The organism is Paenibacillus sp. FSL W7-1287, assembly GCF_038004245.1.
Classification (GTDB): domain Bacteria; phylum Bacillota; class Bacilli; order Paenibacillales; family Paenibacillaceae; genus Pristimantibacillus; species Pristimantibacillus camelliae.
The window spans coordinates 1,834,662-1,892,332 of sequence record NZ_JBBORD010000001.1 but is presented as its reverse complement, the minus strand read 5'-3'; the positions used below and the strand labels follow the sequence as shown (position 1 = coordinate 1,892,332).

The following is a 57,671-nucleotide window of genomic DNA, read 5'->3' as shown; positions in this document are numbered from 1 at the left end:
CCACCAAACGTTGGCATTCCTGTTTGTTTTTTGTTACCGGAGAAGTTCCCCATAAACTTAAACAAAAAGAAAAGCACGACAACAACGACGTAAATATTGTCAAAAATAAGATCAAAGATACCCATTAGGCTCACCTCCTATCAGTATAGGATCATTGATCGATGATCATATCCGATATCGAGGTTATTTATTTGGATTTTGATCGTTTGGATCTCCGATTGATTCACGCATGGAAGTATCAGCTTCAATATTCTTCATGTTCAAGTAATCTAGTACTCCAATTTTACCACTACGCAGTGCATCTGCCATAGCAAGTGGAACCTTAGATTCCGCTTCAACAACGAGCGCTTCCATCTCAACGACTTTCGCTTTATTTTCCTGCTCCTTAGCTACAGCCATCGCACGACGCTCTTCCGCTTTCGCTTGAGCGATGTTTTTATCTGCTTCTGCCTGCTCAGTTTGTAGATGTGCACCAATATTTTTACCAACATCAACGTCTGCAATATCGATTGACAGAATCTCGAATGCTGTACCAGCATCCAATCCTTTTTCTAGTACTGTACGTGAAATATTATCTGGGTTCTCAAGAACATCCTTATGGGAAGTTGAGCTACCAACTGTTGATACAATCCCTTCCCCGATACGGGCAATGATCGTATCCTCACCGGCACCACCGACTAGACGATCCAAATTCGCACGTACAGTTACGCGTGCCATAACTTTTACTTCGATACCATCTTTTGCAACAGCAGAGACTGATGTTGTTTCAATAACTCGTGGGTTAACACTCATTTGCACCGCTTGTAGAACATCGCGTCCTGCAAGATCGATCGCAGCTGCACGTTCAAAAATCAATGGGATGTTCGCACGTTGAGCTGCAATAAGTGCGTTAACTACTCGGTCTACATTACCACCTGCTAAGTAGTGCGTTTCCAGCTGATTAATCGATACGCCAAGACCAGCTTTTGTTGCTTTAATCAACGGATTAACAATTCGACTAGGTGTTACACGACGAAGCTTCATCGCAAACAGTGTAATAATTCCGATCTTTACCCCCGATGCTAATGCAGAAATCCACAGCATAACTGGGAAAAAGCTCAACAAAACAAAAAATACAATTACAGCTAGTATGATTACGGCAATCGTAACCAATTGAGGATCTAAAGCCATAAAAAAACCTCCCTATTCTTTTTCATTTGATGATAGTTCTCTTACAACAACCCAAGTACCCTCAGCCTTTACAACAATGACAGGACGTTTGTTTTCAATAAATCCACCTTCTGTAACAACGTCAACACGCTGATTGTTAATTAGAGCAGTACCTGCTGGGCGAAGCGGTGTTACCGTAACGCCGTGCTGACCGACAAGCGATGTTTTCTGCTCTGCAGAAATAAAGCCTTCCTCGGTAGTCAGCTTCTCACGCAGCACAAATTTACTCCAGGTAGTTCTTCCTTTTTTCGTGCGTGAAAAAATAATAATGACAACGGTGGCGATAACAAGCGCGATGATAATCGATACTAAGCCTGTTTGCCAAGTTGGAGCAGCAAGTATAATGCCAGTAATAATGGCACCTCCTCCCAATATACCCAGTATACCAAACGCAGGGACAATCAATTCTAAAACAACTAATAAAATTCCGACAATAAATAGTACAGCAGATTCCATACCAGCGAGCCCTCCTATATAGGAACCAAAGAAATATAGACCCATTGCTAGCACACCTAAAATACCAGGCAAACCGAATCCAGGAACGAAAATTTCAATCCCTATTCCAGCAAGGCCGATAATTAGAAGTATGACAGAAACGACAGGATGTAGAATAAATTTAGATAACTGCTCTGCAAAGCTTATCTCCACTTCTATGAGATCTCGTTCACTATAACCAAGCCACGCTTTAACTTCTTCTAAGGTCGATGCTGTATGCTCAGAATAACCAATACGCTCCGCATCTGATGCAGATAGTGCGAGCACATCTCCTACCGCTACAACCTTGCCAAGCGAGCTAGTAAGATCCACTTCAATTCTCGGATCAACCATTGCGATGGCAACGTTAGGATCACGTCCGTTCAGCTTGGCAGCTTCACTCATCTGATCAACCCAGAAGCTAATGATCTTCGGATTTTCAATCAGCTTACCCGAACCATCTACTACGGCCGCGCTTCCCATCGTACTGCCTTCCTGCATTACAATTGTATCTGCATTCAGCGCAATATATGTACCAGCGGATACTGCCTTACCTTCAATAAATGCGGTTACTGGTATGGATGAAGCTCGAAGCAACTCGCCAATATCAGCAGCCGAATCCGTTCTTCCGCCATATGTATTCAATGTCATAATAATATGCTCTGCATGTGCCTCTTCCGCTTCACCCAATGCGCGTGTAAGATACTTTACCATTGCAGGGTCCACATCGCCTTTAAGCGCAATATGCACAACCGCTGGACCATATCCTTTTTGAGCTTCCTTGCTTTCAGCGAAAAGCGTCGTTGGCACTAAGATCATTATTGCGATAAGCAGAAGCAAACTGACAAGCCTTCTCATAACCGTAGTAAAATTCATCCTATCTGTCGATTTCATATTTTTCCGCCTCCTTTCTGCTTTACTATTATACGTATGTGATAACGGGCTGTTTCATTTATTATATCATAACGAATAGTCTACAGGGGGAATGAGATCATTTATTAATGGATGATAGCGCGATTTGAAGTAGATACAAAAAAACACCCCGAAGGGTGTTTTGTGTCCGCACGTATTCTATTGCAGAAATTGCTGTACAATTTGGTTTACTAGTTTACCGTCTGCGCGACCTTTTGTTTTCGGCATCAGGGCGCCCATCACTTTCCCCATGTCGGCTTTGGAAGAAGCACCGAGTTCTTGGATGGTCTGCCTTACTATCTCTTGAATCTCTTCTTCAGTGAGCTGTTCGGGAAGGTATTTACTAATAATATCAATTTCTGCTGCAAGATTTTCGACTAGGTCTTCACGACCAGCCTTTTTAAATTCTTGGAGGGAATCTTTACGTTGTTTGATCTCTCGACTTAATATATCAAGCATCTCATTTTCGTCAAGCGAGCGGCGAAGATCCTTTTCTAAGTTCAGTACTGACGCACGTACCATACGTATGGTAGATAGTCTAAACTTGTCCTTATCCTTCATTGCTTGCTTCATATCGTCGGTCAATCTATCGCTCAGGTTCATTATGGAATTATCCTCCTAAAACTTTCTCTTACGCGCAGCCTCGGACTTTTTCTTACGCTTAACACTAGGCTTTTCGTAGTGCTTACGTTTCTTAACCTCTGCCAAGATACCATCCTTAGCAGTGGAACGCTTAAAGCGGCGAAGCGCAGCATCAATAGTTTCATTTTTACGAACTTTAATTTCAGACACCAGTTTTCCCTCCCTCCGAAACAGACCGTCCAGAGTTATAACACGGTTAATCAACCTTAATTATAAGTCAAATTACGAGTCTGTGTCAACTTGAACAATAACGTTTTATTCAGAGAGTAGAGCACCCAGTTTTTTACCCGCCAGCAAATGAAAATGCAGATGATAAACAACCTGTCCTCCATCCGAATTACAGTTGTTAATTAATCGGTATCCTGCCTCGTCAAACCCTTGTTCTTTGGCAATATGGCGAGCAGCAGCAAAGATTTCTGCAATCGCAGTATCATCCTCACGTGTAACATCATTCATCGTCGCTATATGCTTTTTCGGGATAATCAAAATGTGCGTAGGCGCTGCTGGAGCGATATCCTGGAAAGCTAGCACATGCTCATTCTCATACACCTTTGTAGAAGGAATTGTCCCTTCAATGATCTTACAAAACAAGCAATCCATCTCACAAACCTCCGTATCAACATAATAAGCTTACTTTACTAGTTTACTACATATTGGTTCAGGTTCAAAAAGCAAGGACCAAGAATATCGCACGCTAGTAGAAAACAAGAAGCGCAGCGTACGTTACTGGTACGTGAGCAACGTAGTTTTCGGTTGAACCCCATATTCGCCGCCGACTAAGCCACAAAGCAATACATCGTCATCAAAGCCGAGCTTATTGAACGACCCCTTCCAATGAGGTTCAATAAGTTCGGCTTTCAGGACCAAGAAGATGACACGATACTAGAAACTGAGAAGCGCAGCGTACGTTTTGGGTACGTGAGCATCGAAAGTTTCGGTAGCGTGCCATATTCGCCGCCGAGTAATCTGCAACGCTAAGCATCGTCATCAAAGCCGGACTTATTGAACGACCCCTTGAAGTTGTTCAGCGATGCCTGTCCAATCAAACCCTGCAGCCAACCGTATCATCGCATTTCGATTGCCCTCTAGCTTGAAATTAAATTGCTGTACGATGCTTTGCAGCTGCTGAATGTTCGCTTGCAGTTGCTTCAGCTCTTCAGTCTGTTCTGCGGTTATCGCTTCAGACGTAGATAACAGCTGCAGGAAATCATATTGCTTAGCTGTCCAGCTTGTCCATTCATCCTCCGTCACACCCTCAAAACGCGCAGCATCAATCTCTTTTCCGATGCTAAGCAATGCGGCTAAACTCTCATTAATATCCTCGAGTATATAGCTCGCATGCAGACTAATCTCGGCAGTATCTTCATTCCAGCTGTCTGAACGAGCTATTAAATGGGCTGCGCTTTGATCTGCGTAGGCAAGCTCTTTATCCAAGGCCTTAAAATGCTCGACAATTTCCTTACCTGTCGCTACTTGAATTTCCTGCTGATAGCCAATGCTTTTTGATGCGTACATAATAACAAAAATTAAACTAATTACGAGCAATACGAGTACGACTGCAAGGGCTATCGGTTTTTTTTGCTGCCCGGACTCATGATTGCTTTTTTTCTGCTCTGTCACAACTTCCCCTCCAGCTATGAAATTATTACCATTATAACCGAACAGAGACACCGCCATCAAAGAAAAAGACGTAGATTTCATCAACTTTACGGTGAAGGATCATTTCCAAGCCTCTTGCATACATTTCAAGCTGGAATCGATGCTCCTCCGCTTTCTGCTCCCAGTTGTTTCGATAGATGCGATCAGTCTTATAATCGACGAGTACGAGTCCTTGCGAGTCCTCAAATAAGCAGTCAATAACCCCTTGGATAAATACATCCTCATCCGCACTATAGCCAGCCTTATCACGATACACATCTACAGCTGGCAGCAAAAATGCGAACGGCAGCTCCCGCTTCAGCCATGCAGCAAACTGGATGCGCTGACCGAGCTCTGATTGGAACAGCTGTTCAATCGCCTTAACATGGATCGCCTGCTGCTGCAGCGGTGTAATCATACGTCGTGCAACCATTCCATCAATTGTTTCTTTGATGACAGACTCATTAATAACAATGGCTTGATCGAGCGGAATACACTGCATCACAAGATGGTTCACAGAACCCCGTTCCGTTGGTGTAAGCTGCTTCTGCTCCATGAATGCAGGGCGCTGAAGATGCAGCGTATAGGAAGCATCTGCCTGCTGCGTTTGAACTTCAAAAGCTTCCTGTGCTTCTTCTGCTTCGTGTGCTTCAGATCCCTTCTGTTTATCGCCAGTACCATTGCCTTCAGCTGACGCAAACATATAGTCATCGCTTTCTTCTTCCTCGAACGCTGAGCGCATCCGTTTCATTTCCGTAATAGATGCCTTGGAGCCTAATCTCGTCGCTTCCTCGTACGGATAACGATATTCCAGCTGCATACGTAGCTGTTCATCAGGTTCTATGCCCTCTAGCTGAGCAAGTGCTTGAATTGCGCGAAGTCGATCCTGTCGCTCAAGCTCACTTTCTGCTTTTGCTTCTTCTGCTTCTACCTTGACAACGGACAGCTCAGCTGCAGGTATGGCTTCTACGATCCAGCCGTCAGCCGTATGACACTCCCTGTTTGTAGGTTCAGCCATCATCGATTGCTCCAGGCTTGTACTAATCAGCGGACCAATCCAATCAAGGTAACATGCAGCTGCTGCAACGCTTGCCTCTGTTAATGAACCGTCCTCTTCTGAGGCAAAGCTCCACTTCATTAGCTTCTTGCTAAGCTTAGCGGTTGTGCCAACTAAATACAGCTTCTCTTTCGGCCGCGTCAGTGCAACATACAAGATACGCATTTCCTCAGCGAGCAGCTCCATCTTCATCGCTCGTTTGATTGCGATATGAGTTAATGATGGGTAACTCGTTCTTAACGCGAGGTCTACATACTTGGGACCGAAGCCGAGCTCCTTGTGGTACAGGAAGCTGGAGGTCAAGTCCTGCTCATTAAACTTCTTGCCTAGCCCAGCTGCGAATACGACCGGAAATTCAAGTCCTTTGCTCGCATGCGTCGTCATTATTCGAACGACATCCTCGCCTTCGCCAATCGCAAGCGCAGTACCAAGATCATTGCCGCTAGCACGCATGCGCTCAATAAACTTCAAAAAGCGGAACAAGCCGCGAAACGAAGTCGCCTCATACTGCCTAGCACGATCGTGCAAGGCACGCAGGTTCGCTTGACGCTGTACACCCGCAGGTAACCCACCAACGAAGTCGTAGTAGCCGGTTTCCTCATAGATTAACCATAACAAATCAGCAAGTGCGCCTTCTCGTGCATAATTGCGCCACTGATCCAGCTTCTCAAGAAAATATGAAAGCTTCATTCTTCCTTCGAAGGAGAACTCCTCATTCCCTGCAGCAAGAACGACAGCATCGTAAAAGCTTGCATCCATTGCTAAGATTCGTATAAGCGAAAGCTCTTCTGCGGTAAGCTTGAACAACGGAGAGCGCAGCGCTCCTGCAAGTGGTATATCCTGATAAGGGTTATCAATAATTTGCAGCACGCTTAGCATCGTCTGCACTTCTACCGCTTCAAAATATCCGCTGCCAATGCTGGAGTAAGCCGGAATATCAGCCTTTTGCAGCTCCTCTAGAAACACAGGAGCCCAAGCTGATGTTGCCCTAAGCAGTATCACTGTGTCTCGCCACTGCATTGGGCGATAACGCGCCTGCTTGGCATCATAGACGAGTGCACCGTCCTGTTTAAGCCGCTGTAGCTCGGTCACGATCACCTTCGCTTCGAGCTGCGCTGTGTTCAGCTCCTCACGCAGCTGCTCTGCCTGCTGCTGGTTATCTTCCACTTCCTCTACAGCAACCTCATAATCAGCCTCACGATCCTCTCGGTCGATCACGATGCACTGCACGCGGCACTGTGCCAATGATTCCGGAGGGGGAAAGTACGCTGCACCATGTACCAGCTCTGCCGATTCGTCATAGGTTAGCTCAGCTACCTTCTCCTTCATAATGGCTCTGAATACCTTATTAACGGCGTCCACGACCTCTAGCCTGCTTCGGAAGTTTCGAGCTAGGTCAATTCGCTTACCAGCATAAGGGTCGGGATCTAAAGTTCGTCCATAGCGCTTATATTTATCTAGAAAAAGTCCTGGGTCGGCTAAGCGGAAGCGATAAATGCTTTGCTTAACATCGCCAACCATAAAGCGATTACCGACATCCCTTCTGCTAATTAGTGCAACAATCGTCTCTTGAACTAAGTTCGTATCCTGATATTCATCAAGTAATATCTCTTCAAATTGCCGCTGATAGTCCATTGCTGCCTGCGACGGAATGAGCTCATCCTGAGAGGAGCGCGGATCAAGCAATATCGCTAGGCAATAATGCTCAAGATCACCAAAGTCCAGCAATCCCTTCGCTCGTTTCTGCTGCTCGAACGCATGACTAAAGTCAATAATGAGCGCAACGAGCGCATCCATCAATGGTGCAAGGGACATAAGCTCCTGTGCGTATTGCTCAGGAGTTCTACCGAAATAGTCTGAGGCAATGCTAAGCACAGCTGCTTTCCCTTGTTCACGGTAGTCCTTGGCCAGCTCCTGCAGCTCCTTGTCATGCTCCTTGCCGCGTAATGCGGCCAGCTTCGAGAACTCAATTTGTTCAAAGCATGTACCCCATTCTCGCCAAGGCAGCTGACGCAGCTGAGCGATAAGACGCTTTACAAGCTCAATATCACTTTCAAATGTTGATGCATAGGCATATGGGCCAGCAGGCTTTCGTGTGAGCTCCAGCGCTTGCTGAAAGCTTGCAATAGCTCCCTCCAGCTTTAGCTCCACATCACCAATAAGCTGTGCTACCCATGCTGATTGCTCAAGCTCATCTACACTTCCTATACGAAATGCTTCTGCTGTCTCCTTTAACCACTGCTCAGGCCAAGGATGGGAACGTGAGAACAAATACAACCGTTCCACGAGACCAAATACAGGATCATCGCCACGCTCGCCCCCAAATGCATCTACGAGCATTAAGAAATCACCGTATTGCTCAAGCTTCGCGTATCTTTCCTCAAACAGCTCACTTAGCACATCACTTCGAATGAGCTCAATCTCGGTTTCGTTCGCGATTCGGAAGCCTGGATCAAGCTCGATAAGCGAGTAATATTTGCGAATAACATCCATACAAAAAGAATGGAGTGTCGTAATCGTCGCTTTTCCCATCAATGCAAGCTGCCTGCGGAGGTGATCGGAGTCTGGCTGTTCTTCCAGCTTCCGCTCAAGTGCAATTTTAATCCGATCCTTCATCTCTGCCGCTGCAGCGTTTGTAAAGGTTGCAACGAGCAAACGGTCTACATCTGTGCTTGAGGCAATTTTGCGTATAATGCGCTCAACGAGCACCGCTGTTTTACCTGACCCTGCCGCTGCTGCAACGAGCAAATTGGAGCCTTCAGAAACGATCGCATCTAGCTGCTCATCGCTCCAAGCTGGTGCTGTGTTCAATTGTCCACTCATTTCCTTCACTCTCCCAACTGCTGCCATACATCCTGCTCTGATTTCTTGGAAAGCTTGCGATACGTATTACCTTCCAGTGTAGGATCAAACTGGCACACTGCTTTATATTCACAATATTGGCAAGGTGTACGATCTCCGTGCTGATAAGGCTCGATGGAGACACAGCCTTCTTGGATCTGATCACCTGTTCTTTTTATTTTAGAACGTACGAAGCTACTTAGCTGCTCCCATTGCTCATAGCTAACAACGGACGCACTTGAATAGAAGCTCTCGTCTTTCTTAAGTGCGACGGGAATAATTTGCGAGTAGCCGCTTTCCAGCTCCGTATCCATCATCCGCACTGCCGTTGTATCTGCCGTTAGCAGCCCCTTCATCTTATAACGCTTCAGCATTAACGCTGAGGCCTCATCATGACCTACTCCATTCTTCACCTGAAGCAGCGGATTGTGCACATGAAAATATAGTACGCCAGCGGGCGATACCTTTTGCTTTAGCCAGCTTTCCCCATGCGTCATTAGCACATCCAAATAAGTCAGCATTTGCAGGGATAAACCCTCAACTACCTCTTCAAGCTTCAACGCCTTGCTGCTAGACTTATAGTCCATCACTCGTAGCAGCAACCCATCTCCAGTAGATGCGGCATCGACACGATCAATTCGTCCAACGATCTCAATCGTATTTCCGTTATCAAGCTCAAGCTTTAGTCCTGGCATGACGCCTTTCGGACCAAAGTCTATCTCGGCACCAACCGGATGAAACTCAGCTCGTGCGGCATGCTCCCCGAGAATGACAGCAGCCTGCATAATAATCTCCTTCAGCTTGCGCGCAATATAGCGGAATCGCTCGCTGCTCAGCAAAATTTCGGATTGCAGCCTCGGAATTAGCTCATCCACAATTTCATTCACGTGTTGCTTCACCTTTTGCTGAGATAATCGTCCCCAGCTGGCTCCAAGCTGACCTGCAAGCTTGCCAAGCGCAGCATGGAACAGTTGACCCATATCTGGCGCATCTAGCTTGTATTGCTTTCTTTCCTTCAGGCGCAGGCCATATATGGAGAAATGCTGGAATGGACACGATACGAAGCGTTCAACGCGGGATACACTCATCCGCATATTCGCCCCATACAGCTCCCTCGCAATATCAATGCTTAGTGGCTGCTCCACATTGCTATAATCTAACGATAGAAGCAGCGATTGTAGCTTAGCAGCATATTCAGGCCGTGCAGCGTACCAGTTAAACAAATCCCACCATAGCTCTGGTAGCTCATCACCCGATTGCCACTGTCTTAGCATATTAATCAAATACGTCATCGCAGTGTTCGGATGGGTTAGAAATTGTCTCTGATCCTCCATGCTCATCTCAAGCTTTGGCTCCACAAGAGTAGACTTTAGTACAGCATGCGGCAGCTGGTATCGAAGCTGGCGAATAACCTCTGAGGGCAGCATACCTTTCCCCTCTTCATCAGCAAGCGGATAGCTCAGCGTAAGGCGATCAGATGCCTTAGTAAGCATTTGATAGATAACAAACCGCTCATCAAGCAGCTTGCGACGAGCACTAGGCGCCATCCTTATTCCTTGCTCCTGTAGCTGCTCCCGCTCATCCTCCGAAAGAATCCCATCCTCATTCATGCGCATCGGCAGTACGCCATCAGACACACCAAGCACGAACACTGACTTGACGTTTGCAAGCCTCGAGCGCTCTAGAGTACCTACGACAACACCATCTAAGCTAGGCGGTATCGAAGCTAACGACAGCGCATCAAGACCAGCCTCTAGCATACCCATGAATAAGGCAGGAGTAACGAGCTCGTCGCCTGCAAGCTCAACGAGCTCGTCCAGCACGCTAATGACATTCGACCACAGCTGACGATGCGTACGCGCCATAAGCAAATTGCCTCGCTCCTGCTCCTTCATGCTCCAAGCCTCTAGACGCTGAGCTGCACCTGTAATATCTAACAGCTCATAAAGCGCAATACACATATCCTTCACCGTTGCAGATGAGGAATGAAGCTTTTTTCCGAATGCTTCAAGCGGTGGAACGATTCTATTTCTTGCAGCTAGAGAGATTGCTAGCTGCTCCTTCGCTTGCTCAGAGACAAAATAAGCAGTATCCTCCTCTTCATCAAGGGATACCTGAGCCATTGGGCGCCATGTACGTTCATCGAGCCATTTCCAGCCATTAATTCCTGTTGCCAGCACATAGTTTTCTAATATATCAAACCATTCGCGCGGCATAGAATCATCATGCGGAAAAAGCATCTCTGTCTTAATTAGGCGGAATACCGCATCGTATTGCCAGCCGTGTACGGTCGTTTCCAGCGCAGCACGAATAAACTCCACGAACGGATGGTATAAGGTCTTCTGCTTTTGATCCATAAACACAGGAATCTCGTATTGCTTAAATATTAACTCTATATAATCGCTATAATCTGCTAGATTACGAACAAGAATAGCGACATCACGCCAGCGATACCCATCATCTCTGACCTGTTTAATAAGCTCTCTTGCTAGTCCTTCCACCTCAACCCTTCGGTTGGCAGCAGCATGAAGTGTAACGCTGCTTTCTTCATTGTCAGCAGGTTCATAGCGTCTTCGCTTTCCGTAGAACTGCTCTAAGAAGGAGAGCTCTTTATTGCCCGAGAAACGTCCATTGCTTCCATCAAGAATAAGCGGTGCCTCTACCTCAATACCATAATGCTCTGCAAGCTGTAGAATCGTTTGATAGGTTTCCGCTGTTTGATAGAATAGATTCAGCTCATCAAGCGGTTCATCCAGCTCGTAATGTCGATCAAGCGTCAACGCGATCGTAACATCATCGCAATGAGCAAGGAGCGCACCTAGTGCTTCATATTCGGTCGGAGTTAGACCGTGAAAGCCGTCCACCCACAGCTTAAAGCCCTTCATCGATTGCGCTTCTGGCAGGCCGCTAACGAGCATTGATAAATAATCCTCTGCATCGACATATTTATTCGCAAGCTCACGCTCCATCATCCTATAGAGCAAGGCGAGATCGTGAAGCTTCTTCTGTAATATACCAGTGCTCTCTTCTGACTGTGGTGCTAGCTGATCAGCTAGCACAGAAATGTCTTCCGCAGCAATGCCATATCGCTTCCATTCCGTAAGCATGCTATTCAACCGTTCGATGAATCCAGCCTGAAGCTCACTAGATCGGAAGAGCTGCAGCTCCTCCGCATAGCGATGCACCAGCTTATAGAGCAGCATTTGCTTACCAGTATCGGTTATGGGAACAAGAGCCGTTCCGCCCGTTTCCTGCATGACGCGAAATGCCAGTCGTCGAAAGCTTAATGCCTGGGCACGAAGCATTCCCTTAAGCTCACTGTTTGTCAGCAGCTCATACTCCATCTGAAACGATGCCTGCTCGGGTGTTAGCAGAATAAGGGGAGGACCGATCGGCGCACTGCGCAGCTCCTGTCTAATTTGCTCAAGGCAGGTTGTCGTTTTCCCGCTTCCTGCTCTCCCAAGAATAAATTTAATCGACATGACGCTTCCCCCTTTCCATTGCTTGGTTCTGTAATAATCTTGATTCTATTATTCGAATACATCGCGTACATAGCGAGATGTATTATCGTTTCGAGGTTACTTCAAATATGGCAAACTTCAAATAATGGCTTTCATTCACACCTAGAATTTGTGGATGGTCCTTGCCAGCAGCACGCCATTCAATAAGACGCAGCAGCTTACCTGCATCCTTCGCTGCATCCGCTATAGCCTCCAAAAACAGCTCTGGGCGCATATGATAGGAGCAGCTCGCCGTAACAAGATAACCGCCCTCGTTTACGAGCTTCAGCCCTTGCAGGTTGATGTCTTTATAGCCGCGCTTTGCACCTTCTACAGCTGAGCGTGTTTTGGCAAATGCGGGAGGATCAAGAATGACGACATCCCATGTGCGTCCTTCCTGTACTAATTTTTTCGACGTATCAACCGCACCGATGGCACGAAGTCTACGCTCCTCTAGGCCGCTCACTTGATCTCGCAAATAACGGAATGCATCCGCTACAACGAATTCAACTCGATCAGTGAAGCCATTTCGCTCCACATTACGCTTAGCTGTCTCAATGGCATGCTCTGATACGTCTAAGCAGGTCACCTTTTTAGCTCCATACTTGCAAGCATGCAGCGTAAAGCTGCCTGTATGAGCAAAGCATTCCAGCACAGTGGCGCCATCCCAGAAAGGGAAGGTTACCTCTTTGCCATTACGATTGACTGGTGCCTTCCGACCATCCTCCAGTGTCTGCAGCTTAATTCCGCTGCGTTCACCCCATCCCGTCATTAACGGCTCAATCGAAGCACGGTTCTCACGCTGGTCAAAGAAATAGCCTGTTTTTTGCCCCTGTACGATATCGACCTCCATCTGTAGGCCATTCTCAACGATATCAACGATTGAAGGACATTCGCCGTACAATACGCCTGTACGCTCCTCTAAGCCTTCAAGCTTGCGTACACCGACATCGCTGCGCTCATAAATCCCAGCAGGCTCGAACACCTCAATGAGCGCCTCTAGCAATGCATCTCGGTGCTTATCCATCCCGAGCGTTAGAATTTGCAGTACAAGCACATCAGCAAACCGATCCACAATGAGTCCAGGCAAAAAATCTGCTTCGCCATATACAAGGCGACAATCACGGTCGGCAACGAATCGATCACGGTGCTGCTTGCAGCGCTGCAGCCGCTCAACGAAAAAGGCTTCGTCCATCGCTTTAATCGGTGTATAGCTAATAATTCGAACTGTAATTTGTGAAGCTGGGTTCCAATAGCCTGATGCTAGATATTTTCCTTGATTCGTCACAACATCAACGATTGATCCTGGCTCTGCATCAGAACGATTGATGCTATCGATTTCGCTTGCGTACACCCATGGATGTCCTTCTTCGATTCGTTTTTTTCGTGCTTTAATTAAGGTTACCTTAGCGTTTTCCATATTGTACCTTCCTTGTATTTGATTAAGCCTCGATGGCTATTCGCTATCTTTATGCTCTGCTTAATCATGCTCGTCCTTATCTCTGCATAGCTATAGATAAGGACGAGCATGAAATGGAAAGGAGAAGTCATAATGTTTATAAGTATAGCGCTCCCAAGCCTACTCGGCTTTATTATATTTTTATGCGGTATGAAGCTAATGGAGCTTGCTTTATTTCGAATTGCGGGTCCGACTTTTTTAGGACTGCTGGAGCGGTCTACTCGAACGCCACTTCATGGATTACTGCTAGGCACGGCCAGTACTGCATTTTTACAAAGCAGCACTGCAGTAACTGCCTTATCTATAGGGCTTGTTAACAGTCGACTTCTTCCATTTTCCCGTACACTAGGCATTATCCTCGGCACGAATATCGGTACATGTCTAACGACAGAGCTCATTGGATTAAACATATTTCATCTAGCTAAGCCGATTATCGGAGTATCGTTTGTGCTCTGGACGATATCCACTTTACTTGCTGAGTATCGAATCATTCCTCTTCTAGCCGACTGGCGTGGCAACGCGATTATTCGCTCTGTATCTGTCGTCTTATTCGGGTTTGGTATGCTGCTGCTTGGTATTACCGTTATGCAAAGCATTGGACCAACACTAATGGAAACGAACATGTACCATTGGTTTGTTCAGCAATCGCAGACTACGCTGCTATGGGGTGTATTGACTGGAGCCGTGCTTACGGCTTGCTTTCATAGCAGCTCCGCAGTTATTGCCATGATTATGGGTATCGCAGCACTTGATGCGCTTCCGTTAGAGCTTTGTATCGCTATCGTTCTCGGCAGCAATATTGGCACGTGTGCAACCGCTATTCTTGCTTCTATCGGCGGTACGAGAGGCGGACAATTTGTCGCTCTTTCTCATTTACTGCTCAATATTGGTGGAGCGTTGCTTTTCTATCCATTCATTGATCTATTAGCTGCTGCTGTGCTGCTTACGACAGATTCGATCTCTTCTGCTATTGCTCATTCACAGACGCTTTTCAATGTCATTTGCTCAGTTATTGCGCTGCCGATCTGCTATCTAAAGTGGTTCTCTCGATTAGATCAAGTGTAGCATAACTCATTTGAAAGCAGGAGAGGATTCTACTGCATGCCAGCGGCACTGCAACAGAATCCTCTTACTTTTTTATTCAATCCATTATGCCTCAGCAGCAATACGTGGAATATGAACCTTTTTCAATGCAGGTGTTTGGCTATCCAACACACGCACTAGCTGTCCACGACATTCATTCACGCCAGCCTCCGTAATTTTCACACGGCAAAGCTGACCAATTAACTCCTCTGAGCCTTCAAATACGATAGAAATGTAATTGTCAGAGTAGCCCATAATATACCCATTGCCTTCGTTTCCTTTTTGCTCGCGCTCAGGAATAACGTCTAGCACCTCACCAACATAGCGCTTAGCATAATCAAGCTGCATCTTCTCGGAAAGCTCTATAAGCTTGTGAACACGCTCATGCTTCACTTCCTCATCAACTTGATCAGTCATACGCGCAGCAGGTGTACCAGTACGACGTGAATAAGGGAATACGTGCATTTCTGCAAAGCCGATCTCTTCCATAAAGCGATAGCCTTCCTCGAACATCTCATCCGTCTCTCCTGGGAACCCTACGATCACATCCGTTGTAATCGCGACACCCGGCATCGCTTCCTTGATTCGTCTAATTTTTTCAGCATATTGCTCCGTTGTATATTTACGTCTCATACGCTTCAGCACACTGTTTTCTCCTGCTTGAAGAGGAATATGCAGATGGCGGCACATTTTCGACGATTTGTTCAGCACCTCAATCATCGCGTCGTCAATTTGACTCGCTTCGATGGAGCTAATTCGAATGCGCTCCAGGCCTTCAACCTTATCCAGATCCCACAGCAGACGAGTTAGGTTATAATCCTCCATATCATCGCCATAGCCACCTGTATGAATTCCCGTTAGAACGATCTCCTTATAGCCAGATGCAACAAGCTGCTTAGCTTGCTCTACGACCGTTTGTGGATCACGACTGCGGGATAGGCCGCGAGACCAAGGAATAATACAGAACGTACAGAAGTTGTTGCAGCCTTCTTGAATTTTCAAAAATGCGCGTGTACGCTCCGTAAAGCTTGGAACATTAAGCTCCTCAAAATTACGAGTTTTCATAATGTTTCGCACAGCATTGACGGGCTGACGCTCGTCCTGAATTTGCTTCACATAGGTCATAATTTTGTCGCGATCCTGTGTACCGATTACGAGGTCAACACCTTCGATTGCCATAATTTCTGCGGGTGAAGTTTGCGCATAGCAGCCAGTAACCGCTATGATGGCATCTGGATTACGGCGAATCGCGCGTCGAATAATTTGACGAGACTTTTTGTCACCGGTATTCGTTACGGTACATGTATTAATTAAGTAAACATCTGCTGAGCTCGATTCAAAATCAACCTGCTCATAGCCAGACTCTTTAAACACTTGCCATATAGCTTCTGTATCATAAAAATTAACCTTACAACCTACTGTATAAAATGCGACCGTTGACATTAGGTCACACGCCTCCCATCTCGCCTGATTCATATAGTATGCAGGATAAACCAACCATTCCTGCCGTTTCTGCTCTCAATATTCGGCTGCCAAGTCCGATTAATAACGCCCCAGCTTCTTCAGCCTCCATAGCCTCACGCTCAGCAAAGCCACCTTCTGGTCCCGCAATAAGCAGTATGGAAGGATTGCTATTATCAGTGTTGACATTGCCAGCCTGCTTAAACTTCTGGAGCGCATCCTTTAAGCCGATGCCATGACCTTCATCTCCAGCACGCTCATAACAGAACAACGCTAAGTCATACGTTGGAATAAGCTTAAGCAGCTCCTTCCAGCTTTTTGGCTCCTGCAGCATCGGAATACGATCTCTATGACTTTGCTCTGCTGCTTCTTTTACGATTTTAGACCAGCGTTCCAGCCGTTTTGCTTCTTTTTTATGATCATACTGCACAATTACGCGCTCTGAGCTAAAAGGGATAAAGCCTGCTGCACCGATCTCTGTGCACTTTTGCATAATAAGCTCCATCTTATCCCCCTTGGGCAAACCTTGTGCGATCGTTACTCGCCAAGAGGCTTCAGCTCGCTGCGGCAGCTCTTCAACAATAGAGAGGGTAACGGATTTGCCCTCTACTTGCTCGATTCGTGCAATGACCGTACGGGACTCTCCATCACTTACAATCACCTCTGAGCCTTCCGTCATACGCATAACTCGAATGATATGGTGGGCATCATCATTATCGATTACAATATGATTGCCTTGAATTTGCTTTGCAGCAACAAAATATCTTTGCATAGTTGTCATTCCTTATAGGGTTAGTACCTATCTATTCTAGCATGTTTCATATTTTAGCATACTTTAAAATAATGCCATAAACCAATTAAAAATAAAGTGGGATAAATCCCAGCCAAATTGCAAAACAGGTGTTATCGTATATCTGCGCAGCGGTGGGATAAAGACTAGCAATAAGAAAATGATCGTTCCCCAATGCGCGTTCTGCTCCAGCTTATAGCGTGTTTGCCATGGTAATAGCTCTGCAACGATGCGATAACCATCCAATGGCGGCAATGGGATAAGATTAAAGACGAAAAGTAAAAAGCTAAAATAAATCATGTAATTAAAGAAAACCTCTAAAGCTCTAGTGACACCCTCTGACCCAGCAAATATCCATCCTGTTTTAATTAGCAATACATAAATGATGATTGAGATAATGCCGAGCAGCAAATTACTTAAAGGTCCTACAAGTGAAACAACGATACTCATTGCGCGAGGATTTTTGAACCTGCTAGCGCGAACAGGTACGGGCTTTGCCCAGCCGAACCCAGCAATAAGAATTAGAACAAAGCCTAAAATATCTAGATGTACAAATGGGTTAAGCGTGACACGGCCTTCTCTATAGGCCGTGTCGTCACCAAATTTATATGCAGCATAAGCATGAGCAAACTCATGAACGGAAAATTGGATTAGCAATACTAAGACGATAAAAGGTAGTACGTCTAAAGGAAATGCTAAAATCGAATTTAGATCCATTTACTCCACCTTCGGCTTGCGAGCCACAAATGCAAGCCAATCCTCATCTCTAAATTTATTCTCGATGATGAACCCGGCTGCCTGTAAAGCTTGTTCCACTACATCTTCTTTGTTTTTCCATATGCCTGAAGCGATATAGGTGCCGTCTGGCCTTAATGCTTCATACACGTCATCAATAAACAGCATAATGATCTCAGCTAAAATATTTGCCACTACAATGTCAACTGGCGGCTTTACCTTAAGCGCCTCTAGCTTGTCACTGTCTTGACGCAGAACACCAAGCAGATCACTTAAGTGAACATCGACGTTATCGGATAAACCATTCAAGCTAACGTTTTCTGTTGCACTTGAAACCGCAACAGGATCGAGATCAAGTGCAAGTACATGCTTTGCACCAAGCTTCATTGCGCCAATCGCAAGTACACCAGAACCTGTACCGACATCAATGACTTCCTCTCCACCCTTAATGACGTTTTCAAGCGTCTTAAGACATAACGAGGTCGTAGGATGCGTGCCTGTACCAAACGCCATCCCTGGGTCAAGCTCGATAATAAGCTCGCCATCTTCCGGCTCGTAATTTTCCCATGTCGGTTTAATCGTAATGCGGTCAGTTATGCGAATCGGATGAAAGTAATCCTTCCAAGCCGTCGCCCAATCTTCATCATCTACCTCAATATAGGAATATTCAACGTTTCCTGGATCAATGCCGAATTCATGCAAACCCTCAACTCGAGGCTTAATATTATGTATCAGCTGCTCCATGTCCGTCTCTTCAGAAAAGTACCCTTTTATGATGGCCTGACCCTCTGGAATATCATTAAGCGGTGTATCGTACCATTGACCAAAAGACGTATCACGAGGTTTGTTCAATGTACCAGACTCTTCGATTGATACGCCTCCTGCGCCAGACTCATGCAAAAAATTAGATATCATTTCCGTTGCAATTTCTGTTGTTGCAATCGTAATTTCATACCACTTCATTCATTACCCTCCGTTACTAACGTACACATTCAATAAGCCTAACTTCTATTGTACAACAGCAGCACGTTAATGACAAAGGGAAGCTATATTTTTTTGAGCCTTCCTCATGATCGAAATCGAGTAGGAGGGGGCGGCTAGCCCCCGTCCTCTCACACCACCGTGCATACCGTTCGGTACACGGCGGTTCATGTCATATTCCGCAAGTGATTATATCTGTCCGTTAAACTTCTCAGTCCAAGAGATGACCAATATTGGTTGTCTAGTGACCGATGAAGAATCGGGCTACATGCAATTCTCCAGTATTTCTTCCTCGAATTTCCCCATTCATGTGCCTTTTGTTTCGAAACGCCTAACGACAGCAGTTTTCTGACCTTTGTCTTCGGCTGCTTCCATTCTTTCCATATACACATTCGAAGCCTTCTTCTTATCCATTCGTCCAACCCTTGGAACACACTTTTCGTATCGGCTAATGCATAATAACCGCACCAACCTGTAAGATATTGATTGAGTTCCTTTATTCGTAGTTCGATCGGGATCGGCTCACTCCGAGAGGTGATCGCTTTAATCTTTGCTTTCACTCGATCTAGTGATGGCTTTGCGATCTTTATTCGCGGATTTTTCTTCTCCCAGCTGAACGTGAACCCTAGAAACTTGCGCTTCCATGGACGGGCAACCGCACTTTTCTCTCGGTTAACCTTCAATTTCAGTTTTCCTTCGATGAATGCAGTAATGGAGCTCATCACTCGTTGTCCTGCCTTCCACGTTTTCACGTAGATGTTGCAGTCGTCGGCATATCTCACGAAACGGAGGTTCCTCTTTTCCAGTTCCTTATCCAGCTCGTCTAGGACGATATTCGATAATAACGGACTAAGTGGACCTCCTTGCGGGGCTCCTTCCGTTGTCGATTGAACGAGACCACCTTCCATTACTCCCGCTTGCAGATAGCCGCGAATAAGTTTCAGCACCATTTTGTCTGTCACTCGTTCCGCCAGCTTTGCCATTAAGCGGTCGTGATGGATTCGGTCGAAGAATTTTTCCATGTCGATGTCTACCACAATGCGATATCCCTCTTCCATGTAGCTTCGCGCTTTCCTTACTGCATCATGCCCTCGCCGTTGTGGGCGAAATCCATAACTTTGCTCGGAAAACGTTGGGTCAAATACAGGCGTTAATACTTGGATGATTGCTTGCTGAATGAGGCGATCTGTCACCGTAGGTATGCCTAAGAGCCGAGTTCCACCGTTCGGTTTCGGGATTTCGACCCGACGGACTGGACTCGGTTCATAGGCTCCTTTCTTTATGCTTTCACGAATGGTTTGCCAATGTTGTACGAGGTGTCTGCGTAAATCTTTTACCGACATGCCATCTACGCCGTGGCTTCCTTTATTCGCTTCGACCCTCGCTAGCGCCGATAGCATATTTTCTCGTGACAGTATTTCTTCGATCATCCTTAGATACAACTCCCTTGCGTGAATGATTCTTTCTCTTTGTGCCGCTGATGAGCTCTGCCCTTCCGAGTACCCTCGCGTATTCACCGCTACTTTCCTCAGATAAGTCCTTTCGGATTGTCTGCTTTCATCGCCCATCCTCGAACGCCAAGATTCTTCATTCCTATTCCATGTTCGGTCCTTCCGCTAGCTGTTGCAACAGCCTGCGTACTATGACCTCTGCTGACTTCTGTACGTTCAGCTCGCCCTCGTGGGCAAGGTTACGAAGTTCACTTCGCATTCCGCACAGATCTCCCCAGGTAAGAACGCTATCTTCCTCTCCATCTATCTGCTTCATTTACTCTCGTACGCCTTCGGCAGTATGGACTTCAGTTTGTGCGGCAACTTCATCCAACGTACGCTAGCCTTGTATGAAGTTCGTGTCCCTCAGACCGGAGATTTGCCGCTGGCTTCCTTCAGATTCCATCTCGCGATGGACACCCTTGCCTTAAGCTATGGCTACTACTGCCTTCACCATTCGGGACTTGAACCCTAGAGATAGCGCCCATGCTGGGCACACCACAAAAGAGCAAACGGTTGAGTTTCCTCATTCCGTTTGCCCTTTTAGTTTAATGACCTTTCACTTCCGAACCGTATATTAGTACGATTGGAAAAGGTACTTATGGTTCCATTCTATTTTCAGTAAGAGAACGTGTCTTCTTTTTATGGTTCGCTTTAGTTGACGCTTCTTCATCAAATTGCTCAATAGCAAATTCTACGTCATCTTCCCAATCGACAGGCAAATCACCAAAATTCACTTTTTCCATTTCATTTTTTTCGTTGTACATACCGTCACCTCCAAAGGCATTATTCATACGGTAGTATTGCGAAATTATAAGCGTTGTATACCTATCTAATTAGATGTTCAATTATTATTGATTACAAGTTTTATTCACTAATGTTAATCGTTAGTGTTAGTTTTAGTAGATACCTGGGAGTAAAAAGAATATAATGAGAACATAAGTTCCTATTTTATTTAATAAATGTGGAGGTTTTCAATATGATTAACTTAGGCAATGATACAATTCATCGGTATAAAGAATTTATAGAGTGGACGGAAAAATTGCGTGATTTGGACGATAAAATTTGGTTAACTCCAATTTCCGAAGGGAAAGCAACAGTCTCCGAAATTGTTTCCCATCTTCTAAATTGGGATAATTACCTCATCAATACGATTATCCCTGCTATTAAAAATGGCAAAGGAATGGTCTTTCCAGACTTCAATTCGTTCAACCAAAAAGCCTATGAATATGCCTATTCGGGCATTTCAAAAAATAGTTTGCTCGAAGAATTCAAGCAAACACGTCTTAAGTTAATCGAGATACTGCTTACAGAACCAGACGTTGCCGTCAAACACGTGACCGTAAACGGCGTAGAAAATTGTCCACATACAAGCACTCCCTACTCATTGCTTTACATAATCTACGAGTTTATAGAACATGACAACCATCATAAGAATCAAATTTTATCTGTAATTTGATTTTATTTCAATTCTAAGACCCACACATTTGAGAATGATATTACCGTTTTTTATAGTCGTAGGCAACAACGACACTTACTTACTCTATAGAAATGCCACGTTTCCGTTTTTTTTATTTTCATGTCCAACTTTGCGATCACGGTAGGTTCCATTTCGTTTTATATGACCTACAGTGTACGATCATAAAAAAACCGAGCTATACCTAGAAGAAGTTTGCAGCTCTGTTGTTGGTCTTCAACTAACAACAGAGCTGCAATTGCAATTCTAAGGTATATCTCGGTTTATATTCATTGAGCTTCAAGCGAACATACTTTTAATAAAGCGACCCTCATTCCGCAGGAATGTTCGAGCATATTAAAAGAATGTGAGCACCGAATGTTCGAGCGTATTAAAAGTATGTGAGCCTCTATTCGCCGCGGAACGCTTTCTTCATTCTTTCAAAGATCGATTCATGATGCTCTTCCGTTGCAGCAACGGCTTGATTACCCAACCCACCTAACTGACGAAGCAGATCCTTCTGTTCTTCTGTAAGGTTTGTAGGTGTTACAACTGTAACCTTGACATGCTGATCGCCGTTTCCTCCGCCTCTTAGCTTTGGTACGCCTTTACCTTTTAGACGGAAGTACTTCCCTGTTTGCGTGCCAGCTGGAATTTTCATTCTCACTCGCTCAGTCAAGGTCGGTACTTCAATATCATCGCCAAGTGCTGCTTGTGCGAACGTAATTGGAACCTCTACGTAAATATCATCGCCTTCACGATCGAAGAATTCGTGAGATTTTACGCGCAGCACGATATAGAGGTCACCAGCAGGTCCACCGTTTTTACCGCCTTCACCTTCACCGCTAATACGAATTTGTTGACCGTCATCTACACCAGCTGGAATGTTCACCTTAATGCGACGCTGCTTTCTTAGACGACCATTTCCGTGACATGTTCCGCATTTATCGGTAATCATCTTACCAGTACCACGGCAGCTTTGACATACACGACGGTTAGCAATGCGACCAAATGGTGTATTTTGCACAACTTCCTGCTGCCCAGAACCATGACATGTCGAGCAAACCTTTGGAGACGTGCCAGGCTTAGCACCTGTACCACGACAAGTATCACAGTTCTCCTCACGAGGAATTGTGACCTCTGTTTCTTTACCAAATGCCGCTTCAACAAATTCAATCGTCATCGTATATTGCAGATCCTTACCACGTTGAGGCGCGTTCGGATCACGCTGGCGACCACCGCCACCGAAAAACATATCAAATATATCACCAAATCCACCAAAGTCAGCGCCACCTGCGCCTCCCATACCTTGATTCGGATCAATATGACCATAACGATCGTACGTGTCACGTTTGCCATCATCGCTTAACACGTCATATGCTTCTTTGACTTCTTTAAATTTATCCTCAGCATCTGCAGCCTTGTTGACGTCAGGATGATATTGTCGAGCGAGCTTACGGTAAGCTTTTTTAATATCATCACCAGATGCATCCTTACTTACCCCAAGCACCTCATAATAATCTCGCTTTTCAGCCAATTGATCTCACCTCCCATTACCTTTTTACAACATGACAAGCGAAAGGTCAAAGACCGGAATAACCCGCTTTGACCTTTCATAGCTAATTATTACTTGTTGTTGTTATCATCGACAACTTCGTAATCAGCGTCTACAACATCATCCTTACCTGGTGCTGCATCCGCTCCCTCAGCGCCACCTGCCTGCGCTTGCTGTGCCTGCTCATACAGCTTAGTGGAAAGCTGCTGAACGATCGCAGTCAATTCTTCTGTTGCGGATTTAATTTGATCAATGTCGTCTGTTGCAGCTGCAGATTTCAGTTTTTCTTTCGCTTCATTCGCTTTATCTACTTCCGCTGCATCAACTTTGCCTTCTAGGTCTTTTAACGTTTTTTCTGTTTGGTATACAAGCTGATCTGCATTGTTTTTCGCTTCAACAAGCTCTTTGCGCTTCGCATCTTGTTCTGCATGCAGCTCGGCTTCCTTCATCATTTTATCGATTTCTTCGTCACTTAAGCCGCTAGATGAAGTAATTGTAATATTTTGGCTTTTTCCAGTGCCTTTATCCATCGCAGATACGTTAACGATACCGTTCGCATCAATATCGAATTTAACTTCGATTTGAGGTACGCCACGTGGTGCTGGTGGAATATCATTTAGCTGGAAGCGACCTAATGTTTTATTGTCAGCAGCCATGGAGCGCTCACCTTGAAGCACGTGAATTTCAACGCCTGGCTGATTATCTGCATACGTGGAGAAGATTTGCGCTTTACTTGTAGGGATCGTTGTATTACGCTCGATCATTTTCGTAAATACGCCACCCGCTGTTTCGATACCAAGTGATAGCGGAGTTACGTCAAGAAGAACGACATCCTTAACATCACCCGTTAACACACCCGCTTGAACTGCGGCACCTAGTGCGACAACCTCGTCCGGGTTAACTCCTTTGTGTGGTTCTTTACCAGTTAGCTTTTTAACTGCATCTTGAACTGCAGGAATACGAGTTGATCCACCAACAAGAACAATTTTATCGATTTCGCTTGTAGAAAGTCCTGCATCTTTCAATGCTTGGCGAGTTGGCACCATCGTGCGCTCTACAAGATCAGCAGAAAGCTCCTCGAATTTAGCACGTGTTAGATTCATCTCTAAGTGAGCAGGTACACTGTCTACCATTGTAATAAACGGAAGAGAAATCGTCGTAGTTAAAACACCTGAAAGCTCTTTTTTAGCTTTTTCAGCTGCATCCTTTAGACGTTGAATAGCTGCCTTGTCCTTAGATAGGTCTACGCCGTTTTCTTTTTTGAATTCTGCAACAAGATAATCAATAATGACTTGGTCAAAGTCATCACCACCAAGCTTATTGTCGCCGCTTGTTGCTTTAACTTCAAAGAAACCATCGCCAAGCTCAAGGATAGATACGTCAAACGTACCACCACCAAGGTCATATACTAGAATTGTTTGATCCTCAGATTTTTCTAAGCCATATGCTAGTGCTGCTGCAGTCGGCTCATTGACGATACGAAGTACTTCAAGACCAGCGATTTTACCAGCATCTTTTGTAGCTTGACGCTGACTATCATTAAAGTATGCAGGAACAGTAATAACCGCTTGTGTAACCGGCTGACCAAGATATGCCTCAGCGTCTGATTTTAGTTTTTGCAGCGTAATCGCAGAAATCTCTTGTGGAGAATATTCTTTTCCGTCAATTACTTCTTTATGGTTTGTACCCATATGACGTTTAATGGACATGATTGTACGATCTGGGTTAGTAATCGCTTGACGTTTAGCTGTTTCACCAACGATACGCTCTCCGTCTTTTTTGAAGCCTACGACAGATGGAGTCGTACGACCGCCCTCTGGGTTAGGAATAACTACTGCCTCGCCGCCTTCCATAACAGCAACGCAGGAGTTTGTAGTACCAAGGTCAATACCAATAACTTTACTCATTTACGAATCCTCCTAAATTTATATCAATCTAATGAAGCATTGCGTATATCACAACGCTCATGATTTATTTTTAATCTTTAAGTATTCATTGCAGATTGAAGCAGGTAAGCAGCTTAGCCGCTTACTTTTACCATTGCAGGACGAATGACTTTATCCTTCAGCATGTAGCCTTTTTGTAACACTTCAACAACAATGCCTTCTTCATACTCATCAGTTTCAACCGTCATCACTGCTTGATGGAATTCTGGATTAAATGGTGTTCCAACTGGCTCCATCTCAGCAAGTCCTTCGGCTTCCATCGTGCTTTTCAGCTGGCGATAGATCATATCAAGACCTTTAGCTAATGCCTCAAAATCACCTGTCGCTTCAGAAGCAGCTAGTGCACGATCAAAGTTATCGATCGATGGAAGCAGATTTTCGATAAGCTTAGCAGAAGCATACTTTGCCAGCTCTTCTTTTTCTTTCTGTGTTCTTTTTCTGAAGTTATCATAATCAGCCTGAACACGTAACAGCTTGCTGTTCGCTTCCTCTAGCTGCTTATTCAATTGTTCTGCCACAGCCTCATCAGCTTGTGTAGTTTGATCAGCTTCCGCTGACATCGTTTCTTCTTCCTCTAGGGTTGTCTCCATCGCTTCCTCATGAGTATTCCCCTCAAGCTTTTGCTCCTCAAGGTCAACGAACTCATTGTTTTGCTCCTTCGTACTCACCCTGTCACCTCCTATATTTAGTGCGGCTTATTTGTTAAACCAACGCCCCAAAATAACACTCATATCTTTCGAGATAAAATCCAGATAAGAGATTACCTTGCCATACTCCATACGAGTCGGCCCTAGTATTCCAATTGTTCCAAGCACATCTCCATCGAGCTCATAGGTTGCAGTAATAAAGCTGCAATCTGCTATAGCTTGATGTGTATTTTCAGTACCTATACGAACACGGATACCTTGTGGTTGCGAGGAAAACAATTTCATAACCGTTGGAGTTTCCTCAAGCATATCTAGTATCATTTTAACTTTATCTACATCCTTGAATTCAGGCTGAATGAGCATATTCGTTGTTCCGCTCATAAAGACACGATGCTCGTCTCCCTGCTTTAATGCATCCTCGATAACATGAAGCAGTCCTTCGAAATGTCCGACATAACGCTCTAGCTCATGTCCGACTTCCGTATATAGCTTAGACTTCAGCTGTATTAACGGCACACCTGCCAGCTTAGCGTTCAAAATATTCGTTACTTGCTGCAGCTTATCCATAGACAATCCTGAAGGTATCGTTATGGTACGATTTTCAACATGCCCGGTATTGGTAACGATGATCGCTACTGCACTGTTGTCATTCAGTGGTACTAAGCCGAAATGCTTTAATGAATTAGTGAATAGCTCTGGTCCTAATAGTATGGATGTATAGTTCGTTAAGTTGGAAAGCACAAGCGCAGCATGCTGTATCACCTGCTCCATCCGGTTCAACTCATCAGTTAGAAAGGAACGGATTTTTGCTCTGTCGATCTCAATACCTAACTGTTCATTCCGATTAAGCAAATGATCAACATAATAGCGGTAGCCTAATGTAGAAGGAATACGACCAGCTGACGTATGCGGCTGCTCTAAATATCCGAGATCCTCAAGGTCCGCCATTTCATTTCTAATGGTAGCCGGACTATAACCGATGTCATCTCGCTTGGAAATGCTCCTAGATCCGACAGGTTCTGCTGATCGAATGTAATCATCTACAATTGCTTTTAGTATTAACCTTTGTCGCTCTGTTAGCATTTCATCATCCTCCATTCAATAGGTTTCATGCTTGTTCAACTTCGTTAGCACTCATTAACTTTGAGTGCTAATCATTAATACAAAAATACCAAATCGGCTAGATCATTGTCAAGTCGATTTGGTATCGTTCCGCGAAATTATCCTATTTTTTTCATGACCGCAATTTCGTCACAAGCATGGCGCTTTGGACAATTAACACAATCTGTCCAAACCTTCTCAGGAAAAATTTCTTTTTCCACAATCTCAAATCCATTCTTAACGAAGAAAGAAACTGCATAAGTGAGAGCCATGATTTTACTGATTTTTAATTCTTTCGCATTTTTTATAAGCTGTTCAACGATTAATCCACCGATCCCGTAGCCTTTATAGCCTTCAGACATGCCGAGCGAGCGAATTTCTACTAAATCCTCTCCCAGCTTCGTCAAAGCGCCGCAGCCTACAAACTGACCGTCAATTTCCGCAACAACAAACGTATCTATACTTCGTAGCAGTGCATCACGCGAGCGAGGCAGCATAATTCCTTTCTCCGCGTAGCCAGTAATTAACGTGTATAGTGATTCAACATCTTCTCTTGTTGCATTTCTACATAATACATTTAATGTTTTCACTGCTGCCTTCACCTCCGGGGTTGCACATGAACTAATAATTATTCAATCAATATGAATGAATATACATCAATCCACGAGTTTTTGCAATCCCAAAAATTACTCATCTGCTAAAAAAGCCGCGAACACCTCATTACCGAGTAATAGTCCTTGCTTCGTTAGTCGATAGATCGTATCTTGATCAGCGGGAATGCGTTCCATTAACCCCTGTTTGATTTGTCGTTCAATCATTTCGCCAAAATCAACTTCAAGCGTGGACTGTGGAAACTGCTCACTGTAGCGTGACGCCGTAACACCGTCTAACAGCCGCAGACCAACCATCATGAAGTCTTCCTTCGCTTCCTGTTCACTAATATCGTATTGCTCTAATCGAGGGAGTTTCGACTTGCAGGCATCGATATATGGCTGAACTCCTTTGATGTTCATATGACGCTGACGGTTCACATAGCCATGGGCTCCTGTGCCTAAACCATAGTATGGTTCATTGCGCCAATATGTGCTATTATGACGACTTTCATAGCCTGGCTTCGCAAAATTACTTATCTCATAATGCTTATAGCCTGCTTCTGTTATTCGGTCGATGAGGTGCAGATACATCTTGTACTCATCCTCCTCTGGAGGAAGCACTAGCTCATTGCGTTCATACAACCTGTGAAATAGTGTGTTTTCCTCGATCTTTAAGCTATAGAGGGAATAGTGTGGCAGGTCTAGCTCCAGCGCTTTTTGCACGCTCTCATCGAGCAGTTCTACCGTCTGCCCCGGAAGTCCAAACATGAGATCGATCGACATATTCGTAAAGCCTACTGCTCTTGCATTTTCTAAGCTACGATATACATCATCCACCTCATGGATTCTGCCAATTCTCTTCAGCAACTCATTATCGAAGGACTGTACACCAAAGCTAATTCGGTTAACTCCTCCGTCCTTCATTGCCTGCAGCTTATCGCGATCAGTTGTGCCAGGATTGGCCTCCATAGAAAACTCCACGTCATCCGCCAGTGGAAACCAGCGATGAACGGAGCTTAGAAACTTCTCCATCTGAGGTGGTGTAAGTACCGTAGGTGTACCACCTCCAACGAACACAGTTTTAATTTGCTTCGGCTTCCATTGCTCGGTTGTTAGTCGCATCTCTAGCTCTAATGCGTCCAAGTATTCATCAACAGGCTGACCCTTCAATATATAGGAAGTGAAATCACAATAGTGACACTTATTGGTGCAAAATGGGATATGAATATAGAGTGCCTCTGGAATCGGCTGCATTCATACTCCTCCTTTCGTATAAAAAAGGGCTGCTTCGTCACCGATATGCACATCGACAACAAAGCCAGCCCTTCATAAAAGCTGCAATCATGCAGCAGCTATTAATCTTCGTCGATCTTCAATACCGCCATAAACGCTTCCTGCGGTACTTCAACGTTACCAACCTGCTTCATGCGCTTCTTACCTTCTTTTTGCTTTTCAAGCAGCTTACGCTTACGGCTAATGTCACCGCCGTAGCATTTGGCTAATACGTTTTTACGCATCGCTTTAACGGTTTCACGAGCAATAATTTTCGTTCCGATCGAGGCTTGAACAGGCACCTCGAACATTTGTCGAGGAATTAAGCCTCTAAGCTTTTCACAGATAATCCGTCCTCGGTGATGAGCACGATCACGGTGAACGATGACTGACAACGCATCGACTTGCTCACCATTTAGCATAATATCCATTTTCACAAGGTTGGATTTACGGTAACCGATCAGCTCATAATCGAAGGATGCATATCCCTTAGTGCTCGATTTCAGTTGGTCAAAGAAGTCATAAACGATCTCGGCTAATGGAAGATTGTACGTAATCGTGACACGATTCTCATCCAAATATTCCATATTAATAAATTCACCGCGTTTATTCTGACATAGCTCCATAACGGAACCAACATAATCATTCGGCACAATAATACTTGCTTTAACGAACGGCTCCTCAACAAAATCAAGCTTACTGGAATCTGGATAATTAGAAGGATTGTCTATTTCTAATACGTTTCCGTTCGTCAATGTTACTCGATAAATAACGCTCGGTGCAGTCGTTATCAGTGGGATATTGAACTCACGCTCAATCCGCTCTTGAATAACCTCCATGTGCAGTAAGCCTAGAAATCCACAACGGAAACCGAATCCAAGCGCAGTCGAGCTCTCCGGCTCGTAACGAAGGGATGCGTCATTTAGCTCTAGCTTTTCTAGTGCCTCACGCAGGTCATTATAGTCCTGTGAGTCAATTGGATACAGACCACAATAAACCATCGGGTTAATACGGCGATAACCTGGCAACCCCTCACCTGCTGGACGATCAGCATCGGTAATCGTATCCCCGACGCGAGTATCCTTCACATTTTTAATGCCCGCTACAACAAAGCCAACATCGCCTACGCGAAGCTCATCAACGATTACTGCTTTCGGTGTAAAGCAGCCCACCTCAATAACCTCAAACTCCGCATTCGTTGCCATAAAGCGAATGTTTTGACCTGCCTTAATTGAGCCGTTTACTACACGGACATAGACGATAACACCTTTGTATGGATCGTAATGAGAGTCAAATATAAGAGCTTGGAGTGGCGCTTCAGGATCACCCTCAGGCGCTGGTACATTAGCTACGACCTGCTCTAGAATATCCTCTATTCCAATACCGGCTTTTGCAGATGCATGCACAGCTTCACTTGCATCAAGTCCGATGACATCCTCGATTTCTTGCTTCACACGATCAGGCTCCGCGCTTGGCAGATCTATTTTATTAAGAACCGGTATAATTTCCAAATTATTATCAAGCGCTAGGTAAACGTTAGCTAGCGTTTGAGCCTCAATCCCTTGTGCAGCATCGACAACTAATAAAGCACCCTCACAAGCCGCTAGGCTTCGTGATACTTCATATGTAAAGTCGACGTGTCCAGGTGTATCGATCAAGTTGAGTAAGTACTCTTCGCCATCCTTCGCACGATATGTCAATCGTACAGACTGAAGCTTAATCGTAATACCACGCTCACGTTCCAGGTCCATCTTATCAAGCACCTGTGTCTGCATTTCACGTGAGCTGAGCCCTCCAGTTAGCTCAATAATTCTGTCCGCTAATGTCGACTTTCCATGGTCAATATGAGCGATAATCGAAAAATTTCTAATTTTCTTCTGTCTTTCGCGAACGTCGGTCATGCCTAACCTCCACACATTCCTTGAATAATCAATCAACCTATTATACCGTTAAACGTTATTCACATCAATGGACACGTATATAAAAGTTTTAATGCTTATAAAAAAAGCAAATGTGTCGGCAAGAAAGGCTTTATTGAAAGCACATCCTGTCGACACATCGTATCACCTAATCAATCACATTGCTAAATAATTTGGCTATAAATTGCAGGCCAGATGAGGAAGCGTTTTGCAGTACCTCGGAAGTCGTATCAGCCACTCGGTTTACAGCTGGTTTAGCTGCATCCTCATTTAATAAAAGCTTTTGCTGAAGCTCTTCCTTTTCTTTAAGCAGTGCAAGTCGTTTTAGCTCAGCGATTTCAGCCTCTAGAGCAGCAATCTCCTTATCAATCGGGCTTTCTGGAGTAAAGTTCGTTTTGAAACTGTCAGAGGCTTGAGTATCATCAGCAGCTTCAATAGGGATTAGACCGATAGCTTTCTCGTTGCTTGTCTGAGATTGTGCCGCAGCCGCAGTTTCATCCAGTGGACCATAAATGCGCTCTATACCTGTCGTTGTCATTTCGAGCATGTACAGCAAGATGACCGTAATGGCACCTCCCAATACGAGCCACTTCCAAGCCTTATTGCGAAACATAGCTACTCCCTCCTTTACTAGCCCTCAGATTGATGGATTTGTGCAATAACGTCAGCTAAAGCCTTCGCCGTTCGATAGCTTTCTTCAAGCGTATTGTCTATACCGCCAACTTCTATTAAAACGCTTTGACTGGACAGTGTCTGATTATATTCCGCATTGCCGCTATTCGCATTTTTCCCCCAAATGCCACGAGATAAACCTGGATACTGCTCTTCAAGCTTCTCATGAATTTTCAGGGCAAACGCTTCGTTTTCTTTCCAATTTGGATTACGTTGTCCAATAATAAAGTATACCTGTGCATAGCTCTCACCATTAATTTCAGCTGTCGTATATTTTCTAGCTTGAGAATCACGATGCAAATCAAATACATATTGCAGCTCATCGTTGCTTGCAATCGCTTCTTTAACCGTTTTTCGAGAGTATTTATAGCTATACTCCCACTCATAGTCAGGTACAGCGGTTGGATAATCTGTATCGGATACCATCGCGCCTAACCCAAGCTTCTCAAGCTCCTCGGCTAATCGCTGACCAACTAATGTTATATTGTTCTTCGTTGATTGTGCATCATCGTTCGAAGTTTCAGAATTCCACGATTCGCGGTTATGAGTGTGATAGATGAATGCAACTGGCTTAGCAGCACTCTCTACTCCTTGTGGTTGAGCCGGTTCCTCTTCTTGCTCCGGCGCAACTGGAACCTCATCTGGTTCGCTGCTATTGTCATTGCCCACTTCTGCTAACAGCTCGTCCAAATACTCGTCATCAATCGGCGCTAAGCTCATGTTCTTATCATCCTGTGGTGCTATCGCCGGATCGGAGCCTTCTCCTCCATGGATTAATGTAGATTGCTCTTCTACACTGCTATATAGCATCTCACTAGAAACAAGGCTAGCTGGATCGAGTAATGATACATTTGTTACCTTTTCTAGCAGCCATAGTCCTAAGCTTGATAAAGAGAACGTGTCTAGCTTCTGATTGGACGCGTAGTATGGTAGCTCTTCCGCAAGCATTCCCTGTAGTGCAGACTGCTTGATGTCAACTGTTGCAAGACCATACGTCGTTTGCTTTGCACTTATCTCATGTCTCATATACGAACCGATTCCGATCAATATAACGAACGTCATCGATAATAGCATTAACAGCATAAATGTTTTGGCATAGCCTTTTAATTCCTTCCATTCCTCCGCACTATTCCAACGTTCGGTCGCTACCGTTAGTTTAAGCTCTCTTTCCATTGCAATCTCCCTCTCCAGTTGATTTCTATCATTCTACTTCTACTCTATGAGCCTGCTCGCTGTGCTAGAACTATATTTTGGAATTGATAGAATGAGAGATTTTAAGGCGCTCCGTAATTGTTGAGGTTCAGTTTGCTGCTGCTTGATGTTTTTCAGCGCTCCGCAAACGGTGAGGTTTCAATTGCTGTTGCCCTCTGATTTCAGCGCTCCGCAAACGGTGAGGTTTCAATTGCTGTTGCCCTCTGATTTCTGGAAGGAGATTAATAGTAGAAATCAGAGGACAAAGGCAACCCCTTCGCTTTTCCACTCTCACCGTTTGCTCCGCTGGAGCAGCCTCCACCGGGTGTGTAAAGTGGGCTGTGCTGCGTGGTTTCAATTCGCCACTTACTCTGCTAGGTTATTTGTGAGCTGTGCCTTGTTCACATAATCAAGCTTAAAAGGGCTGTGACAAAAGCAAACGCTTTGCTTTTGTCACAGCCCCGATAAGGATTCCATTCACATTTAATGTGTATATGCACCTACATTGTTCGTATCGATTGCCTCATGTAGCGATGCATTTAGTCCACTGGCAATGATGTTACCTATATCCTCGATAAATTCATCGATTTCTTTCGGTGTCACGAGCATGTTATGACCGATAGGCTCCAACACTTCTTTTACTAAAGACAGCCTTTCCTGCTCATTCATTTGATTAAGTAGCCCGAAAATTTTATCATTATCGCCATTGTTTTTTGCAAGGTGATTGCGCATTAGATCAATGGTGTTGTTAACGATGGTTGATGCATAAAGGACTGTTGGGACACCGATTGCAATCACAGGGACGCCTAGTGTTTCTTGTGTTAATCCTTTACGTTTGTTTCCAATGCCTGATCCAGGATGAATACCAATATCAGCTATTTGAATGGTTGTATTCACTCTCTCTATGGACTTTGAAGCAAGTGCATCTATCGCGATAACAAGATCAGGCTTCGACTGGTCGACAATTCCTCTAACAATTTCGCTCGATTCAATCCCTGTTATTCCGAGTACACCAGGTGACACAGCACTTACTGGACGGTAGCCAGGTGCTACGTCGTTTGGCATCAGCTCGAAAAAGTGCCTCGTTACCATAACATTTTCCACGACGATAGGACCAAGAGCATCTGGTGTTACATTCCAGTTACCGAGTCCTACAATTAATACCTTTGCATCCTTTGTAATAGAAAGCCGCTGAAGAAACAATTCGAACTCCTTCGCCATATGTGTAGCTACACGATCCTGTAGCGTCGTATCCCCATTGCGCAGCTGAGGCACCTCAATCGTTACATATCTGCCGACCATTTTACCGATAGCTTGAGAACCTACTTGATTTTGCACGTGCAAGCGTGTAATGGTAATCCCTTGATCTTCAAACGTTTCCTTTTCGACACCAGTAATTGGGGCGGTCGCTAGCTCCGTAGCCATCTCAACAGCTTCGATTGCTAGATCAGTACGTACCTGATATGGAGATAAATCAAGTTCTGACATTTTAAATGCCTCCTCTATCATTGTTTTACATTCGTATTGTTCGCTCTTGTACAACAATTCATGCACAGCCATTTTAATGTTTATCACCGCTCTGCTCTTGCATTTTGACTACGCACATGCTAATATATTTTAAGTTGTGTTGAACAGGTTTCTGGAACATGAAACGCTTTGACTAGTCTAGGAGGTGAATTCCATGCCAAACATTAAATCCGCGATCAAACGTGTAAAAACTAATGAAAAACGTCGCGCACTGAACGCTTCTCAACGTTCTGCACTTCGTACTGCAGTTAAAACAGCTGACCAAGCTATTGCAGGCGCTGATGTTGAAGCTGCAAAAGCTGCTTTGATCACTGCTTCGAAAAAATTGGACAAGGCTGTAACTAAAGGCCTAATTCATAAAAATGCGGCTGCCCGCAAAAAATCTCGTCTTGCTAAAAGATTGAACGCTCTTAGCGCACAAGCTTAATAGCCGATGAATGTAAAACCTCGTCCTCTGGTCGAGGTTTTTTTGTGTGTTTTAATACGGGAACCTAGCATTGCAAGGAGTGTGGCTACTTCTAAGTAAAGCTTCTCAAAGCAGTTATGCTAGAAAATGCATAGAGTGCTCGTACACAGCAATAACGGCAGTTGTTACAGTAGTAGATTAGTAGCGGTGGCTAAAGCACAGTATCTGCGAAGAGAATGGCTGGTAATAGTGATTAGGCATGCGGCTCAGGAAGAGCAGCAAAACAATTGAGGATTGTAACCGTGGAGCGAAAACCACGATGACCGTTAGCGGAGTGAATACTTAAACAGTAAATGCGGAGCGTGGTCATCTGGACACCTATGGAGTAAATAGAGTGGCTATCACTGCGAGGCCAATGCCCACGATGACGCTACAGCAGAGTAAATGGTGAGTTTATCATATCGTAGCATCTGCTGGCTATGACGCCACAGCGGAGTAAATGGTGAGGTTCACTTCGTTGCATCCCCATGACGATGACGACGCCACAGCGGAGTAAATGGTGAGGTTCGCTTCGTTGCATCCGCCATGACGACGCCACAGCGGAGTAAATGGTGAGAGTGGAAAAGCGAAGCGGTTGCCTTTGTCCTCTGATTTCTACTATTAATCCCCTTCCAGAAATCAGAGGGCAACAGCAATTGGAACCTCACCGTTTACGTAGCGCTGCCAACAGCTATTGAAACCTCACCATTTACGGAGCAATGCTCAACACTACAACGGCTATAGACCCCCACCATTTACGGAGCAACTAATGGAGCACATTACTAACAGGAGCATTATGTAGATTGTTCTCCTCGTCCAGAGCTTGAATAGCTCGTATCCGTGAAGTCAATAGCGCGACAACGACGACAAGAAAACCTGCTATTATAAATAACAACCCAATCCCTCTGCCTGGACCTACTCCAATAACAGAACCGACTGAACCTGCTAATTTCCCACCTTCCACAAGCAAAGGATTAAACACCTTATCGGCAAGTAGACCAGCCGTACTATACGCAATAATAAAGCCTACTTGCGACAGGATTCCAATAATCCCCCAGACACGACCTTGCTTATCATTGGGAATGTTTCGCCTAACGAGCACATCCGCACTCGTATTAACAAATGGCAACGATCCTAAAAATAAGAAGCCTGCAAAAATGAGCAAATAAATATTCGTCGTGGTGCCAAGCATTGCGAAAGCAAAGCCAGCTAACACCAAGCCCATAACAAGCATAGAGGAATAACGCTTCGTTAACGAAAACCTCCCGATCAGTAATGAGGTTATAAGCATGCCAATCGCACTTATAGACTGGAACATCCCTAGTGTTTTGGCAGTTGTAAATGATAGAAGCATAGGCCCAATTAACGTCTCCAGAAATCCAAGATAGAAGGTAATAATCGACACAATGATAACAAGTAGCAGAACACCTCGATTATTTTTTATCGTATTCCAGCCCTCTATTATTTCGTAATACCAAGGCTTGCGCTCTTCGTGCTGTGAAGCCGCAATCAGCTTCTTTCGAATAAAAAACACCGCTAGTATTGCAACGAGGTATGTCATTATATTAATGACTAATATGATCTCAATTGTCGTAATCGATAATAGTATGCCCGCAATGATGGGTGAGAATAAAAATTTTGCTGATTCTGCAAGCTGAACAAGCCCACTCCCTTTGGAGAAGTCCTTCTCCTCTAGTAAATCTGTTGCGGAGGCACGATATGCCGGGGCCTGCAAGGATGAAAAAATCGAGCTAATTGAGACACCGACATAAATATGCCAAAGCTCAATATTATTCGTTAACATCATCATAAGTATGAACATCAAGCCTATAGCTGCACCTAGATCACCGACAATCATCATGAGACGTCGATCGTAACGATCTGCCAGCACTCCACCGATCGGACGCAACAATATGTTAGGTACAAAAGCAAACAACGTAATTAACGCAACAGCAGTTGCCGTATTCGTCGTTTCAAATGCATATACACCAAGTGAAAATGCAGTAAGTCCAATACCAATCATAGAGATCAACTGCCCAAACCATACAATTAAAAATCTTGCAAATGATTTTTGTTGTGTCAAACGAAATCTCACCCTTCATTCTACTTCATAAAATACTTACCTCTTGTGACACCCTTTAGATGCTCCTTACGAATATTACTTTCATTTCCTTTCAAAATTAAATTCAATTCCCCATTTCTAATCATACCTTCTGATTAAGCTAGTCTACTATTTCGTCTTATTCGTATTGTTTTTACTCCTACATGTATATGTATCGCTATGAATATAAAATAACCCCGCCCTTGTTGTGACTTTGTAAAGGACGAGGTTATGTACGAATGCTCTGAAGTGAATAGCAGCTACAGCCATTCTCACTGTTAATCCATCATAAAGGATTCGCTTTGAAAGGATAGTGTATAGCTACTACCTAGTGACAATATGAATAGCTCTAATCCTAACGCTTTATCAACTTTACCAGTTTTCATGCCGTAATCAAGATCGGCTAATGAGCTGAGCAGCTCAGCTAGCCTTTTTTTCTGGTAGCCTTTTGATTTTTCAGATGCTAGTTTAACTGCGTAGGGGTGAGCACCAATCATTCCAGCGATTTGCTGAGGACTATAATGATGCCCTTCAAGCTCTTTAATATGAATCATCATTCTAATTTGTCGTACAATAAGTGCAACGAGCTTAATTGGCTCTTCCTTACGAATTAGTAGCGCTTTATACATCGCAAGCGCATCAGCTAGCTTTACATTCACAATGGCATCTACAAGCAGGAATACATCTTCTTCAACCGTTACGCCTATAAGCTGATCTACAAGCTCCCGTGTGATTTCTCCACGTTCTCCTACGTGCAAGCACAGCTTGTCCAATTCCTGCACCAACTGCTGCATGGACATGCCAACTCTTCGAATGAGAAGCTCTCCTCCATCAGGATCCAGCAGCCTTCCTTGTTCTCCAGCCCTTTTTTTAAGCCATTGCAGCAATTGATTAGGCTCCAGCTCAGGAAAGTGAATAATGACTTTTCTATTTTTCAAGCTTTTTACAAGCTTTTTTCGTTCATCTAACTTTTCTGCATTAACGATAAAAACGACAACTGAGCTTTCCAGAGGATGTTCGATATAATTTAATATCGCTTCTTGACGATGTTCAAGCTTCGAGTTGTCCTTACCTGTCCCAAATACAATACTGTCCTTAACGAGAATTAGCTTTTTCTCCATAAAAAATGGCGCAGAATCAGCCTCTATCATAATCTCATCAAGCGAGGTTTCTTGCGTATCATATTTATTAATCCCCATATTTTGATCTTCGGGCTGAAACATTTTATTTTTTATCAACTCTACAAATTGCTCCATCCGGTATCGATCCTTACCGTACAGTACATAGAAAGGGGAAAACCTACCTGCTTGTACTGCCTTTATCGCATCCGATGCTTCCAATGCTGCACCTCCTAAGGTTGAATCGAGACAAAGTGTACCATTGTCATTAGAAAAGTTCAATGCTCATAGCACAAAACAAAGGGATGACCGCACTTTCATGAGGCATCCCTTTGTTATATGTTAACATTCCTAGCTAGCTCCATGGCACTAGCTATAGAATGGTCTTACGACGGTGTGTACCAGTCGTAGACGTTACATACTGTATATATACGCAGCATGGTATAAAAGTGTTACTCGTTTTGCTCATTTAGATTTATCGTATAGCGATTAGTTTGACCTTCTACATCCGTAACTTCGTAAATAAACGATTGACTTTCTGAATCCCAACCAACAAACTGCGCGGTACCTGTGATAGACATTTCCCAGGTACGGAGCTGCTCATTCGAACTTGTCTCATACAACGCTATTGTATGCCCTTCAATAACAACATAGACCTCTTCATCTGGAGAATAATTCTTCGCTAATTCAGAAGTTTCAGTCGCAATGCCAAGCATTCCTGTACTAGGCTCTTCCATGTCGGCTTCATTCTCCGTTACAGCTGCAATACCTAGCATTTCTTGCTCTGGCCTTTCCATATCTTTTTTAACAAATCCGCCCTGCTTGCTTCCTTCATCAAATTCATTTCTTGACTGATCACTAGCATCTGAGGCATTAGAATCGCTTGCTAAAGGTGGGGTGTTGGTTTTAACCGACGACTGTCCACTTGCATTACCTTCTGTAGCTGATGTATCTGTGTTGTGTGTAATACCGCTCGGTGTTGACAACGGCTCGATCGTGTAAGCGCCTGTGCTTTCTGTTTGAATATCATTTGCACGCTCCATCATTGCTTCATTGTCTCTGAATAAATTAGAAACATCAAATGGTTGTGCGACACGAGTATCAGATGAAGAACTAATGGCAACATCATATGCTACGCTATTATCTGATCGAGAGCCATTCCATCCCAATGACATTATGAATACGACAGAAGCCGCTGCCGCAACGCTTGCTGCAGTTGTAATCCAGCGCATTCTCGCATAACGCTTATGTTTCGATTGAGCGGTTACTCTTTGTCGATCAATCGCATCAAGCTCCGGCAATATTGAATCTACAATGCTTACCGATGGAGTTACACGAGGCAGCTGTTCCAAGCTTCCTGACAGTAGTGTTAGCTTCTCAAATAAATCTTTACAAGCGTCACATTCAGTTAAATGATTCATCAACAATGTTAGCTCTTGCTCATTCAAATCATAATCTAATTGCCGCTGCATTAATTCACCTACTTCAGTGCATATCATCCCCTAACACCACCTTTCTGATAATCTTGTAGTAATTGCTGTAGCTGTTGTCTCGCTCGGAATAAGTAGGACTTTACCGTATTTAAAGGCAGATCAAGTGAAGCTGCTATCTCGTTATACGAGAAATCCTGTAAATACCGTAAAACTACAACAGTTCGATGATGTTCAGGTAGCTGCTCAATTGCTTGTCTAATATCATCCATAGCAAATGCGGCAAGCACATCATGCTCGACATTACTTTTTTCCTGAAACACAAGCTCATGCTCTTCGATTGATACGGTTGGTTTGCTGCGTCTAAACTTGTCAATACAAATATTGGTAACGATTCGCTGTACCCATGTCTTAAACTGAGCCTTTTCCTCATACGTATCTATTTTAGTATAAATCCGAATAAGAGCTTCCTGAGAAGCATCAAGAGCATCCTGCTCATTGTTTAATATATAGTAAGCCGTTCGATACACATGGTTTTCAATCTCTCGCAAAAGAGTGACTAATGCTTCCCGATCACCCGATTGAGCCGATTTTATTAGCGATGGCTCTACCACGTGAAAGCTCCCCCTCTCATGCAACCTTATTGACGAAGTGATGTGCTTAAAGGTTGCAGCTTTATAACTGTTATCATTATTTTTATTTGAAATTATTTTCGTTAAATAATATAGCTTTTAATTTATAGATTCCACCACAATAAAGCATATCAAATAATGATACATCCGTCACCGTCTATTTCCATTTCCAGTAATAAAGCTGATCTTTTTTCACCTTAAACATCACTTCTCCTTGCTGATCAATACGCCAGACAAGGCTATTGTATAGTGACAATCTTTCCAAAACATCCGGATGAGGATGTCCATAACGATTGTTGCGCCCAGCAGAAATAACAGTATTACTTGGCTGCGTATAGGATAGCCATGAATAGTCTGTTGAATAACGACTGCCATGATGTGCTGCCTTCAATACCGATATAGTCGGTAATGGCTCCAGCTGCCCTTCCTTAACTTTAGCCGCATGCATGTTCACAAGACGTTCCTCTGCTTCCTTTCCAATATCTCCAGTATATAAAAAAGTAGAGTTGTACACAGTAAGCAAAAACACAAGACTCTGATCGTTCTGTCGTTTTAATTCTTCTATATGACTTGGAGTCTCGAGCAATGGCCACAGAACATCAATTTGGGTATAGCTATCTACCGCTATCGATTCACCGATGAGCGGTGTTCGCAATGGAATTCTCTTTTCCATAATTAATGAGAAGAGCTTTTCAGCATCCTCTGTCGTATCAAAGCTACCATTCCACCAAATCTCCTTCACTGGAATTTGCTTGACAACTTCATATAAACCTCCGATGTGATCGCTATCAAGATGGGATATTATTAATAGATCAATGTGGTGTACACCACGCTTCATGAGCAGTGGCAGCAGCACCTTTTTCCCTACCTCAAATGGATCCCTTCGCTGCTTCCAGTCCTCTTGCTCTCCGAACTTTAAAGTTCCACCGCCATCGACAAGAATGATTTTCCCTGTAGGTGTACGAATGAGACTAGCATCTCCTTGTCCAACATCAAGAAAGCTAATGGTCCCCGTCCGATTAAACAATTGAGGAATATAAGCGTATACAACAAGTAGTACGACCGCTAATGTATAAACTAACGGTTGAACATTCCGTTTTATCCAATGATCATATTGCTTATAATCGATTGGTTTGTATTCATCGATGACATTAATTGGCTCTGTATCATCCGCCATATTCCTGCCTTCAGCCTGAGCGACTGCGTGCTTAGCTTTCCAGTAACGAAATATCGCAAGCCATAAACTATACCAAAGAATGATCCATATGAGTGAAGGTGTTGCCCAAATCGTATGCAGCTGATGAACATTTCCTAATAAAGCTACGATATCAAAACTTAGCTCATTGCACCAATGGACAATGCTGGAAATTGGTTTGGCGAGCGTTAATGAAAAATGCCCTAGCAGCAGCCCAATGCTCGCTAAGGGCATGACGACTGTGCTTATGAATGGTACAAGAAAAAAATTAGCAAGCAATGATAGAATATGAAATTGATTAAAGTAATATATCGTAACGGGGAAGGAGATGATCTGAGCAACGATAGTTATTGAAAGCAGGTCCAAGGCCCACTTCCATCGTGTAGATGTAGAAAATAAGCTTTGAATAGCAGGAACACCTATAATAAGTCCAAGTGTTACGATGAAGGATAGTTGAAAGCTGACATCATGAAGCATATATGGATCCCACAACACGAGTAAAGCCGCAACGATCGCAATAATGTGAAGGCCATCCTTCAGCTTACCCGCTCGTGCAGCAATTAGTCCGATCATTGCCATCATGCCAGCTCTTAGTACGGAGGGCGATGCACCTGTTAGTGCAACATAGAACGGAATGGCAATTAGGAGCGAATAGATGATTTGCTCTTTACTGCGACGAAGCAGCTTGAGCAGTGCCGTTACCATATACATAAACACGGCTACATGCAATCCAGATATTGCTAATATATGAGTTAGACCAAGTGTGGAGAAGCTTCGAAATTGTTCAGGATCAAGCTCCGCTCGTATACCTAATATTAATCCTTTAAGATAGCCGCTTTCCTCTGATGAAAACAAGTCGTCTAGTGGAGCTGCAAGTTTTTTTCGTATTTCGTCGACGCCATGATACATATAGCTAATATGCCGCGCTTGTTTTATAATTTTCACATTGCTGCTACCCTTGCTTTTCCATAGCCAGTGAATGCCTTGCTGCTTCAAATACATTCGATAATTGAACGCCCCTGCATTGCTTGCTTCCTCAGGTACAGATAGCTCTCCTGCAAGTTTAATTTCTAAGCCGCGATGCCATTGCTTCGCTTCAAACAGCTCTTCTTCAGCAGCTAACGTCACGTGAACGATAAACTTTTCAGCTCTGTCTAAGACATATTCCTCACCGTTAACTATCAGCTGAGCGGATTGAAGCACAAACTTAGCACGATCTCCATCCAGCTCTACTTCACTGACAATCATACCAGTCGCTTGCACATTGGCTTCCTGGAGCTGCTCAGGCAAAGCAGTAACGTTTCGAGCGTCGACCATATATCGCTCTGCAGAACCTCCCAAAAACAGCAGTAGACATAGCACAGCCAGCTTTATTGTACATCGCTTAAACAGCAGTGCTATGCTTATACACAATATAAATGCCATTAATAGATAAATCCACAGATTCAGCTGCTGATTCGAGGCCGCAACATGCCCAAGTAAAAAGGATATTACGATATATACAACCGGTCTTTTGTTCAACGTTCACTTTCCTCCTCAACAAAAAAAGAACCTAGACGTCAATGTCTAGGTTCTTCCTTTTATCTACTATATGGTTGCTATGGTTGAATATCCATCGCCGCATGTGCTGGCGGCTCGTACAAATCTAATGATCTAAAAATAATGCCTACCTGCTCCATTAAATGACGAACCTTTTGGTCGTCTTTCGCATATGGCCGATGAAATACGATTTCTTTCACACCACTATTAGCTAGCATATTCGCACAGGTCCAGCAAGGCTGATCTGTCACATATACTACGGAGCCTTCACGATCAATTCGATCGGTAAACAGCAAAAGGTTTTGCTCGGCATGGATGGTACGGATGCAGCGCTGTTTTTTAACGACCTGTTCCTCACCATGCTCATTATGGACGAGCTCAAATTCCTCAGTGATCATACAGCCTGCTTCTTCACAATCTTCTACTCCCATAGGAGCACCGTTGTACGCGGTACCAAGCAGTTTCTTACCTTGTACTAGAACCGCTCCAACATGTCTGCGGTGACACCTTGAGCGAGTGGATACCATATATGCAATATCCATAAAATAAGTATCCCAATCCTTACGAGCATGCTCTCGTTGCTTGCTTTGCATGTTGATCTTCCCTTCCTCGCATTTCATGTTAGCAATATTATAATCCCAATACGCGTAGGATTGCAAAGCTTGCGCAGGTGAGACCATATCGATGACAATTAAGCTTGTTGGCTGCTTGCGATCGCTTGCTCTAGATCTGCAATGATATCGTCAATTCCTTCCGTACCGACAGATAGACGGACCATACCAGGAAGTACGCCGGCAGCGATTTGCTCTGCTTCGCCAAGCTGCTGATGTGTAGTGCTCGCAGGGTGAATGATAAGTGACTTGGAGTCTCCAACATTCGCCAGATGAGAGAATAGCTTTACTGCATTAATGAGCTTTTTACCTGCCTCTACGCCGCCCTTGATGCCGAAGGTCATGATTGCACCTTGTCCTTCTGGTAAATACTTCTGAGCTAGATCGTAGGACGGGTGGCTCTCCAAGCCTGGATAGTTGACCCATTCAACCGCATCATGTGCCTCTAGGTATTTTGCAACCGCAAGTGCATTTTCGCTATGTCTTTCCATACGTAGATGAAGCGTTTCCAGTCCTTGCAGCAATAAAAACGCATTGAAAGGCGATAAAGCAGCACCCATATCACGAAGAAGCTGCACGCGTGCTTTAATAATATATGCAATCGGTCCTACAGCCTGTGTAAAGACAACACCATGGTAGCTTGGATCTGGTTCAGTTAAGCCTGGGAATTTGTTGCTCGCAGCCCAATCGAACTTACCACTATCAACGATTACACCACCAATGGATGTACCATGACCACCGATAAACTTCGTCGCTGAATGAACAACAATATCAGCTCCATGCTCGATAGGACGGCACAGGTATGGACTTGGGAATGTATTGTCGACAATAAAAGGAATGCCATGCTCATGAGCAATCGCAGCAACCGCTTCGATATCAATAATATCTCCCTTAGGATTTCCGATCGTCTCAGCAAATACCGCTTTCGTTTTTTCATTAATAAGCTCGCGGAAATTGTTTGGATCAGATGGATCAGCGAATCGAACAGTAATGCCTAGCTTTTTGAACGTATGGGCGAATAAATTGTATGTACCGCCATATAAGCTAGTAGCAGAAACTATCTCATCACCTGATTCCGCAATATTAAGGATTGCGTATGTAATCGCAGCTTGTCCAGATGCAACTGCTAATGCTGCCGCTCCACCCTCCATTTGCGCCACACGATTTTCTAGAACATCCGTTGTCGGATTCATAATACGGGTATAAATATTACCAAACTCTGCTAATCCGAATAGATTAGCTGCATGATCTGTATCTTTAAAGCCATAGGATGTTGTTTGGTAAATAGGAACTGCACGAGACATCGTAGTTGGATCGATGCTTTGACCTCCGTGAATAGATAATGTTTCTAGAGAAAGCTTTTTTTCCTCAGACATAAAACATTCCTCCTAAAGTGGTAATATATCCTATTTATCATGACTCCTTACCATTATGAACCAACTATGGATTTGCTACAATACTTTCTTTAATCCCTGCATAAAGTTTTTCACCAATACCCTTCACTCGCTTTATATCCTCGATAGAATGGAAGCTTCCCTTATGCTCTCGGTCATCGATGATCGCTTTAGCTTTAGACGGACCAATCCCTTTCAGCTGCTGCAATTGTTCTGCTGTTGCACGGTTGATATCTATTTTCCCGGCATCATCTTCCGCCATGACCGCAATAGTTGACTCTATCTTCTCTTCGTTCAGTGAATCTGCAGCTTCCGTGACGCTCACACTACTACTATCCAGCTCTGATTCTGTACCTGAATTTATTTCGGGAGCTGCAGCTGTTATATCTGTCGCTTGCTCATCTATAGCAGCTACCTGCTGCTCTTGCCAGTATTGCTGCAGAAGCTCATCAACAGCAATTTCTTCCCCAACGGCATCGCCGCGAAGCTGGAGACATAAGGCAATAATCACGCATAGAAAGCCTGTGCATAAAATACCAATTAGGATGTAACGCATCCGATCTTTCTCGTTGTTCATAGATAACATAAGAGCTCACCTCTTTCTGTATATTTCTGACATAACAAACAAGCGGTATCGAATACGATAGGATGAATAGAGCTTTCACACTTTCATAAATAGGAGGGGAACGTGATGAATATTGGATTTATCGGAGCAGGAAGTATGGGGAGCCTATTAATAGAAGCTTTTATAATAGCTGAGGCTGTGGAGCCGAACCAGATAAGTGTGAGCAATCGAACGTATTCCAAGGTTGAGCAGCTCGCATGCAAATTTCCTGGCCTGCAGGCTAAGCAAACCAATACAGCTGTCGTACAGCATGCAGATATTGTTTTTTTATGTATCAAGCCTCATGAGTTTGCTCATGTCATCTCGGAAATCAAACCATTCGTAAGAGATGAACAGCTCATTGTATCAATTACGAGCCCTGTGCAGCTGTCACATTTGGAACAGGAGCTAAACTGTCATATTGCTAAAATAATCCCAAGTATAACGAACAAAATGTGGAGCGGAGCAACACTTTGTATATATAGCGAACAAATCGATGAGGCACATCAAACGATGCTGGAGCAGCTGCTTGCCTATATTAGCGAGCCTATCCGTATTGAAGAAAGCTATACAAGAATCGTTTCAGATATATCTAGCTGTGGGCCAGCGTTTATGTCGTTCTTTCTGCAGCAATTTGTTGATGCAGCCGTTGAGGAAACTGGAATCTCACGCGATGCAGCGATGATGATTGCGAGCAATATGATGCTCGGTACTGGCTTATTGCTTACTGAAGGTGGGATGACACCAGAAGAGGTTCAACGAAGAGTTGCAGTACCTGGAGGTATAACAGCAAAAGCTTTAGCAATGCTCAAAAAAGACTCTACAGGCTTATTCAATAGCCTGATTCGCACAACCCATGCCAAGTATTTTGAAGATGTTGAGGTTGTTAGTGCTCAATTTAAGAAAGAAGAGGTACGCGAGCAATAGCTGTGCTTCAGCTATGCCCGCTACCTCTCTTATCTCTTACTATCGTTGATTAGTTAGCTACAATATTTACAAGCTTACCTTTTACGGCAATAACTTTTCGAACAGTTTTTCCTTGAATAAGCTCTGCAACCTTAGGCAGCTGCTTCGCTTGTTCTTCCATGCCTGCTTCATCTAAGTCTGCAGCAATCGATAAACGCTCTACTATTTTACCATTTACTTGAACGACAATTTCCACTTGCTGATCTACAGTCCAAGCTTCATCAAACGTAGGCCATGATTGATACGTAATCGTACCTGAATGTCCAAGCAGCTCCCATAGTTCTTCAGCTAAATGAGGTGCGAATGGCGCAATCATTTTAACGAAGTCTTCCATCGCTTTGCGAGGCAGCACATCAGCTTTATACGCTTCATTAACAAAGATCATCATTTGGCTGATCGCTGTATTAAATCGTAGATGCTCTACATCGTCCGTAATTTTCTTAATCGAACGGTGCCATGTACGCATAAAGGCTTCGCTAGCTTGCTCTGTATCGGAAATACGTGGGTTAAGCGCACCAGATTCTGTTACGAATAGTCTCCAGATCCGACCTAGGAAACGATAGGAGCCTTCTACCCCGTTCGTGTTCCATGGCTTCGTCGCTTCAAGCGGTCCCATAAACATTTCGTAAATGCGCAGTGTATCTGCACCATACTCGTTTACGATATCGTCAGGATTAATAACATTGCCACGCGATTTAGACATTTTTTCGTTGTTCGTACCTAGAATCATTCCTTGGTTAACAAGCTTTTGGAATGGTTCTTTTGTATTTACAACGCCAATATCATAAAGTACTTTATGCCAGAAGCGAGCATATAACAGATGCAGCACCGCATGCTCAGCACCACCGATATATAGATCAACTGGTAGCCATTCTGCTTGTTTCTCAGGTGAGCAAATCTGCTCTGTATTTTTTGGATCGATAAAGCGCAGATAATACCAGCAGCTTCCCGCCCATTGCGGCATCGTATTCGTCTCGCGACGCGCCTTCATACCTGTCTCTGGATCAATGGTGTTCACCCAGTCCTCGACATTAGCAAGCGGTGACTCACCTGTGCCTGAAGGCTGAATCGCATCCACATCAGGAAGCAATAATGGAAGCTGATCCTCCGGAACAGTTTTCATTGTGCCGTCCTCAAGATGTAGAATTGGAATTGGCTCTCCCCAATAACGTTGACGTGAAAACAGCCAATCTCTCAAGCGATATGTAACCTTCGCTTTTCCTTTGCCTGTTTCCTCTAGATGCTTAATCATCGCAGCGATAGCATCTTCATTGTTAAGACCGTTCAAAAACTCAGAGTTGACATGAGCTCCATCGCCTGTGTAGGCTTCCTTAGAAATGTCTCCACCAGAAACGACCTCTATAATTGGCAGCTCAAATTGCGTAGCAAACTCATAGTCACGGGAATCGTGACCAGGTACAGCCATAATCGCACCAGTGCCGTAGCCTGCTAATACATAATCAGCAATCCAGATCGGAAGCTTAGCTCCGTTAACTGGGTTAATCGCATATGCACCAGTAAAGACACCTGTTTTTTCCTTCGCAAGATCCGTACGTTCAAGATCAGACTTACGAGCTGCTGTCTCTTGATATGCTTCTACAACAGCTTTTTGCTCTTCTGTTGTAATTTGCGCTACTAGGCTATGCTCAGGCGCTAGTACGCAATAAGTTGCTCCAAATAGAGTATCCGGACGTGTCGTAAATACGACAAGCGACTCATCATGACCATCAATAGAGAATGTTACTTCTGCACCGGTAGATTTGCCGATCCAGTTGCGCTGCATGTCTTTAATGCTTTCTGACCAATCAAGCTCCTCTAGGTCTTCTAGCAAGCGCTCTGCATATTCCGTAATTTTCAGTACCCACTGACGCATTGGTTTGCGAATAACGGGGTGACCACCACGCTCACTCAGGCCATCGATAACTTCTTCATTAGCAAGCACGGTACCAAGCGCTGGACACCAGTTAACAGGCACCTCATCAACATACGCTAAGCCTCTGTTATAAAGCTGAATAAAAATCCACTGCGTCCATTTATAATATTCTGGATCTGTCGTGCTAATTTCACGATCCCAGTCGTAAGAGAAGCCGAGTGACTTAATCTGACGACGGAAATTATCAATGTTAACAAATGTAATATCTCTTGGATGCTGACCTGTATTCAGCGCATGCTGCTCCGCAGGTAGACCGAAGGCATCCCAGCCCATCGGATGGAGAACATTATAGCCTTGCATACGTTTGTAGCGCGAGACGATATCTGTTGCGGTATAACCCTCTGGATGTCCGACATGCAAGCCAGCGCCAGATGGATAAGGAAACATATCAAGCGCGTAAAACTTCGGCTTATTTTTGTCCTCGCCTGTTTTAAATGTTTTGTTCTCATCCCAATACTTTTGCCATTTTGGTTCAATCGATAATGGACTGTAGCCATGTCTTGATTGCTCTTGACTCATTGATACTCCTCCTTTAATGTACACAAAAAAACCTCTCTCCCCGCGGATTAACGCTAGGGACGAGAGGATTGCTCACGTGGTACCACCCTAGTTAACAGCCGTATGCTATACGAGCTGTTCACTTTATTGTCTTTATCGCAGACATACGGTGTATTTACCATAATTGGTGTTCATACACTGCTCCAAGGCGAGTTCCGCTCGTTCAAGCACCGGCTTTCACCAACCGCCGGTTCTCTGAAGCTTGAGATCGATCATACTATTCCTCTTCGTTGCATTACTGTTTACATTTATAATTGATTATATTAATCCTGCAAAGCAGTGTCAAGTCAAGAGACATGAGGTGCCTCCTCAGTTGTATCGGGCAAATCCTGCTGCTTACTCGGAGGATAACTTGAAAGGTAGCTGTTAAGTGCAAGACCAAGCAATATTAAATGAATGAGCACACCACTTACTGCTTCTCCCCCCTGCATAAACAGTGCCATAAACCATAGGCTTACAATCGGCAGCTGAAGCACGAATACGACGGCCACCACGATTTCCAGCTGCTTGTCGATCATTTTAACGTTGGTAAACTTTCTAGCTGGAATGGACAGCGCCAGAAGCACGCCCAGTGCTAACAGCACGTACCCCCATACTTGCAGGCTTATATATAACGACCCTTTATTAATTCCAAGAATTTGATAATCGAACCATCTATACCATGTATAATTTATACCGCACACACATGACAGTCCAGCAACTAGAGCTACTTGCCATACTCGGTAGAACATTGGCTGCACCACACTTTCTTCATTGTTTCGTAGTTTTATTGACGTTGCTTATGTAGTCCAAAACGTACAATATGATCATGAAGACCAAGTTGCTGCAAAACCTTATATTGATAAGGGCCGAGTAAATCAAAATGCGGATATTTATCTCTATAATGAATATATTGAGGATCTAAATGATGCTCGATGCACCATGAAGCAAGCTTATTGACATCACGACAGCCAACTTTCGTAACGGTTCGGCTGTTTGGGAAGCGTGCATCTCGCCAATAATGAGTTAAAAAAGCGATTTCGCCTTGGTCGATTGCTGCTTTCCAAGCTTCTAATTCAGCTCGCGTGATACCGAATGCGATAAGAAACACCTCCATTTTGCTGAGTGAAAAAATAACACAGATACTTTAGCATAACATATGAAAGCAAATGATGCACTCATTGGTTACAACTGGTATACTAATACAGATGAAAAGAAATGAGGACATATCGTGATGACAAACAAATTTATTCAATTAGGAGTAACCGAGCAGCTTGCTACCCAACTGCAGCTACATGGAATCTCCGAGCCTACCCCGATTCAAGCAGAAGCTATACCCGCATTGCTGAACGGAGCAGATCTTATTGCTAAAGCTCAGACAGGTACAGGCAAAACTCTAGCCTTTATCCTACCCATTTTAATGCAGGTACGAACGGACAAAGATCAAGTACAGGCACTAATCTTAACACCGACACGCGAGCTCGCGATTCAAATTACTAGTGAGTTAAAGAAATTAGCTAGCGTAGTTAACGCATCTGTTCTTGCCTGCTATGGTGGACAAGATGTTATTGCGCAGGTTAAGAAGCTTAAAAACGCTCCACAAATCGTCGTTGCAACACCTGGTCGATTATTAGACCATCTTAGACGCGGCAGCATGAGCATTGGAAAGCTAACGCATATGGTGCTAGATGAAGCCGACCAAATGCTCCATATGGGATTTTTGCCTGAAGTCGAATCGATACTTATGCAAACACCTAAAGCAAAGCAATCGATGCTGTTCTCGGCAACGATGCCTGACGCTATCCGCAACCTCGCTGGTTCGCTAATGAACAAGCCGCAATATATTGAGATCAAGTCTCAGCAAGTCACGCTTGATAACATTAAGCAGCGTGTCGTGATGACAACTGACCGAGCAAAGCAAGGTGCGCTTATTCAGCTGCTTCGCACAAACAACCCTTTTTTAGCGGTTATTTTCTGCCGTACGAAGCTGCGTGCTTCAAAGCTAACGGAGGCTTTGCAGGATGAAGGCTTCAATGCTGACGAGCTCCATGGCGACTTGACACAGGCTAAGCGTGAGCAAGTAATGAAACGCTTTAGAGATATGAAGCTTCAGATCCTTGTTGCTACCGATGTTGCTGCACGTGGTCTAGACGTTGAAGGAGTATCCCATGTCTATAACTACGATATGCCGCTAGACGCTGAAAGCTATATTCATCGTATCGGTCGTACTGGACGAGCTGGTCATGCTGGCTATGCGATTACCCTTGCTACCGCTAGAGATGCTAATAAGCTGGAAGCTATTGAACGAAGCATTAAGCAAAGAATTGTCCGACGTGAGCTGGAACAAGACGGGACATCTGTAAGTTCATCCGCAGCAAAATCTCGCATGAACTCTGCTCGTAAGCAGCCTTCGAAAGGTAGACAGGATAGAGCATCTTCATCACCAGCTTCAGCAGATGTGGGCAAACCGAGACCGAAGACAAAGAAAAATAGTCCTTGGGAAATTACACAAGCTGATCTTGATTTGGCCAAGGGTATAAAACCTAGATCAACCAAGAAATCATCTTCGACTCGCTCAAACAACAGCAGTAGATCACGAAATCAAGCAAGCAAGCCAGGTCGATCCGGTGGAAGAGGACGTAGATAAGACCGTAAATCATTAACATCAGGGCAAATTGGACTTACTTGAAGCTGTAAATGATACAGCATTCAGGCTTTCAATCTGCCCTTTCTTCATGTCATTTCATACGATACGGCATAGGCCCGATTTCTTCCTTCCCGCTTCGCACGATAAAGCTGCTGATCCGCTGCATCGATGAGCTCAGTCTCGAAGCGAAATTGCGCCCTATGATCGAGAGTCGCAACACCTAAGCTAATTGTGGCATAGCGTTCATTCTGTCTCCCCTCATGAAGCAGCTTCGCATCCTCCACAGCAGCTCTCATACACTCTGCAATTTTAACGGCTTCTTCCTGCAGCGTATATGGAAGTACTACGACAAATTCCTCTCCACCAAAGCGAGCATATAAGCTGTTTGGCGGTAACTTTTGACTTGTTATATGGACAATTTCCTTAATGAGTTTATCACCCTGTAAATGACCGTAGTAATCGTTATATTTCTTAAATTCATCCAGATCAAGCACAATAACCGATAGAGGTGTCCGTTGATCAAGTGCTTCCTGAAACGCTTGCCGGAAAAATGCATTAAAGCGATGCCGGTTATACAATCCCGTCAAGCTATCAATGGTCGCTTGGTGTGCCAGTTGCTCATTGGCAAGCTTCAGCTCTCTTGTTCTTACATTCACCTGCTCATCCAATGTCGCATTCAATAGCGTTAAACTATTGTTGAGATCCTCTGTTTCTTGGACCTTATTCGCATAGCTTTTACTCATAATAAACACTTGAGCTACAACATAGACGCCTACGGCAAGCAAGGATAGTTTTATAGAATGTATCCAGCCAAGCGACATCATATAATCGTTTAATAAGCCAAGAGCTACAATAATTAGTCCAATCAGATTAGGTGAATCATGAATTTCTAGGTCTTTAAAGCTAATTCGTATGATATAGATGGCATACACTGCGACAAATAACGACAAACAAAAAACATACTGAAACAGCTGCTGAAACATAATGGGCTTAGTTACAATCGTTAATAGCATAATAAGCACCGTTACAGCAAATACGCTCGTTAATACTCGCTTAGAAAACTTGGGATACCATTGAGAGAATAACAGAATGAGCATTAACAGACTTGCCTCAGCAAATAAATACTCTAGCCTTGTTCCCCACTCAAATGAAACGCGTAGCAACGTTAATGTATAAAAGAATGGATCTCCAAAAAAAGCTTGAATCGCATAACTAATGCAAAAAAGTCCAAAAATTAAGAACTTCCTTTCTTGCCTACGAAACCAAGCAAAAAGAATGGTGAAGATTCCCATAATGACAATACAGCCGATGACAAATAGCATCCAAATAACGTTGGTATAGAAATTTTGTCCGACGACTGCAGCATCACCGATATACATCGAATTCTCAAGGCCACCACGCAAATCGTTAAAGCTCGATATCTGTAGCGTCAACAGAATCTCTTCTGTAATTGGAACGAAGTAGCCAAGCATAGGCGACATTTCTGTTCGATGCTCTAAAGCATTCGTGCCGACGGTACTCTTACTAGCTATTTCAACCCGATCCGCGAATAGCTTATAGGCGCTATATTGAAAATGGATGTGAATGGCAAGTGTTCTTCCGATATATTCTTCAGGTATCTTGACCCTCGTTGCATAGGTGCCAAAAGTATCGGAAGCTCCAATCTGTTTTTTAAATGAGCTAGGGATATGTACGGTACTCGTCTGATCTCTTATAATGTAATGATAAACGTCAGTTGGCGAGAGTAGTTTTTCTTCAAAAAAGAACCATTCACCATCTAAATCAGCATAAAATTCATGTTCGAAGCCCGTGCTTAAATTCAATAATGCTGGAATTCGATCTTCATGATCGGGAGCTTCTGCCATACTCAATGGTGTGAATAACGTCAAAATTATAAATAATAACAAAGTAATGGATATTATGAAGCTAATAAGCTTTCGAGGCCATGGAGTCTTTACGATCATTGCGCGCTCACCTCTTTCGCCCACCCCTTTGATTGAATATACAACAGTCTATCATAGTTATCATTGAAGAAAATCTGGAAAATTGTACTTGTAACTCAGGTAAAGCTTAGCGAGAGGCGTTGTAATTTTAATCAATCATTTCTTGTAGTCGCTACATAAATTTTACACCGATATCTGAAAATAACAATATTAAAAACTAGAAACATATTAAAAAAGCCCAATCGAATTCAATAGATTTCGACTGGACTTCTTCAGTGTGCGAGATATGCTCGCTACTTCAGTTGCTGTGCTTTCAGCTGATGGAATGCCTTCCTATGCTTCCTGCGAAACGCAAGCGGTAAGCGCGTATTGACCGCAGACTCAATTCGCTCAGCTGAGGCGTTACTGCAGCGCTTGCATACACTCAGCTGCGTGCCATCAGCTTTTTTACAAGTTTCGAGCAGCTTGGTACGTGTCGCCAAACAGATGGGGCATGTACCGCGAGATCTTGAAGGCTGCTTGTACAATGATTTACCTCGGTTATTTTTGGCCATAATATACCTCCGCATTTAAGGTGCATTCACTAGAATTACATACCTCTACTATTATTAATGCGGCAGATTAGATATTTATGACTCTATGATCGCGATCACTGAAATTTAGATTATCACTTTGCACGATGCTGCTTAAGCAGCTCGACTTCTTCATCAGTTAGCTCACGATAGTGACCAAGCGCTAATGCTGGGTCAAGCTCAAGCGATCCCATCGATATGCGATTAAGCGTTAGCACCTTCTTGCCAACGCTCTGAAACATGCGTTTGACCTGATGGAATTTCCCTTCTGTTATCGTTAGTCTTATCCAGCTGATTACATCGTCCTCACGCTCTTCATGTGATAGAATAGTTAGCTTAGCCGGTCGAGTAACGTAGCCATCATCCAACGTAACGCCTTGCTCAAAAGCAAGCTGATCCTCCACCGTTACCTTTCCTAGAACACAAGCCTCATACGTTTTATCTACATGCTTTTTCGGGGATAACAGCTCATGTGCCAGCTGTCCATCATTCGTAAGCAGCAACAGCCCTGTCGTATCTTTATCAAGACGACCAACAGGAAATGGCTTTAACAGCACATCTTCTGGATCAAGCAAATCAATGACCGTACGTTCACGTCCATCCTCCGTAGCTGAAATAACTCCTTGGGGCTTATTCAGCATAATATAAATGACCGAACGATAGCTAACAATCTCACCATCAAAGGCAACGATGTCAACTGCTGGATTAACGATGATCCCGCTATCCTTTATTTTCTGTTCATTGACAAGTACTCTCCCCTGCTTTACTGCCTTCTTAATCTCACTTCGTGTACCGTACCCTGCATGTGCGAGCAGTTTATCCACCCGAAGCTTCTCACTCAATTACATCATCCTCCAACCTGCTGGAAGCTCATTTTTTATCATGCCATCCATGTACTTTCCGAATCCGACTGGAAATCGATTTACGCAAACCAACACAAAGCCATTGCATTTCAGTTCTCCATTAATCTGCAGCTGCTCTTCCTTAACAAATATCGTTTCACCTCTTAGATATCGCAGCAGCAGCTCACTATCAGGGGAGAGTGAAAGCACACGTGTCGCCTCTTCTGGTCGAATACCCATTGCAAGTGGATGATAGGGAAGGAATTTATTATTTTTAATCTCTCCGATCATCCAGCCTGCACGCGCAACCTTTAAGCCGTCAAGATTAGGCAGCTCGTAGGGCTGTACAAAAACTCTATCACCTATTAATACCGCTCGCATGGGCTCATACCCTGTAAGCAGCACATTATCCTGCTGAAACTGCTGCCATAGCATTTGCAAATTTATCTCTGTAGTTTTTGAGTTTTTTGACTGTTGTTTTTGTACCGCTTGCTTAGCTTTAGGTTTCGATTGATAACGATTGTGCTCATTGTTGTGAAAAGGCTCAGGCCAAGCAATACGAAGCTCGCTCAATTCCTGATCTGCTTGCTGAGGTGGGATATATGGTTCCCCTTGTTTCCTCAACACGGCTACAAAATGCCCTTCCCCCTTCATATGGTGAGGCCATAAACGAATTGTCCCTGCAATGCTTTGCAGCTGCTCCTCGTCAAGCATTGCTTTTGTCTCTGCTGACACCCATTGTGGCTTACCGCTGGTCCATCCATATTTCGGCTCAATTGGAACGATACTAAATTCAGGATGCTGTGCAATGAATTGTGCAATTTGCTCTTCGTTCTCTTCTGGCGAGAACGTACAGGTTGAGTATACCATACGTCCACCTGGTGCAAGCATTAAAGCAAGCTCTTCTAGTATTTCACGTTGCATATTAGAGCAACGTTCAACAGAATAGGAGTTCCACTCCTCAATCATTGCAGGCTGCTTTCTAAACATACCTTCACCTGAGCATGGTGCATCAACGAGAATTCGATCGAACCAGCCGATAAATCGTTTAGCGATATTGGCGGGATGCTCATTTAGCACAACTGCGTTACGAACCCCTGCTAGCTCAAGATTTTTAATTAACGGCTTCAAACGCTCTGTCGCAATGTCATTACTCACTAATGTACCTTGCTGCTGAAGCTTGGATGCGATCTGTGTTGATTTACCGCCTGGAGCGGCACACAAATCTAGCACTCTATGACCTGGCTGAACATCAAGCAGCTCTACAGGAACCATTGCACTTGGCTCTTGAATGTAATATAAGCCTGCATGGTAATATGGATGCTTCCCTGGGCGTATATCTTCATTGTAGTAATAGGCACTCTCACACCAAGGAATCTGAGCTTGGTAGGTTTGCGTATCCTCTGGTAACGATCCCCATTCCGAGACTTTAATTTTCAGTTCATTTAGTCGTAATCCGTAATAGCGATGCTCATTATAGGAAGCTATAAACTGCTCATATTCTTCACCGAGCAGCAGCTTCATTTTTTGAACAAACATGTCTGGCAGATCTATCTTCATGCATAACCCCCATTAGCTGTAGAAAATTTTCATCTACTATAGTTTTCGTGTATAATATAAAAAAGTAAGAGACTTATCACTTATAATCCTATTATTCGGAGGTAACAAGCCTGTGAACAAAAAAAAGAAAAAAAATAAGACGGTGTTTATTTACATTGGCATCATCGTTCTATTGCTCGTTGGTATCGTCGTCATCAACAACCTCGAACCGGACAATGCTCTTTACGGCAAGCCGTCAAGCGAGTTGAATCCAGCTACTCGTGAACTTTTGAAAGACGAGAATTACCAGAATATTATATTACCTGCAGCGCTCGATGAAAAGGTTGAAAATAAGGAAGATTTTATCGTTTATATGTTTTCTTCCACATGCATCTACTGTAAACAAACAACACCACAAATTATGCCAATTGTTAATGAGCTTGGCGTAGAAATGCATCAGTTTAATGTACTGGAGTTCCCTGAGTATCAAACAAAATATAATGTGGAATTCACACCAACGTTAATCTACTTCGAAGATGGTGTTGAGAAAGAACGCATCGTCGGTGGTGTAACAGTAGAAGGCTCTAATCAAGGTTCGAGCTTGGAAGAATTCCGAGCATTTTTTGAAAAATACAAAGGCTAAGAAAAGGAGTAGGGAATGAACGATATGAATGTTGATGCTGATCAGCATGAGCAACAGTCGTCCAAGCATTCAAGTCTCATGTATTTATTTTTGCTTGGCTTTGCAATCATTACATTTCTTGCTGCCTGCAGCTTGAGTGAGAAGGAATCCACTCACGTGCATCAAGTAGGCTCAGAGACGTGGGAGACGACGGCCTCTGCCGAGGAGCTGCCTCAATTTCTAGAGCAGCAAACAGAGCTTACTACTTCACTATATGGTGAAGTCGTAGATCATGCACATCATATGCACGAGCTTCCTTGCTATTGCGGATGTATGGACGGGACCGACATTGACGAGCCTCATGATTCGTTACTGAGGTGCTATATGGTTGAGCAGTCAGATGACGGACCAATTACCTGGACCGATCACAGTACAACCTGCGGGATCTGTAAGCAAGAACTGCAGCTTGTAGTAGAAATGGCTGACTCGGGAAGCAGCCTAGAAGAAATCAAGCTTGCAATTGACGAGCAGTTTAAACATTAATTCATCTATAAAGCTAAAGCACGGGATCTCACTGATGAGATCCCGTGCTTTTGTTTAGAGCGGATTGTTTTTTCTTGCTTGTGCAATATCTGCAACTAGCTCTAATGAAAGCTGCTCTAACGCTTCATAGTCCTCCAAGTCGAACAGCTCGTTGAACTTATTTTGATACTGTGCGGCAAGCCTTACCTGGTGAAAGGAGTAAAGCTTCTGAATACCCGATAATATCGTTGCCACACAGCTGGAGTTTTCTTCAAACTTCATTTGCGCATCTAGTATTTCTTTTCTTATCGTCGTCATCTCATTGTCT

General features: G+C 44.0%; 50 protein-coding genes and 1 other annotated feature (2 of these 51 cut by a window edge). Of the genes, 7 read left to right on the top strand and 43 right to left on the bottom strand.

Annotated elements, in window-relative coordinates; translation table 11 throughout:
- From NSQ99_RS08435 to NSQ99_RS08390, 10 genes are all read right to left on the bottom strand, one after another.
- Nucleotides 1-125: the beginning of a hypothetical protein gene (locus tag NSQ99_RS08435; protein WP_340836170.1), read on the bottom strand. 358 nt of this gene lie to the left of the window's left edge; the window shows 125 of its 483 coding nt (coding positions 1-125); it begins with the start codon at nucleotides 123-125; the stop codon falls past the left edge of the window.
- A gap of 58 nt (nucleotides 126-183) precedes the next feature.
- Nucleotides 184-1,170 carry a flotillin-like protein FloA gene (gene floA / locus NSQ99_RS08430; protein ID WP_251666754.1) on the bottom strand — a complete coding sequence of 329 codons (987 nt, stop codon included), beginning with the start codon at nucleotides 1,168-1,170 and terminating at the stop codon, nucleotides 184-186.
- Nucleotides 1,171-1,182: 12 nt separating this feature from the next.
- Nucleotides 1,183-2,577, bottom strand: coding sequence for an NfeD family protein (locus NSQ99_RS08425; protein WP_340836168.1), 1,395 nt, complete (start codon nucleotides 2,575-2,577; stop codon nucleotides 1,183-1,185).
- Nucleotides 2,578-2,754: 177 nt separating this feature from the next.
- Nucleotides 2,755-3,198, bottom strand: coding sequence for a GatB/YqeY domain-containing protein (locus tag NSQ99_RS08420; protein WP_251666756.1), 444 nt, complete (start codon nucleotides 3,196-3,198; stop codon nucleotides 2,755-2,757).
- Nucleotides 3,199-3,213: 15 nt separating this feature from the next.
- Nucleotides 3,214-3,387 (bottom strand): 30S ribosomal protein S21, encoded by a 174-nt coding sequence (gene rpsU, locus NSQ99_RS08415; protein WP_251666757.1) that lies wholly within the window; start codon nucleotides 3,385-3,387, stop codon nucleotides 3,214-3,216.
- Between the two features lie 105 nt (nucleotides 3,388-3,492).
- Nucleotides 3,493-3,837 carry a histidine triad nucleotide-binding protein gene (locus tag NSQ99_RS08410; RefSeq protein ID WP_251666758.1) on the bottom strand — a complete coding sequence of 115 codons (345 nt, stop codon included), beginning with the start codon at nucleotides 3,835-3,837 and terminating at the stop codon, nucleotides 3,493-3,495.
- Nucleotides 3,838-4,236: 399 nt separating this feature from the next.
- The gene (locus tag NSQ99_RS08405; RefSeq protein WP_340836163.1) at nucleotides 4,237-4,857 is read right to left on the bottom strand and encodes a hypothetical protein; all 621 of its coding nucleotides are present in this window, start codon (nucleotides 4,855-4,857) and stop codon (nucleotides 4,237-4,239) included.
- A gap of 31 nt (nucleotides 4,858-4,888) precedes the next feature.
- A complete protein-coding gene (gene addA / locus NSQ99_RS08400) occupies nucleotides 4,889-8,782 on the bottom strand; it encodes a helicase-exonuclease AddAB subunit AddA (protein WP_340836162.1) in 3,894 nt (1,297 codons plus the stop codon).
- A complete protein-coding gene (gene addB, locus NSQ99_RS08395; RefSeq protein WP_340836161.1) occupies nucleotides 8,761-12,255 on the bottom strand; it encodes a helicase-exonuclease AddAB subunit AddB in 3,495 nt (1,164 codons plus the stop codon). The genes addA and addB overlap by 22 nt, the downstream gene beginning before the upstream one ends.
- An 82-nt stretch (nucleotides 12,256-12,337) precedes the next feature.
- Nucleotides 12,338-13,693: a class I SAM-dependent rRNA methyltransferase gene (locus NSQ99_RS08390; protein WP_340836160.1), complete on the bottom strand. Its 1,356-nt coding sequence runs from the start codon at nucleotides 13,691-13,693 to the stop codon at nucleotides 12,338-12,340.
- 132 nt (nucleotides 13,694-13,825) lie between these two features.
- Between NSQ99_RS08390 and NSQ99_RS08385 the strand changes: the two genes are divergently transcribed.
- Nucleotides 13,826-14,797, top strand: a complete 972-nt coding sequence (locus NSQ99_RS08385) for a Na/Pi cotransporter family protein (RefSeq protein WP_340836158.1) — start codon at nucleotides 13,826-13,828, stop codon at nucleotides 14,795-14,797.
- Nucleotides 14,798-14,881: 84 nt separating this feature from the next.
- On the opposite strand, the gene mtaB is transcribed toward NSQ99_RS08385, so the two are convergent.
- The 7 genes from mtaB to NSQ99_RS08350 all read right to left on the bottom strand — a co-directional run bounded on the left by mtaB (nucleotide 14,882) and on the right by NSQ99_RS08350 (nucleotide 21,039).
- Complete coding sequence (gene mtaB, locus NSQ99_RS08380) at nucleotides 14,882-16,258, bottom strand: tRNA (N(6)-L-threonylcarbamoyladenosine(37)-C(2))-methylthiotransferase MtaB (RefSeq protein WP_251666765.1); 1,377 nt, start codon at nucleotides 16,256-16,258, stop codon at nucleotides 14,882-14,884.
- 4 nt (nucleotides 16,259-16,262) lie between these two features.
- Nucleotides 16,263-17,048, bottom strand: coding sequence for an RsmE family RNA methyltransferase (locus tag NSQ99_RS08375; RefSeq protein ID WP_251666766.1), 786 nt, complete (start codon nucleotides 17,046-17,048; stop codon nucleotides 16,263-16,265).
- Nucleotides 17,049-17,111: 63 nt separating this feature from the next.
- On the bottom strand, nucleotides 17,112-17,783 hold the full coding sequence (locus NSQ99_RS08370; protein WP_340836157.1) for a site-2 protease family protein: 672 nt from the start codon (nucleotides 17,781-17,783) through the stop codon (nucleotides 17,112-17,114).
- Nucleotides 17,784-18,764: a 50S ribosomal protein L11 methyltransferase gene (gene prmA, locus NSQ99_RS08365; RefSeq protein WP_340836156.1), complete on the bottom strand. Its 981-nt coding sequence runs from the start codon at nucleotides 18,762-18,764 to the stop codon at nucleotides 17,784-17,786.
- 185 nt (nucleotides 18,765-18,949) lie between these two features.
- Nucleotides 18,950-20,212: a group II intron reverse transcriptase/maturase gene (gene ltrA, locus NSQ99_RS08360; protein WP_340836153.1), complete on the bottom strand. Its 1,263-nt coding sequence runs from the start codon at nucleotides 20,210-20,212 to the stop codon at nucleotides 18,950-18,952.
- Nucleotides 20,213-20,375: 163 nt separating this feature from the next.
- Nucleotides 20,376-20,549 (bottom strand): hypothetical protein, encoded by a 174-nt coding sequence (locus NSQ99_RS08355; RefSeq protein ID WP_251671621.1) that lies wholly within the window; start codon nucleotides 20,547-20,549, stop codon nucleotides 20,376-20,378.
- A gap of 322 nt (nucleotides 20,550-20,871) precedes the next feature.
- Nucleotides 20,872-21,039 (bottom strand): YfhD family protein, encoded by a 168-nt coding sequence (locus NSQ99_RS08350; protein WP_251666772.1) that lies wholly within the window; start codon nucleotides 21,037-21,039, stop codon nucleotides 20,872-20,874.
- A gap of 212 nt (nucleotides 21,040-21,251) precedes the next feature.
- On the opposite strand from NSQ99_RS08350, the gene NSQ99_RS08345 reads away from it, so the two are divergent.
- Complete coding sequence (locus NSQ99_RS08345) at nucleotides 21,252-21,731, top strand: DinB family protein (protein WP_340836152.1); 480 nt, start codon at nucleotides 21,252-21,254, stop codon at nucleotides 21,729-21,731.
- A gap of 406 nt (nucleotides 21,732-22,137) precedes the next feature.
- On the opposite strand, the gene dnaJ is transcribed toward NSQ99_RS08345, so the two are convergent.
- From dnaJ to gpr, 10 genes are all read right to left on the bottom strand, one after another.
- Entirely contained in the window at nucleotides 22,138-23,265 is a 1,128-nt protein-coding gene (gene dnaJ, locus NSQ99_RS08340; RefSeq protein ID WP_251670560.1) for a molecular chaperone DnaJ, read from the bottom strand.
- Between the two features lie 89 nt (nucleotides 23,266-23,354).
- Nucleotides 23,355-25,190, bottom strand: coding sequence for a molecular chaperone DnaK (gene dnaK / locus NSQ99_RS08335; protein ID WP_340836151.1), 1,836 nt, complete (start codon nucleotides 25,188-25,190; stop codon nucleotides 23,355-23,357).
- Nucleotides 25,191-25,303: 113 nt separating this feature from the next.
- A complete protein-coding gene (gene grpE / locus NSQ99_RS08330) occupies nucleotides 25,304-25,897 on the bottom strand; it encodes a nucleotide exchange factor GrpE (protein WP_251670550.1) in 594 nt (197 codons plus the stop codon).
- Nucleotides 25,898-25,924: 27 nt separating this feature from the next.
- Entirely contained in the window at nucleotides 25,925-26,959 is a 1,035-nt protein-coding gene (hrcA, locus tag NSQ99_RS08325) for a heat-inducible transcriptional repressor HrcA (protein ID WP_340836150.1), read from the bottom strand.
- Nucleotides 26,960-27,096: 137 nt separating this feature from the next.
- Nucleotides 27,097-27,567: an N-acetyltransferase gene (locus tag NSQ99_RS08320; RefSeq protein ID WP_251670546.1), complete on the bottom strand. Its 471-nt coding sequence runs from the start codon at nucleotides 27,565-27,567 to the stop codon at nucleotides 27,097-27,099.
- Between the two features lie 96 nt (nucleotides 27,568-27,663).
- A complete protein-coding gene (gene hemW, locus NSQ99_RS08315) occupies nucleotides 27,664-28,824 on the bottom strand; it encodes a radical SAM family heme chaperone HemW (protein WP_340836148.1) in 1,161 nt (386 codons plus the stop codon).
- Nucleotides 28,825-28,925: 101 nt separating this feature from the next.
- A complete protein-coding gene (lepA, locus tag NSQ99_RS08310) occupies nucleotides 28,926-30,743 on the bottom strand; it encodes a translation elongation factor 4 (protein ID WP_251670544.1) in 1,818 nt (605 codons plus the stop codon).
- 166 nt (nucleotides 30,744-30,909) lie between these two features.
- Nucleotides 30,910-31,374 carry a hypothetical protein gene (locus NSQ99_RS08305; protein WP_340836145.1) on the bottom strand — a complete coding sequence of 155 codons (465 nt, stop codon included), beginning with the start codon at nucleotides 31,372-31,374 and terminating at the stop codon, nucleotides 30,910-30,912.
- 17 nt (nucleotides 31,375-31,391) lie between these two features.
- Nucleotides 31,392-32,606: a stage II sporulation protein P gene (gene spoIIP, locus NSQ99_RS08300; protein ID WP_340836144.1), complete on the bottom strand. Its 1,215-nt coding sequence runs from the start codon at nucleotides 32,604-32,606 to the stop codon at nucleotides 31,392-31,394.
- A 501-nt stretch (nucleotides 32,607-33,107) separates the two neighbouring features.
- Complete coding sequence (gene gpr / locus NSQ99_RS08295) at nucleotides 33,108-34,112, bottom strand: GPR endopeptidase (protein ID WP_251670533.1); 1,005 nt, start codon at nucleotides 34,110-34,112, stop codon at nucleotides 33,108-33,110.
- 193 nt (nucleotides 34,113-34,305) lie between these two features.
- On the opposite strand from gpr, the gene rpsT reads away from it, so the two are divergent.
- Nucleotides 34,306-34,578 carry a 30S ribosomal protein S20 gene (gene rpsT / locus NSQ99_RS08290; protein ID WP_251670532.1) on the top strand — a complete coding sequence of 91 codons (273 nt, stop codon included), beginning with the start codon at nucleotides 34,306-34,308 and terminating at the stop codon, nucleotides 34,576-34,578.
- Nucleotides 34,579-35,362: 784 nt separating this feature from the next.
- On the opposite strand, the gene NSQ99_RS08285 is transcribed toward rpsT, so the two are convergent.
- The 8 genes from NSQ99_RS08285 to NSQ99_RS08250 form a co-directional block, all read right to left on the bottom strand.
- On the bottom strand, nucleotides 35,363-36,679 hold the full coding sequence (locus NSQ99_RS08285) for an MFS transporter (RefSeq protein WP_340836142.1): 1,317 nt from the start codon (nucleotides 36,677-36,679) through the stop codon (nucleotides 35,363-35,365).
- 296 nt (nucleotides 36,680-36,975) lie between these two features.
- Nucleotides 36,976-38,037, bottom strand: coding sequence for a DNA polymerase III subunit delta (holA, locus tag NSQ99_RS08280; RefSeq protein ID WP_340836141.1), 1,062 nt, complete (start codon nucleotides 38,035-38,037; stop codon nucleotides 36,976-36,978).
- 230 nt (nucleotides 38,038-38,267) lie between these two features.
- A complete protein-coding gene (locus NSQ99_RS08275; RefSeq protein ID WP_340836140.1) occupies nucleotides 38,268-39,314 on the bottom strand; it encodes an anti-sigma factor family protein in 1,047 nt (348 codons plus the stop codon).
- Nucleotides 39,311-39,859, bottom strand: a complete 549-nt coding sequence (locus tag NSQ99_RS08270; protein ID WP_251670523.1) for an RNA polymerase sigma factor — start codon at nucleotides 39,857-39,859, stop codon at nucleotides 39,311-39,313. Before NSQ99_RS08270 ends, NSQ99_RS08275 begins: the two co-directional genes overlap by 4 nt.
- Nucleotides 39,860-40,034: 175 nt before the next feature.
- Nucleotides 40,035-42,593, bottom strand: a complete 2,559-nt coding sequence (locus NSQ99_RS08265) for a ComEC/Rec2 family competence protein (RefSeq protein WP_340836139.1) — start codon at nucleotides 42,591-42,593, stop codon at nucleotides 40,035-40,037.
- 77 nt (nucleotides 42,594-42,670) lie between these two features.
- Nucleotides 42,671-43,204: a deoxycytidylate deaminase gene (locus NSQ99_RS08260; RefSeq protein ID WP_340836138.1), complete on the bottom strand. Its 534-nt coding sequence runs from the start codon at nucleotides 43,202-43,204 to the stop codon at nucleotides 42,671-42,673.
- 98 nt (nucleotides 43,205-43,302) lie between these two features.
- On the bottom strand, nucleotides 43,303-44,598 hold the full coding sequence (locus tag NSQ99_RS08255) for a homocysteine synthase (protein WP_251670517.1): 1,296 nt from the start codon (nucleotides 44,596-44,598) through the stop codon (nucleotides 43,303-43,305).
- A gap of 64 nt (nucleotides 44,599-44,662) precedes the next feature.
- Nucleotides 44,663-45,193 (bottom strand): ComEA family DNA-binding protein, encoded by a 531-nt coding sequence (locus NSQ99_RS08250; protein ID WP_340836135.1) that lies wholly within the window; start codon nucleotides 45,191-45,193, stop codon nucleotides 44,663-44,665.
- 114 nt (nucleotides 45,194-45,307) lie between these two features.
- Here NSQ99_RS08250 and comER point away from each other — a divergent pair, with 114 nt between their 5' ends.
- Nucleotides 45,308-46,147 (top strand): late competence protein ComER, encoded by an 840-nt coding sequence (gene comER / locus NSQ99_RS08245; protein WP_340836133.1) that lies wholly within the window; start codon nucleotides 45,308-45,310, stop codon nucleotides 46,145-46,147.
- A 49-nt stretch (nucleotides 46,148-46,196) separates the two neighbouring features.
- Here the strand turns inward: comER and leuS are convergent, their stop codons facing one another.
- The 3 genes from leuS to NSQ99_RS08230 form a co-directional block, all read right to left on the bottom strand.
- Nucleotides 46,197-48,638, bottom strand: a complete 2,442-nt coding sequence (leuS, locus tag NSQ99_RS08240; protein ID WP_340836131.1) for a leucine--tRNA ligase — start codon at nucleotides 48,636-48,638, stop codon at nucleotides 46,197-46,199.
- Nucleotides 48,639-48,690: 52 nt separating this feature from the next.
- Nucleotides 48,691-48,917, bottom strand: a binding site (T-box leader).
- Nucleotides 48,918-48,964: 47 nt separating this feature from the next.
- Entirely contained in the window at nucleotides 48,965-49,408 is a 444-nt protein-coding gene (locus NSQ99_RS08235; RefSeq protein WP_251670508.1) for a hypothetical protein, read from the bottom strand.
- Between the two features lie 35 nt (nucleotides 49,409-49,443).
- On the bottom strand, nucleotides 49,444-49,758 hold the full coding sequence (locus tag NSQ99_RS08230; RefSeq protein WP_251670577.1) for a hypothetical protein: 315 nt from the start codon (nucleotides 49,756-49,758) through the stop codon (nucleotides 49,444-49,446).
- Nucleotides 49,759-49,890: 132 nt separating this feature from the next.
- On the opposite strand from NSQ99_RS08230, the gene NSQ99_RS08225 reads away from it, so the two are divergent.
- Complete coding sequence (locus NSQ99_RS08225; RefSeq protein ID WP_340838764.1) at nucleotides 49,891-51,303, top strand: DEAD/DEAH box helicase; 1,413 nt, start codon at nucleotides 49,891-49,893, stop codon at nucleotides 51,301-51,303.
- 86 nt (nucleotides 51,304-51,389) lie between these two features.
- Here NSQ99_RS08225 and NSQ99_RS08220 read toward each other — a convergent pair whose 3' ends face one another.
- The 4 genes from NSQ99_RS08220 to NSQ99_RS08205 all read right to left on the bottom strand — a co-directional run bounded on the left by NSQ99_RS08220 (nucleotide 51,390) and on the right by NSQ99_RS08205 (nucleotide 56,220).
- Nucleotides 51,390-53,210, bottom strand: a complete 1,821-nt coding sequence (locus NSQ99_RS08220) for a sensor domain-containing diguanylate cyclase (RefSeq protein WP_340836126.1) — start codon at nucleotides 53,208-53,210, stop codon at nucleotides 51,390-51,392.
- Between the two features lie 329 nt (nucleotides 53,211-53,539).
- Nucleotides 53,540-53,800: a hypothetical protein gene (locus NSQ99_RS08215; protein WP_340836125.1), complete on the bottom strand. Its 261-nt coding sequence runs from the start codon at nucleotides 53,798-53,800 to the stop codon at nucleotides 53,540-53,542.
- Nucleotides 53,801-53,913: 113 nt separating this feature from the next.
- Nucleotides 53,914-54,660, bottom strand: coding sequence for a pseudouridine synthase (locus tag NSQ99_RS08210; RefSeq protein ID WP_340836123.1), 747 nt, complete (start codon nucleotides 54,658-54,660; stop codon nucleotides 53,914-53,916).
- On the bottom strand, nucleotides 54,661-56,220 hold the full coding sequence (locus NSQ99_RS08205) for an RsmB/NOP family class I SAM-dependent RNA methyltransferase (protein WP_340836122.1): 1,560 nt from the start codon (nucleotides 56,218-56,220) through the stop codon (nucleotides 54,661-54,663). It abuts the gene before it with no gap.
- 112 nt (nucleotides 56,221-56,332) lie between these two features.
- Here NSQ99_RS08205 and NSQ99_RS08200 point away from each other — a divergent pair, with 112 nt between their 5' ends.
- Together NSQ99_RS08200 and NSQ99_RS08195 are read left to right on the top strand one after the other, a co-directional pair.
- Nucleotides 56,333-56,842 carry a thioredoxin family protein gene (locus NSQ99_RS08200; RefSeq protein ID WP_251670501.1) on the top strand — a complete coding sequence of 170 codons (510 nt, stop codon included), beginning with the start codon at nucleotides 56,333-56,335 and terminating at the stop codon, nucleotides 56,840-56,842.
- A 15-nt stretch (nucleotides 56,843-56,857) separates the two neighbouring features.
- Nucleotides 56,858-57,364 (top strand): PCYCGC motif-containing (lipo)protein, encoded by a 507-nt coding sequence (locus tag NSQ99_RS08195; protein ID WP_340836119.1) that lies wholly within the window; start codon nucleotides 56,858-56,860, stop codon nucleotides 57,362-57,364.
- A gap of 54 nt (nucleotides 57,365-57,418) precedes the next feature.
- On the opposite strand, the gene NSQ99_RS08190 is transcribed toward NSQ99_RS08195, so the two are convergent.
- Nucleotides 57,419-57,671, bottom strand: partial view of a GTP pyrophosphokinase gene (locus NSQ99_RS08190; RefSeq protein ID WP_251670497.1) — the 3' portion only. The gene runs 551 nt beyond the window's last position; only the last 253 of its 804 coding nucleotides appear in the window; the start codon falls outside the window, past its right edge — the gene reads right to left on this strand; the stop codon is at nucleotides 57,419-57,421.

Coding starts and splice junctions, on each gene's coding strand:
- floA (WP_251666754.1), bottom strand. CDS start 1,170: ATGGCTTTAGATCCTCAATTGGTTACGATTGCCGTAATCATACTAGCT.
- NSQ99_RS08425 (WP_340836168.1), bottom strand. CDS start 2,577: ATGAAATCGACAGATAGGATGAATTTTACTACGGTTATGAGAAGGCTT.
- NSQ99_RS08420 (WP_251666756.1), bottom strand. CDS start 3,198: ATGAACCTGAGCGATAGATTGACCGACGATATGAAGCAAGCAATGAAG.
- NSQ99_RS08410 (WP_251666758.1), bottom strand. CDS start 3,837: ATGGATTGCTTGTTTTGTAAGATCATTGAAGGGACAATTCCTTCTACA.
- addA (WP_340836162.1), bottom strand. CDS start 8,782: ATGGCAGCAGTTGGGAGAGTGAAGGAAATGAGTGGACAATTGAACACA.
- addB (WP_340836161.1), bottom strand. CDS start 12,255: ATGTCGATTAAATTTATTCTTGGGAGAGCAGGAAGCGGGAAAACGACA.
- NSQ99_RS08390 (WP_340836160.1), bottom strand. CDS start 13,693: ATGGAAAACGCTAAGGTAACCTTAATTAAAGCACGAAAAAAACGAATC.
- NSQ99_RS08385 (WP_340836158.1), top strand. CDS start 13,826: ATGTTTATAAGTATAGCGCTCCCAAGCCTACTCGGCTTTATTATATTT.
- mtaB (WP_251666765.1), bottom strand. CDS start 16,258: ATGTCAACGGTCGCATTTTATACAGTAGGTTGTAAGGTTAATTTTTAT.
- NSQ99_RS08375 (WP_251666766.1), bottom strand. CDS start 17,048: ATGCAAAGATATTTTGTTGCTGCAAAGCAAATTCAAGGCAATCATATT.
- NSQ99_RS08370 (WP_340836157.1), bottom strand. CDS start 17,783: ATGGATCTAAATTCGATTTTAGCATTTCCTTTAGACGTACTACCTTTT.
- prmA (WP_340836156.1), bottom strand. CDS start 18,764: ATGAAGTGGTATGAAATTACGATTGCAACAACAGAAATTGCAACGGAA.
- ltrA (WP_340836153.1), bottom strand. CDS start 20,212: ATGATCGAAGAAATACTGTCACGAGAAAATATGCTATCGGCGCTAGCG.
- NSQ99_RS08355 (WP_251671621.1), bottom strand. CDS start 20,549: ATGAAGCAGATAGATGGAGAGGAAGATAGCGTTCTTACCTGGGGAGAT.
- NSQ99_RS08350 (WP_251666772.1), bottom strand. CDS start 21,039: ATGTACAACGAAAAAAATGAAATGGAAAAAGTGAATTTTGGTGATTTG.
- NSQ99_RS08345 (WP_340836152.1), top strand. CDS start 21,252: ATGATTAACTTAGGCAATGATACAATTCATCGGTATAAAGAATTTATA.
- dnaK (WP_340836151.1), bottom strand. CDS start 25,190: ATGAGTAAAGTTATTGGTATTGACCTTGGTACTACAAACTCCTGCGTT.
- hrcA (WP_340836150.1), bottom strand. CDS start 26,959: ATGCTAACAGAGCGACAAAGGTTAATACTAAAAGCAATTGTAGATGAT.
- hemW (WP_340836148.1), bottom strand. CDS start 28,824: ATGCAGCCGATTCCAGAGGCACTCTATATTCATATCCCATTTTGCACC.
- lepA (WP_251670544.1), bottom strand. CDS start 30,743: ATGACCGACGTTCGCGAAAGACAGAAGAAAATTAGAAATTTTTCGATT.
- NSQ99_RS08305 (WP_340836145.1), bottom strand. CDS start 31,374: ATGTTTCGCAATAAGGCTTGGAAGTGGCTCGTATTGGGAGGTGCCATT.
- spoIIP (WP_340836144.1), bottom strand. CDS start 32,606: ATGGAAAGAGAGCTTAAACTAACGGTAGCGACCGAACGTTGGAATAGT.
- gpr (WP_251670533.1), bottom strand. CDS start 34,112: ATGTCAGAACTTGATTTATCTCCATATCAGGTACGTACTGATCTAGCA.
- rpsT (WP_251670532.1), top strand. CDS start 34,306: ATGCCAAACATTAAATCCGCGATCAAACGTGTAAAAACTAATGAAAAA.
- NSQ99_RS08275 (WP_340836140.1), bottom strand. CDS start 39,314: ATGATATGCACTGAAGTAGGTGAATTAATGCAGCGGCAATTAGATTAT.
- NSQ99_RS08260 (WP_340836138.1), bottom strand. CDS start 43,204: ATGCAAAGCAAGCAACGAGAGCATGCTCGTAAGGATTGGGATACTTAT.
- NSQ99_RS08255 (WP_251670517.1), bottom strand. CDS start 44,598: ATGTCTGAGGAAAAAAAGCTTTCTCTAGAAACATTATCTATTCACGGA.
- NSQ99_RS08250 (WP_340836135.1), bottom strand. CDS start 45,193: ATGAACAACGAGAAAGATCGGATGCGTTACATCCTAATTGGTATTTTA.
- comER (WP_340836133.1), top strand. CDS start 45,308: ATGAATATTGGATTTATCGGAGCAGGAAGTATGGGGAGCCTATTAATA.
- leuS (WP_340836131.1), bottom strand. CDS start 48,638: ATGAGTCAAGAGCAATCAAGACATGGCTACAGTCCATTATCGATTGAA.
- NSQ99_RS08235 (WP_251670508.1), bottom strand. CDS start 49,408: ATGTTCTACCGAGTATGGCAAGTAGCTCTAGTTGCTGGACTGTCATGT.
- NSQ99_RS08225 (WP_340838764.1), top strand. CDS start 49,891: ATGACAAACAAATTTATTCAATTAGGAGTAACCGAGCAGCTTGCTACC.
- NSQ99_RS08215 (WP_340836125.1), bottom strand. CDS start 53,800: ATGGCCAAAAATAACCGAGGTAAATCATTGTACAAGCAGCCTTCAAGA.
- NSQ99_RS08205 (WP_340836122.1), bottom strand. CDS start 56,220: ATGAAGATAGATCTGCCAGACATGTTTGTTCAAAAAATGAAGCTGCTG.
- NSQ99_RS08195 (WP_340836119.1), top strand. CDS start 56,858: ATGAACGATATGAATGTTGATGCTGATCAGCATGAGCAACAGTCGTCC.